This is a genomic window from Nonomuraea muscovyensis (genome assembly GCF_014207745.1).
Classification (GTDB): Bacteria; Actinomycetota; Actinomycetes; order Streptosporangiales; family Streptosporangiaceae; genus Nonomuraea; species Nonomuraea muscovyensis.
Genome location: NZ_JACHJB010000003.1, coordinates 57,672 through 115,342, shown reverse-complemented (window position 1 = coordinate 115,342; position 57,671 = coordinate 57,672). Strand labels below are relative to the sequence as shown.

47 protein-coding genes (2 of these 47 cut by a window edge) are annotated in these 57,671 nt (G+C 72.6%); 26 read left to right on the top strand and 21 right to left on the bottom strand.

All coding sequences use genetic code 11. From position 1 onward, the window contains the following. On the bottom strand, nt 1–1,239 hold the 5' portion of the coding sequence (gene ftsH, locus FHU36_RS32070) for an ATP-dependent zinc metalloprotease FtsH (RefSeq protein ID WP_185087848.1). It extends 729 nt beyond the left edge of the window; only the first 1,239 of its 1,968 coding nucleotides appear in the window; it begins with the start codon at nt 1,237–1,239; its stop codon lies beyond the left edge, outside the window. A 218-nt stretch (nt 1,240–1,457) separates the two neighbouring features. Here ftsH and FHU36_RS32065 point away from each other — a divergent pair, with 218 nt between their 5' ends. From FHU36_RS32065 to FHU36_RS32055, 3 genes are all read left to right on the top strand, one after another. After that, complete coding sequence (locus FHU36_RS32065) at nt 1,458–1,865, top strand: hypothetical protein (RefSeq protein WP_185087847.1); 408 nt, start codon at nt 1,458–1,460, stop codon at nt 1,863–1,865. Between the two features lie 129 nt (nt 1,866–1,994). Next, nucleotides 1,995–2,408 carry an Hsp20/alpha crystallin family protein gene (locus FHU36_RS32060; RefSeq protein ID WP_185087846.1) on the top strand — a complete coding sequence of 138 codons (414 nt, stop codon included), beginning with the start codon at nt 1,995–1,997 and terminating at the stop codon, nt 2,406–2,408. A gap of 77 nt (nt 2,409–2,485) precedes the next feature. Beyond that, entirely contained in the window at nt 2,486–3,349 is an 864-nt protein-coding gene (locus FHU36_RS32055; protein WP_185087845.1) for a universal stress protein, read from the top strand. Between the two features lie 45 nt (nt 3,350–3,394). Here the strand turns inward: FHU36_RS32055 and acsA are convergent, their stop codons facing one another. The 3 genes from acsA to fbp all read right to left on the bottom strand — a co-directional run bounded on the left by acsA (nt 3,395) and on the right by fbp (nt 7,269). Further along, nucleotides 3,395–5,122, bottom strand: coding sequence for an acetate--CoA ligase (gene acsA, locus FHU36_RS32050; protein WP_221497049.1), 1,728 nt, complete (start codon nt 5,120–5,122; stop codon nt 3,395–3,397). 87 nt (nt 5,123–5,209) lie between these two features. Further along, nucleotides 5,210–6,037, bottom strand: coding sequence for a universal stress protein (locus FHU36_RS32045; protein ID WP_312891992.1), 828 nt, complete (start codon nt 6,035–6,037; stop codon nt 5,210–5,212). Between the two features lie 104 nt (nt 6,038–6,141). After that, the gene (fbp, locus tag FHU36_RS32040) at nt 6,142–7,269 is read right to left on the bottom strand and encodes a fructose-1,6-bisphosphate aldolase/phosphatase (protein ID WP_185087843.1); all 1,128 of its coding nucleotides are present in this window, start codon (nt 7,267–7,269) and stop codon (nt 6,142–6,144) included. Between the two features lie 192 nt (nt 7,270–7,461). On the opposite strand from fbp, the gene polX reads away from it, so the two are divergent. The 11 genes from polX to FHU36_RS31985 all read left to right on the top strand — a co-directional run bounded on the left by polX (nt 7,462) and on the right by FHU36_RS31985 (nt 20,048). Then, nucleotides 7,462–9,189, top strand: coding sequence for a DNA polymerase/3'-5' exonuclease PolX (gene polX / locus FHU36_RS32035; protein WP_185087842.1), 1,728 nt, complete (start codon nt 7,462–7,464; stop codon nt 9,187–9,189). Beyond that, complete coding sequence (locus tag FHU36_RS32030) at nt 9,186–9,479, top strand: hypothetical protein (protein WP_185087841.1); 294 nt, start codon at nt 9,186–9,188, stop codon at nt 9,477–9,479. The genes polX and FHU36_RS32030 overlap by 4 nt, the downstream gene beginning before the upstream one ends. 184 nt (nt 9,480–9,663) lie before the next feature. Beyond that, nucleotides 9,664–11,157 carry a bifunctional aminoglycoside phosphotransferase/ATP-binding protein gene (locus FHU36_RS32025; RefSeq protein ID WP_185087840.1) on the top strand — a complete coding sequence of 498 codons (1,494 nt, stop codon included), beginning with the start codon at nt 9,664–9,666 and terminating at the stop codon, nt 11,155–11,157. Nucleotides 11,158–11,326: 169 nt separating this feature from the next. After that, the gene (locus tag FHU36_RS32020) at nt 11,327–11,593 is read left to right on the top strand and encodes a DUF1876 domain-containing protein (protein ID WP_185087839.1); all 267 of its coding nucleotides are present in this window, start codon (nt 11,327–11,329) and stop codon (nt 11,591–11,593) included. A 149-nt stretch (nt 11,594–11,742) separates the two neighbouring features. Beyond that, nucleotides 11,743–14,361 carry a cation-translocating P-type ATPase gene (locus tag FHU36_RS32015; RefSeq protein WP_185087838.1) on the top strand — a complete coding sequence of 873 codons (2,619 nt, stop codon included), beginning with the start codon at nt 11,743–11,745 and terminating at the stop codon, nt 14,359–14,361. Nucleotides 14,362–14,454: 93 nt separating this feature from the next. Further along, nucleotides 14,455–14,943: a DUF5946 family protein gene (locus FHU36_RS32010; RefSeq protein ID WP_185087837.1), complete on the top strand. Its 489-nt coding sequence runs from the start codon at nt 14,455–14,457 to the stop codon at nt 14,941–14,943. Nucleotides 14,944–15,069: 126 nt separating this feature from the next. After that, nucleotides 15,070–16,617 carry an ABC transporter substrate-binding protein gene (locus FHU36_RS32005; RefSeq protein WP_185087836.1) on the top strand — a complete coding sequence of 516 codons (1,548 nt, stop codon included), beginning with the start codon at nt 15,070–15,072 and terminating at the stop codon, nt 16,615–16,617. Then, entirely contained in the window at nt 16,614–17,543 is a 930-nt protein-coding gene (locus tag FHU36_RS32000) for an ABC transporter permease (RefSeq protein ID WP_185087835.1), read from the top strand. Before FHU36_RS32005 ends, FHU36_RS32000 begins: the two co-directional genes overlap by 4 nt. Further along, complete coding sequence (locus FHU36_RS31995; RefSeq protein WP_185087834.1) at nt 17,540–18,325, top strand: ABC transporter permease; 786 nt, start codon at nt 17,540–17,542, stop codon at nt 18,323–18,325. The genes FHU36_RS32000 and FHU36_RS31995 overlap by 4 nt, the downstream gene beginning before the upstream one ends. Nucleotides 18,326–18,411: 86 nt before the next feature. After that, nucleotides 18,412–19,113: a class I SAM-dependent methyltransferase gene (locus FHU36_RS31990; RefSeq protein WP_246503078.1), complete on the top strand. Its 702-nt coding sequence runs from the start codon at nt 18,412–18,414 to the stop codon at nt 19,111–19,113. Nucleotides 19,114–19,124: 11 nt separating this feature from the next. Then, entirely contained in the window at nt 19,125–20,048 is a 924-nt protein-coding gene (locus FHU36_RS31985) for an NAD(P)/FAD-dependent oxidoreductase (RefSeq protein WP_185087832.1), read from the top strand. A gap of 51 nt (nt 20,049–20,099) precedes the next feature. Here the strand turns inward: FHU36_RS31985 and FHU36_RS31980 are convergent, their stop codons facing one another. From FHU36_RS31980 to FHU36_RS31950, 7 genes are read right to left on the bottom strand one after another with little or no spacing between them, the layout of a single operon-like run. Next, on the bottom strand, nt 20,100–22,661 hold the full coding sequence (locus tag FHU36_RS31980; RefSeq protein ID WP_185087831.1) for a methyltransferase: 2,562 nt from the start codon (nt 22,659–22,661) through the stop codon (nt 20,100–20,102). After that, the gene (locus FHU36_RS31975) at nt 22,651–24,057 is read right to left on the bottom strand and encodes an ABC transporter ATP-binding protein (protein WP_185087830.1); all 1,407 of its coding nucleotides are present in this window, start codon (nt 24,055–24,057) and stop codon (nt 22,651–22,653) included. The genes FHU36_RS31980 and FHU36_RS31975 overlap by 11 nt, the downstream gene beginning before the upstream one ends. Beyond that, nucleotides 24,054–24,833: an ABC transporter permease subunit gene (locus tag FHU36_RS31970; RefSeq protein ID WP_185087829.1), complete on the bottom strand. Its 780-nt coding sequence runs from the start codon at nt 24,831–24,833 to the stop codon at nt 24,054–24,056. Before FHU36_RS31970 ends, FHU36_RS31975 begins: the two co-directional genes overlap by 4 nt. After that, nucleotides 24,833–25,783: an ABC transporter permease gene (locus FHU36_RS31965; protein WP_312891991.1), complete on the bottom strand. Its 951-nt coding sequence runs from the start codon at nt 25,781–25,783 to the stop codon at nt 24,833–24,835. The genes FHU36_RS31970 and FHU36_RS31965 overlap by 1 nt, the downstream gene beginning before the upstream one ends. 1 nt (nt 25,784) lies before the next feature. Next, nucleotides 25,785–27,317: an ABC transporter substrate-binding protein gene (locus FHU36_RS31960; RefSeq protein ID WP_185087828.1), complete on the bottom strand. Its 1,533-nt coding sequence runs from the start codon at nt 27,315–27,317 to the stop codon at nt 25,785–25,787. Between the two features lie 11 nt (nt 27,318–27,328). Continuing rightward, nucleotides 27,329–33,766 (bottom strand): type I polyketide synthase, encoded by a 6,438-nt coding sequence (locus FHU36_RS31955; RefSeq protein ID WP_185087827.1) that lies wholly within the window; start codon nt 33,764–33,766, stop codon nt 27,329–27,331. Continuing rightward, complete coding sequence (locus FHU36_RS31950) at nt 33,763–37,791, bottom strand: non-ribosomal peptide synthetase (protein ID WP_221497046.1); 4,029 nt, start codon at nt 37,789–37,791, stop codon at nt 33,763–33,765. Before FHU36_RS31950 ends, FHU36_RS31955 begins: the two co-directional genes overlap by 4 nt. Before the next feature lie 116 nt (nt 37,792–37,907). Here FHU36_RS31950 and FHU36_RS31945 point away from each other — a divergent pair, with 116 nt between their 5' ends. From FHU36_RS31945 to FHU36_RS31910, 8 genes are all read left to right on the top strand, one after another. Further along, entirely contained in the window at nt 37,908–39,026 is a 1,119-nt protein-coding gene (locus FHU36_RS31945) for a class I SAM-dependent methyltransferase (RefSeq protein WP_185087826.1), read from the top strand. Between the two features lie 111 nt (nt 39,027–39,137). Beyond that, on the top strand, nt 39,138–41,090 hold the full coding sequence (locus FHU36_RS31940; RefSeq protein WP_185087825.1) for a phosphopantetheine-binding protein: 1,953 nt from the start codon (nt 39,138–39,140) through the stop codon (nt 41,088–41,090). After that, a complete protein-coding gene (locus tag FHU36_RS31935) occupies nt 41,087–42,163 on the top strand; it encodes a saccharopine dehydrogenase NADP-binding domain-containing protein (protein ID WP_185087824.1) in 1,077 nt (358 codons plus the stop codon). Before FHU36_RS31940 ends, FHU36_RS31935 begins: the two co-directional genes overlap by 4 nt. Then, entirely contained in the window at nt 42,160–42,384 is a 225-nt protein-coding gene (locus tag FHU36_RS31930; RefSeq protein WP_185087823.1) for a hypothetical protein, read from the top strand. The genes FHU36_RS31935 and FHU36_RS31930 overlap by 4 nt, the downstream gene beginning before the upstream one ends. 33 nt (nt 42,385–42,417) lie before the next feature. Beyond that, entirely contained in the window at nt 42,418–42,687 is a 270-nt protein-coding gene (locus tag FHU36_RS31925) for a GlsB/YeaQ/YmgE family stress response membrane protein (protein WP_185087822.1), read from the top strand. 348 nt (nt 42,688–43,035) lie between these two features. Beyond that, a complete protein-coding gene (locus FHU36_RS31920; protein ID WP_185087821.1) occupies nt 43,036–43,377 on the top strand; it encodes an ArsR/SmtB family transcription factor in 342 nt (113 codons plus the stop codon). A gap of 14 nt (nt 43,378–43,391) precedes the next feature. Further along, a complete protein-coding gene (gene arsB / locus FHU36_RS31915; protein ID WP_221497045.1) occupies nt 43,392–44,465 on the top strand; it encodes an ACR3 family arsenite efflux transporter in 1,074 nt (357 codons plus the stop codon). After that, a complete protein-coding gene (locus tag FHU36_RS31910; RefSeq protein WP_185087820.1) occupies nt 44,458–44,847 on the top strand; it encodes an arsenate reductase ArsC in 390 nt (129 codons plus the stop codon). The genes arsB and FHU36_RS31910 overlap by 8 nt, the downstream gene beginning before the upstream one ends. A 100-nt stretch (nt 44,848–44,947) precedes the next feature. Here FHU36_RS31910 and FHU36_RS31905 read toward each other — a convergent pair whose 3' ends face one another. From FHU36_RS31905 to FHU36_RS31885, 5 genes are read right to left on the bottom strand one after another with little or no spacing between them, the layout of a single operon-like run. Next, the gene (locus FHU36_RS31905; protein WP_185087819.1) at nt 44,948–45,994 is read right to left on the bottom strand and encodes an ArsO family NAD(P)H-dependent flavin-containing monooxygenase; all 1,047 of its coding nucleotides are present in this window, start codon (nt 45,992–45,994) and stop codon (nt 44,948–44,950) included. Further along, on the bottom strand, nt 45,991–46,368 hold the full coding sequence (locus FHU36_RS31900) for an ArsR/SmtB family transcription factor (RefSeq protein WP_185087818.1): 378 nt from the start codon (nt 46,366–46,368) through the stop codon (nt 45,991–45,993). The genes FHU36_RS31905 and FHU36_RS31900 overlap by 4 nt, the downstream gene beginning before the upstream one ends. Nucleotides 46,369–46,399: 31 nt before the next feature. Next, nucleotides 46,400–47,638, bottom strand: coding sequence for an MFS transporter (locus FHU36_RS31895; RefSeq protein WP_312891990.1), 1,239 nt, complete (start codon nt 47,636–47,638; stop codon nt 46,400–46,402). A 22-nt stretch (nt 47,639–47,660) separates the two neighbouring features. Then, nucleotides 47,661–49,064, bottom strand: coding sequence for an FAD-dependent oxidoreductase (locus tag FHU36_RS31890; RefSeq protein ID WP_185087817.1), 1,404 nt, complete (start codon nt 49,062–49,064; stop codon nt 47,661–47,663). 27 nt (nt 49,065–49,091) lie between these two features. Beyond that, nucleotides 49,092–49,229, bottom strand: a complete 138-nt coding sequence (locus FHU36_RS31885; protein ID WP_185087816.1) for a hypothetical protein — start codon at nt 49,227–49,229, stop codon at nt 49,092–49,094. A 715-nt stretch (nt 49,230–49,944) separates the two neighbouring features. On the opposite strand from FHU36_RS31885, the gene wrbA reads away from it, so the two are divergent. Beyond that, nucleotides 49,945–50,553, top strand: coding sequence for an NAD(P)H:quinone oxidoreductase (gene wrbA, locus FHU36_RS31880; protein WP_312891988.1), 609 nt, complete (start codon nt 49,945–49,947; stop codon nt 50,551–50,553). A 128-nt stretch (nt 50,554–50,681) separates the two neighbouring features. On the opposite strand, the gene FHU36_RS31875 is transcribed toward wrbA, so the two are convergent. Next, nucleotides 50,682–51,464, bottom strand: a complete 783-nt coding sequence (locus FHU36_RS31875) for a transposase family protein (RefSeq protein ID WP_185082461.1) — start codon at nt 51,462–51,464, stop codon at nt 50,682–50,684. A 134-nt stretch (nt 51,465–51,598) separates the two neighbouring features. Here FHU36_RS31875 and FHU36_RS31870 point away from each other — a divergent pair, with 134 nt between their 5' ends. Further along, a complete protein-coding gene (locus tag FHU36_RS31870; RefSeq protein ID WP_185087815.1) occupies nt 51,599–51,955 on the top strand; it encodes a YybH family protein in 357 nt (118 codons plus the stop codon). 171 nt (nt 51,956–52,126) lie between these two features. On the opposite strand, the gene FHU36_RS31865 is transcribed toward FHU36_RS31870, so the two are convergent. The 3 genes from FHU36_RS31865 to FHU36_RS31855 all read right to left on the bottom strand — a co-directional run bounded on the left by FHU36_RS31865 (nt 52,127) and on the right by FHU36_RS31855 (nt 55,278). Further along, nucleotides 52,127–52,777, bottom strand: coding sequence for a Type 1 glutamine amidotransferase-like domain-containing protein (locus FHU36_RS31865; protein ID WP_185087814.1), 651 nt, complete (start codon nt 52,775–52,777; stop codon nt 52,127–52,129). Nucleotides 52,778–52,786: 9 nt separating this feature from the next. Continuing rightward, a complete protein-coding gene (locus tag FHU36_RS31860) occupies nt 52,787–54,070 on the bottom strand; it encodes a serine hydrolase domain-containing protein (RefSeq protein ID WP_246503022.1) in 1,284 nt (427 codons plus the stop codon). 242 nt (nt 54,071–54,312) lie between these two features. Beyond that, complete coding sequence (locus FHU36_RS31855) at nt 54,313–55,278, bottom strand: endonuclease/exonuclease/phosphatase family protein (RefSeq protein ID WP_376774188.1); 966 nt, start codon at nt 55,276–55,278, stop codon at nt 54,313–54,315. A 223-nt stretch (nt 55,279–55,501) separates the two neighbouring features. Here FHU36_RS31855 and FHU36_RS31850 point away from each other — a divergent pair, with 223 nt between their 5' ends. Both FHU36_RS31850 and FHU36_RS31845 read left to right on the top strand, forming a co-directional pair. After that, nucleotides 55,502–56,614, top strand: a complete 1,113-nt coding sequence (locus FHU36_RS31850) for an ABC transporter substrate-binding protein (RefSeq protein ID WP_185087812.1) — start codon at nt 55,502–55,504, stop codon at nt 56,612–56,614. 137 nt (nt 56,615–56,751) lie between these two features. Further along, complete coding sequence (locus tag FHU36_RS31845; RefSeq protein WP_185087811.1) at nt 56,752–57,528, top strand: hypothetical protein; 777 nt, start codon at nt 56,752–56,754, stop codon at nt 57,526–57,528. Nucleotides 57,529–57,534: 6 nt separating this feature from the next. On the opposite strand, the gene FHU36_RS31840 is transcribed toward FHU36_RS31845, so the two are convergent. Next, a protein-coding gene (locus FHU36_RS31840; RefSeq protein ID WP_185087810.1) for a hypothetical protein crosses the window boundary here: on the bottom strand, nt 57,535–57,671 show its 3' portion. 172 nt of this gene lie beyond the right edge of the window; only the last 137 of its 309 coding nucleotides appear in the window; its start codon lies beyond the right edge, outside the window; the stop codon is at nt 57,535–57,537.

The window sequence follows — 57,671 nt, the reverse complement described above, 5'->3', positions numbered from 1 at the left end:
GACCGCGTTGATGGCCGCCTCGTTGACCAGGTTGGCCAGATCGGCGCCGGAGAATCCCGGGGTGGCACGGGCGACCCTGCCGAGATCGACGTCAGGCGCCAGACGCTTGCCGGCAGCGTGCACCGCCAGGATCGCCGTGCGCTCGGTCTGGTTGGGCAGCGGAACGGTGACCTGCCGGTCGAACCTGCCAGGACGCAGCAGCGCGGGATCGAGAGTGTCCGGCCGGTTGGTCGCCGCCAGCACCACGATCCCGCTGCTCTGATCGAACCCGTCCATCTCCGCCAGCAACTGGTTCAGCGTCTGCTCACGCTCGTCGCTCGCACCCGTGGCGGTCCCTCCACGCCGCCCGCCGATGGCGTCGATCTCGTCGATGAAGACGATGGAGGGGGCGCGCTTGCGGGCCTCGTTGAAAAGGTCACGAACCCGGGAGGCCCCCACCCCGACGAACATCTCCACGAACGCCGATCCCGTGACCGAAAGGAACGGCACGTCCGCCTCGCCGGCCACGGCCCGGGCGAACAGTGTCTTCCCCGTTCCCGGCGGTCCCACCATGATCACTCCACGCGGCGGCTTCGCACCCACCGCCGCGTATCGATCAGGGGCGCGCAGGAAATCGACCACCTCGCTGATCTCCTGCTTGACGCCCTCGTATCCGGCCACGTCGCCGAACCGGGTGGTCGGCCGCTCCGCCTCGATGATTTTCGCCCGGGACCTGCCGAACCCGCCGATACCGCCGATACCGCCGGTAAGGGACTGCTGCGTCTTCCGTCCCATCCACATGAACAAGCCGATGAGCACCGCGAGCGGCAGGAAGCCGAGCAAGAGGGTGACCAGGGAGTTCTCCGTCCTGGTCGCGGTGATCTCCACCCGGTGCGACCGCAACTGCGGCTCCAGCCGGCTGACGTCGAGTGCTGTGGGGATCTGGCTGGTGAACCGGGTGCCGTCGTTCAGGGTGCCGGAGACTTCGCCCTGATCGTCGATCGTGACCGCCTTGACCTGTCCCGCGGTCACCTTGGCGACGAAGGCGGTGTAGGAGTACGGCGCCGCGCCGGACTCCGATCCGCCGGTCACGAGGCTTACCAGCAACCACGACAGGAAGATCAACGTACCGATCGGCACCAGCCAGGGCCGCCAGCCGGTGCGCGCCGGGGGCATCGTGGGAGACGGAGGCTCGTTCGGCGGGCCAGGCTTCGCCTTGCCCGTCCAGTGCCGACCGCGGAGCCGGTCACGTGTGATCATGCGGCCCTCCCGTATCCGTGTCCCCCTCCTGCCAGTGTTCAGCCCTTCGGCCAGGTCACGGCAGGGTCGAAAGACCCGAGCACCCGGCCGTAGGGGCTCGATGAGGACCGGGGCCGGGACCGGAGCCGGACAGGCGCCACCGGTCCGCCGCGTGCCCCCGGCGCGTGCTGCCGACCCTGATGTGGGTACGGCTGAAGTGTCGAACAGAGGGGGACGAGATGGCCGATCAAGTCTGGATGGAGGAGATGCGGCAGGTGCTCGACGAGGTCTTCCGCGATCGTGACAGGGTCGCGGTCCGTGACGTCTACTCCTGCGCGTCCGAGCACATCCACCTGACCGCCGACATGCTGGCGCACCTCAACGCGGTGCCGGAGGGCGCCTACACCCGGCAGGAGATCGCGGGGGAGATCAACAGAGTCATCCGCGGCCGTGGCGAGCAGGACACGCTCGGCCTCCTGGAGAGTCCCGCGCCGATCGAGGCGGTGGAGGACACCGCCGAGGCGGAGCGAGCCGTGTTGGACGACACGCCGCTGGAAGCACTGAACCCGACACCGGCCACTCCCGCAGAGGAGGCTCCGGAATTCCGGGAAGCGGGCCCCCCGGCGTCCGAGAACCAGGAGAGGTGATCGCGTCGCGGAGGCTCTGACGATGGGTCCAAAGGCCCTGAGCCCGGAGGACCTCCGCCCCTGCGTCAACGAGCGGCGACGAGTTGGGATGAGAGGGAGACAACCGGAAGGAAACCCGCGGAGGTGCACATGGGCACGCCAGCGCGCCGAGAGCACAGGGGCCTGTTCCCGGAACTGTTCGACTGGTTGGACTGGCCGCCGGTCATCCGCTCCCAGCAACAGCCGATCAGGTTCGAGGACTACGTCAAGGAGGGCCGTTACGTCGTACGGGCCGAGCTGCCGGGCATCGATCCGGAGAAGGACGTGGAGATCACCATGCGAAACGGTGTTCTCACCCTCCACGCCGAGCGGCGTGAGGAGCTCAAGGAACAACACCGGACGGAGTTCCGGTACGGGAGCTTCACCCGGTCCATCACGCTACCGCCGGGTGCGGACGACCAGGACGTGAAAGCGGTTTACGACAAGGGGATTCTCGAGGTCAGCGTGAAGCTGCCGGAGGAGAAGCAGGAGGCCAAGCGGATCCAGATCGAGACCCAGCAATGATCAGCTGACCAGGCCCGCTCTTCGGTGAGCGGGCCTGGTCGGCCTCCGCGAAGCAGGGAGCACACGAGGTGATGACCATGACAGAGCCGATCGTCGTCGGGTTCGACGGATCAGCGCCCTCCCTGCATGCCGTGAGCTGGGCCGGGCAGGAAGCCGTGATCCGTGGCGCCCCGCTGCACATGGTGTACGCCACCGAGCGATGGACTCCCGACGCCCTGCTCGTGCCCGAGCCGGCCGGCTGGGAGGTCGAGGCGGAGGCCGCCGCCCGCGAGCAGCTTGAGCAGGCGGCGAACCAGGTACGGGCCGGCAGGCCAGGGGTGCCGGTCACCACGGTGGTCGTCTCCAGCGGGGCGGCGGAAGCGCTCCTGCAGACCGCCGAAGGGGCTCAGCTCCTCGTCGTCGGCAACCGGGGACGCGGCGGGTTCGCCGAACTGCTGCTCGGCTCGGTGAGCCGCCATGTCGCCACCAGGGCACCATGCCCGGTGGCCGTCGTCCGGCAGCCGCAGGCCGGCGATTTCAGAGTGATCGTCGTGGGCGTGACCGGGCTGCCCGGCCAGGAAGCCCTCCTGGACTTCGCCTTCCGCGAGGCGGCGCTGCGGGGTGCCACCCTGCGAGCCGTGCACGCCTGGACGCACCCCGGCACCGTGACGCCCTGGACCGTGGACCCCGCGGTCTACGACATCGAGGCCGTGGGGCAGGACGAAGCCCTGCTGCTGTCGCAGATCCTCGCCGGGTGGCGGGAGAAGTACCCCGACGTCGACCTCGTCCAGCACGTGGTGCACGCCCACCCGGCCAAGGCGCTGGCCAAGGCGTCGGCGGAAGCCGACCTCGTCGTCGTGGGAGCCTCGCACGGCGCGGCACGCGCCCTGCTCGGCCTGGGCGGCACCGCGCACGCCGTCCTCCACCACACCCGGGCGCCCGTCGTCGTCGTCCGCCACTGACGTCGTCCGGAGCCCTGCCGAGGCGACCCGTCCGGGGCCTGCTCGCTAGCCTTCGAGCGAGGAGGTGTCCCCTTCGGGCAGGCCCAGCTCGCGGGCCTTGAGCAGGCGGCGCATCACCTTGCCGCTGCGGGTGTGCGGCAGGTGCTGGTCGAACGCGATCTCTTTGGGCGCGACCGCCCCCAGCCGCCTGCGGCCGAAGGCCGTCAGCTCTCTGAGCAGCTCATCCGTGGGCTCGTGGCCCGGTTTGAGTGTGACGAACGCCTTGACCAGCTCGCCCGCGACCGGATCCGGTGTTCCTATCACGGCGGCCTCGGCCACGGCCGGATGCTCCATCAGCACCGACTCGACCTCGAACGGGCCGATCAGGTGCCCGGCCGACTTGATGACGTCGTCGGCTCGGGCGACGAACCAGAAATATCCGTCTTTGTCGCGACGGGCAATGTCGCCGGACAGGTACCAGCCTCCGGCGAACGTCTTGGCGTACCTGTCAGGGTCGTCGAGGTAGCCACGGAACATGGACGGCCATCCAGGGCGCAGCGCCAGCTCGCCCGCCACGTCGGGCTCCTCGATGACCGTCACCTGGCCGTCCACCACGCGGGCGCGGCCGTCTCCGCCGCGTTCCAGCAGCGCGGCGGTGATGCCGGGCACCGGACGGCCCATGGAACCCGGCTTGATGTCCATGGCCGCGTAGTTGCTGATCATGATGGCGCCCGTCTCGGTCTGCCACCAGTTGTCGTGGACGGGCAGCCCCAGCACCTCCTGCCCCCACAGGACGACCTCCGGGTTGAGCGGTTCGCCCACGCTGGCGATGAACCGCAGGCGCGACAGGTCGAACTCGGCCGCCGGCGCCCTGCCGTGCCGCATGAGCATCCGCAGCGCCGTGGGCGCGGTGTACCACACGGAGACCCGCTGCTCCTCCAACGTGCGATACCAGCGTCGGGCATCGAACTCCCCCGCGTCCGTCACCAGGGTGACGCCGAGGACGAGGGGAGCGATGACGCCGTAGGACATGCCGGTCACCCACCCCGGATCGGCGGTGCACCAGTAGACGTCCGAGGCGTGCAGGTCAAGTGCGTAGCGCGCGGTGATGGTGTGGGCGACCACCGCGCCGTGCACATGCACGGCGGCCTTCGGCCTGCCGGTGGTGCCGCTGGTGAAGTGGAGCAGAGCCATGTCCTCGCAGCCGGTCGGCGGGATCACGAACGCCGAGCCGGCGGCGGCCATCAACTCGCGCAACGACAGCGTTCCCTCCGGGGCGGGGTCGTCGCCCGTGACCAGCACGTGCTCCAGTCCGGGCAGCGAGTCACGGATTCCGGCGATCTTGCGCGTGTAGAGGGCGGGCGTCGTCACCAGCACCCGCCCGTCACCCAGGTGCAGCCGCTCCCGGATCGGCTCCGGGCCGAACGCCGAGAACATCGGCGCCACCACGCTGAGGTTCTTCAGCGTCCCCAGTACCGTGACGTACAGCTCCGGCACCCTGCCGAGCAGGGTGAAGACCCGCTCCCCCTTGCCGACCCCGAGGCCGCGCAGCACGTTGGCGAACCGGTTGGTCTCCACGTGCAGGTCCAGGTAGGTCAGCTCGGTGACGAAGTCGTCCTTGCCGACGCACCGCAACGCCACCTGACCGCGGATCTGGGTATGCAGGTGCCGATCGACCGCCTCCTGGGCGATGTTGACCTCGGCTGCCCGCGGCCACGCGAAGTCGCGCCGCTCGCGCTCGTAGTCGTCGAGGATCGGAGGCAGGGCGGGCCGCCCGCACTTACGAATGATCACGGCTCTCCTCCGTACGCCGGCCATGGCCGTCCGGCACGGGCCACCCGCATGACCTGCGGGCGCCTCTCCCCGCGCTCAGCCGCACGCCTACCGCGGCCGCACCACCGCGACCGGGCACGTCACGTGGTGCAGCACGCCGTGGCTGATCGACCCCAGCACGGCCGAGGCGAACCCGCCGAGCCCGCGTGAGCCGACCACCACCAGGTCCGCCGTGGCCGAGGCCTTCATCAACGCGGCGACAGGGTGCTCGCAGACCTGGTCGTCGACGATCGACACGGCCGGGTCCTTCTCCCGCCAGGCGAGCACGCGCTGGGCCGCCGCGCGGGCGGCCTGCTGGAAGCTGTCGTCGAGCACGCTGTAGGCGGCGGCGTACGGCGCCAGCACCGGCAACTGCCAGGCGTACACCACGCGCAGTCGCGCGTCGCGGGCCCGAGCCTGCTCCATGGCGTACTCCATGGCCGCCTTCGAATGCTCCGACCCGTCCTCCCCCACCACGATCTCCCCATGGCGAGGCGTGGGCCCCTCCCGCACGATCACCACCGGGCCGGCGGCGTGCCCGGCCAGGGCCAGAGCGGTCGAACCGAGGACCATCTCGGTGAACCCACCCCGGCCGCGGCTCCCCACCACCAGGCTGTCAGCCGCGGCCGACGCGGCGACGAGAGCGTTGACCACCCTGCCCGTCAGCATCTCGGTGCTCAGCTCCACGCCCGGCGCGAGAGCACGCGCCCTGTCGGCGGCGGCTTCCAACGCCCCGGCGCAGTACTCGGGCTCCCCCCGATCGCGTGCCCACTGCTCGCACACGTGCACCAGCCGCAAGCCGAGCCGGCGTCTCCCGGCATCGGCCGCGGCCCACTCCACGGCAGCGGTCGCCGGAGCGGACCCGTCCACTCCGACCACGATCTGTCCAGCCATCATCGATCGCCTCCCCACCTCGACCTCTACCCTGACGTCGCCGGCATACCCGGGGACGGTCCCCGACGACGTCGCCGGTCACCGCATGGAGTCGGGCCCCGCCACCTTCACCTCTTGTTCGTCCCGGCAGTGGCGAGCTCGGTTGTCATCGGGGTCCAGCGGTCGGCGAGCCTCTTGGTGAGCACGGTCATGGTGGTGTACTCCAGGTCCTCCAGGGGCAGTCGGTGCGGCTCGAACGGGCCGTGCCTGCGCAGGTAGTCCATGGCCTCGGTGGCCTGCTCGCGGGCTCGATCGAAGGCCTGGTCGGCGAACAGGTCGCGCGGGCCGATCAGCTTGCCGTCGTGGATCTGGAAGCCGAGGGCCACCACGCGCGGCGGTCCGTCGAAGCGTGACGGGTGCGCGTGTTCGGTGGAGACGGGCATGAGCGGGGCGTGGTGGGAGCCGCGCATGCAGCCGGCGACCGCGTAGGCGAAGGTGAACGGTTCCAGCACCTCGCCGACCGCGGGCAACCCGGACTGGCAGCGGACGATCATCACCGGGTCGTCCTTGCCGACGTACTTGCCGGCGATCAGCGACAACCGCTGGGTACTGGTCGCGGCCGCGGTCTCGCCGAGCGTCCTGGAACGGACGCTGTGGATGACGTAGCGGGCCGGGGCGCCGATGTACATCAGCATCTCGTACAGGTCGGCGGGGCAGTCGAAGATGATCCGCTTCTCGTCGTAGAGGTCGTAGACCTCGAAGGCGAAGCCGGCGTGCATCTTCTGGTCGATGACGAGCCCGGCGGTGTTGAACGGGTCGGCGAACATCTTGTACAGCGGCAGATTCCACGCCCCCGGCTCGGTCTTGTCGGCCAGGAAGCAGATCACCGGCTCCGACGGCCGCTCGTCGAAGTCCAGCTCGGCGTAGCCGGGACCCATACCGCGAAGGTTGCCGGAGAAGGCGTCCGACAGCAGGTCCTGGCCGGCGCCGTACAGGCCGAGTTCCTTGGCGATGTGGGTCGTGGCCTGGAAGGTGTCCCAGGCGAAGGAGTGGATGAGGTCGGCGTCGGGGCCGTAGGTGTGGGTCATGATGAGCGAGAGGTCATCGCCGCAGGCGGCCACATGCCCGTCGATGAGCAGCCCGGAGTCGATGGCGCGGCCGATCTCGCGCCGCGCCTCGGCCATCATGTCCGGATGCACGGCCGTGTGGCCGACGAACCCCCCGGTGTCGGCCTTGATGATACTCAGAGTGATCATGTCGGTCCCCCCGTGTGCTTTTTCGACAGTCCACCCTCTTGTCAGTCTCAGCCGTCCGGTCAGGTCACGGCAGGGCCGAAAGACCCGAAGACGGGGTCGCACCGCAGGAGAGGGGTCGAACGGCCCTGCCGATGTGAGAGAACCCGCGCGATCCTGGTAGCTGGGCCTGTTCCGCGCGAGGGGGTGGTCGCCGTGCAACGACCCAATGACGTGGTGGCCGATCTGCTGCAGGAGTACGCGGACCTGATGGCGATCACCGGCGGCGAGGCGTTCAAGGTACGCGTGTACGAAATGGCGGCCAGATCGGTCGGTGGGTACGCCCAGGACATCTCGGGAATGAATCCTGCCGGGCTGCGCCGGATACCCAACGTCGGGACGTCGATCGCCGCCAAGATCGACGAGTACCTGCGTACAGGCGCGATCCACCAGTTGGAGGAGCTGAGAGGGAAGGTCCCGGCCGGGGTGCGGCGGCTGACGACCATTCCCTCGCTCGGCCCGAAGAAGGCGATGACCTTGTACGAGGAGTGCGGCATCGGCTCCGTCGAGGGCCTGGAGGCGGCGATCCGGGCGGGCAGGCTCCACGGGCTGCATGGCTTCGGCGCCAAGACCGAGGAGAACCTGCTGCACGGCATCGCGCTGCTGCACAAAACCGGCGCGCGGGTGCGCCTGGACGTCGCGATGGAGGTGGCGGAGGAGATCGTCGACGCGCTGTCGGCGGTGCCCGGCTGCGAGCGGTGCGCGTACGCCGGATCGCTTCGCCGGATGAAGGACACGATCGGCGACGTCGACATCCTGGCCACCGCAGCCGACTCGGCGGCGCTGATGACGGTCGTCCAGGGGCTGCCCGCCGTGGCGGAGGTGATCGCGCACGGGGAGACCAAGACCTCGGTCAGGACGGACACCGGTCTCCAGGTGGACCTGCGCGTGGTGGCGCCTGACAGCTGGGGCGCGGCGCTTCAGTACTTCACCGGCTCGCGGGCGCACAACATCCGCACCAGGGAGATCGCCGTGCACCAGAAGCTGAAACTCTCGGAGTACGGGCTGTTCGACGTGGCGAGCGGGGACCGGATCGCATCGGTGGACGAGGAGGAGGTGTACGGCCGGCTCGGCCTGCCGTGGATACCGCCGACGTTGCGGGAGGACGGTGGGGAGATCGAGGCCGCGCTGCACGGAGAGCTGCCGATCCTGATCACCGACGCGGACATCCGCGGCGACCTGCACACGCACACTGACCTGACGGACGGGCTCGCGTCCCTGGAGGAGATGGTCGCCGCCGCCGCGGACCGGGGGTACGCCTACTACGCGATCACCGACCACGCGCCGAAGCTGTACATGCAGCGGATGGCGGACGCCAAGGCGCTGGCGCAGCGCGATCAGGTGCGCCGCCTGGACGGCGCCTGTGGCGGGATGCGACTGCTGCACGGCACCGAGCTCAACATCGGGCCCGACGGCGAGGTCGACTGGCCGCCGGAGTTCCTGGCCGGCTTCGACATGTGCGTGGCGTCCATCCACTCGCACTTCTCCCAGCCACGGCCGGAGATGACCCGGCGGCTCGTCCTCGCCTGCGAGAACCCGTGCGTCAACATCATCGGCCACCCGACCGCCCGGCTCATCGGCAAGAGAGAGCCCGTCGACGCCGACTGGGCGGAGGTGTTCGCGGCGTGTGCCCGCACCGGCACGGCTCTGGAGATCAACGCGTTCCCCGATCGGTTGGACCTGCCGGCCGACCTCGTCCGGCTCGCCCAGCGGGCGGGCGTCGTCTTCGCGATCGACACCGACGCCCACGCCGTCCCGCACCTCGCCCACCTTCGGTACGGGATCGGCACCGCGCAACGCGGCTGGCTCACCCCGGACCGAGTGATCAACAGCTGGCCACTGAGCCGGCTCAGGAAGTTCCTCCGGAAGGGGAGGTCAGCGTGACGTCAGAAAGCGAGATCGAGTTCCGGACGGCCGCGGCCCGGCTGGCGCAGGTGATGCGTCATCACCCGCCCGCGATGGATCCACAGGCCGGCCCGGAACCGCTGCACGAATCCATCCGCCACCTGGCGGACCTGGTGGACGCGAACGCCGAGGCCGACCATCTCGAGAACGCCGCCATGGCCGTGATCGACATCTATGACCGATCCGGGCTGGAGAACGCCGACGCGGCCGTCGTCGCGGCGATGGAGAGGTTGCGTGAGACGGCAGCCGAGTTGGACGAGTCCACATGACCTGTCGGCGGAGGGTGGGTTCACCGCGCTGCTGCTCGGCGCGCTGAGCCGCCTGCCATCACGGTTCGGTGCCGGCGGTCCGGGTTGGTGGCGGTGACCTGGGGAAACTCCTGGCATGGGGGTACCCGTCCCGGACCGTGGGCCTGCGAGGTCTCGGCCGCGGCAGAGCGCGGAGGCGACAGAGATGGGACCGTGGGCAGAGATCAGGGAGACGCACTCCGCCGTGGTGATCTTCCTGGGCGATCACGCGTACAAGGTCAGGAAGCCGGTGAACCTGGGCTTCCTCGACTTCACCACCAGGGAGGCCCGCCAGAGGGTCTGCCGGGATGAGGTGGAACTCAACCGGCGGCTGGCGCCCGACGTCTACGAGGGAGTCGCCGACGTGCTCGGGCCCGACGGCCGGCCCTGCGAGCATCTCGTCGTCATGCGGCGCATGCCCGAGGAGCGCCGCCTGGCCACGATGGTTCGCGCGGGCAAGCCGGTGGAGGGGTGCGTGCGACAGATCGCCCGGATGCTCGCGAGCATGCACGGCAGCGCCCGTCACAGCCCGGAGATCGACAGGCAGGGTGCGGAGGAGGCGCTGCGCGCCCGGTGGACGGCGAGCTTCGAGCAGGTCCGCGCGTTGCCTGAACCGGCGGTCGACGCCGACACGGTGCGCGAGATCGAGCGTCTCACGTTGCGTTTCCTCGACGGCCGGGAGCGCCTGTTCGCCACCCGGATCGCCGAGGGGCGTGTCGTGGAGGGGCATGGAGACCTGCTGGCCGAGGACATCTTCTGCCTGGACGACGGGCCGCGGATCCTGGACTGCCTGGAGTTCGACGAACGGCTCCGCTCGCTCGACGGGCTGGACGACGCGGCCTTCCTGGCCATGGACCTCGAACGGCTGGGCGCGCCCCGGCTGGCGGAGTCGTTCCTGCACCGGTACGCCGAGTTCTCCGGTGACCCCTCGCCGCCCTCGCTGTGGCACCACTATGTCGCCTACCGGGCCTTCGTCCGCGCCAAGGTGGCCTGCCTACGGCACTGGCAGGGAAAAGCGGCCGCGGCGTGGGAGGCGCGCGACCTGGCCGGGCTCACGCTGCGCCATCTGCAGGCCGGCGCCGTCACTCTGGTCCTCGTCGGCGGGTTGCCGGGGACGGGCAAGTCGACCGTGGCCGCCGCCATCGGCGACTGGCTCGGCTACCCCATCCTGAACAGCGACCGCGTCCGCAAGGAACTCGCCTGCCTCGCACCGGAACAGCCCGCGCCCGCGCCTTTCGGCGAAGGCATCTACAGCCAGGACTGGACCCGGCGTACGTATCACGAGCTACTGGCCCGAGCCGAAACGCTGCTCCGCCACGGCGAACCGGTCGTGCTCGACGCCTCCTGGACAGACGCCGGGTCCCGGGCGGATGCCCAGGAGGTCGCCCGGCGCACGTCCAGCGACATCGTGGAACTGCGCTGCATCGCTCCGCCGCAGGTCAGCGCGGAACGCCTGGCTCGCCGCACCGGCGGCGTCTCGGACGCCGACCAGGCGATCGCCGCGGCGATGGCGGCGAGGACGGCCCCCTGGCCGGGGGCCGCCGAGATCGACACCGGCAGCGGCCCGGATCAGGCGCTCGACCGGGCGCTCGGCGCGATCCACGCACGCTGGGCCGGCGCGCCGTGGCGCTTCCGGCGCCCCCAGATGGAACCCGGCTGACCTGCCACGGCCTGTCTCGAACCACCGCGGCGGCAGGCCACGCCCCCCGTCGGACGTGGCCCCCGGACGCCGGGCCCATCGGCGGTTCGGATCGGGACTTTGGCCTCATGCCCGCGGACCGGGCCGGACGGATGCTGGGGTGAGGTGTGCGATGGCCTGAGGGGGAACCATGCAAGCCAAGAAGTGGACCGTCCAGATCTTCATCAGCGAGGACGACGGTGACGACCGCACGCTGGCGCGCGCGGTCCTGTACGCGCGGGGCAGCCAGTGGCACGAGAGCGTGGGGCTCGCCAGGCGCAATCCCCACGACCGCCCGGTGCCGGAGATCGGCGACGAGCTCGCCGCCGGGCGGGCCCTGATGGACCTGGCCGACAAGCTCATCGGTGACGCCGCCGACGACGTCGCGCAACTGGGAGGACCCGCACAAGCGCGTTGAGGGCGGTCGGTCACGCTCCTCGTCGAAGCGGTTCAGCAGCTCACCGGTGGGGCCGTATACCGGAATCGGGTTCTCTGGGACCTTCGACCCTGGGATTCCAGCTCTGAGCGGGCACGATGGAGTGAACGCCGCTCGACCGGGGAGCAGGAATGGGCCAACAGAAGATCCTTTCGCCGTCCGGGTTGTCGTCGGCGGAGGCGGCCGCCCGGCTGGAGCGGGACGGCCCGAACATGCTTCCGCGCGAGCCGCCGGTCCCGCTGTGGCGGCGTGTCGCCGGGCAGCTCCGTGATCCGCTGATCATCGTGCTGCTGGTGGCGACCGCGCTGACCGCGGTCACCGGCGACTGGACGGACATGGCGGTGATCGTGCTGGTGATCGTGGTCAACACGACCGTCGGCGTGACGCAGGAGGTGCGCGCCGGCCGGGCCATCACTGCGCTGTCGGAGCTGGCCGCCCCCACCGCCCGGGTCGTCCGCGACGGCGTCCAGCAGCAGATCCCGGCGGCCGAGGTCGTGACCGGTGACCTGCTGGTGCTGGCCGAGGGCGACATCGTCCCGGCTGACGCCCGGGTGGCGGAGGCCGCGGCGCTGCTGGTGGACGAGTCGGCGCTGACCGGGGAGTCGGTGCCGGTGGACAAGAGCCCCGGCGAGGACGTGTCGGCGGGCACCGTCGTGGTGCGCGGGCGTGGCCGGGTGGAGGTCACGGCGATCGGCTCGGCCAGTGCGGCCGGACGGATCGCTGGGCTGATGGTGAAGGGACCGGGCCTGACGCCGCTGCAGCGGCGCCTGGTCGGCGTCGGTCGGTTGCTGGCCGGGGTCACCGTGTTCCTGTGCGGGGTGGTGCTGGTGCTGGGGCTGGTGCGGGGCCAGCCGGTGGACCTGATGGTGGTGACCGCGATCAGCCTGGTGGTGGCGGCGGTGCCGGAGTCGCTGCCGGCCGTGGTCACGTTGAGCCTGGCGCTGGGCGCGCGGCGGATGGCCGCGCGCAACGCCGTCGTACGCCGCCTGCACGCCGTCGAGACGCTGGGCTCGGTCACGGTGCTCGCCACCGACAAGACGGGCACCCTGACCGAGGGCACCATGGTGGCCCGCCGCCTGTGGACACCGGCCGCGGACGCCGGGATCACCGGCACCGGCTACGGCCCCGACGGACGGCTCGACGGCGCGCCGGCCTCGGCGTTCACCGAGTTGCTGACCGCCGCCGCCCTGTGCAACGACGCCCGGCTCCTGCACGGCGAGGACGGCGAGTGGCGAGCCCTGGGCGACCCCACCGAGGCCGCGCTGCTGGCCGCGGCAGCCAAGCTCGGCCTGGAACGCGCCGAGTTGCAGCGCCGCTTCCCGCGGCTGGCCGAACGCCCCTTCGACAGCGTCCGCAAGCGCATGAGCACCCTCCACCGGCTGGCCGGCGGCCGGGCCAGGGTGATCTGCAAGGGCGCCCCGGAGTCGCTGCTGCGTCCGCCGGTGCTCGCCGACGACGCCGAGCTGCTGGCCCGCGCCGCCGAGCAGGCCGAACAGCTCGCCCGCGCGGGCTATCGGGTGCTGGCCGTCGCCCAGGCCGACCTGGTGTCCGTGCCGGAGACGGTGCCCGAGGAGGGGCTGAGCCTGCTTGGGCTGATCGCCATCCTCGATCCGCCGCGCCAGGCCGCAGCCGCCACGGTCGCCGCCTGTCAGCAGGCCGGGATCAGACCCGTCCTCATCACCGGCGACCACCCGGGCACTGCCCGCGCCATCGCCACCGAACTCGGCATCATCACCTCCGGCGCCCCGATCACCGACTGCCGCACCCTTGTCGCGACCGGTCCTGCGACCGCCCGGCCACCCGAAACCGCCGTGCCCGCAGCTCCCGAGCCCGGTGACCAGGTCAGCGTCTACGCCCGCGCCACCCCGCAGCAGAAGCTCGACCTCATCGAGCGCATGCGCGAGCAGGGCGAGGTGGTGGCGATGACCGGCGACGGTGTCAACGACGGGCCCGCCCTGCGCCGATCGGACATCGGCGTGGCCATGGGCGGCCGCGGCACCGAGGTGGCCCGGCAGGCCGCCGACCTGGTGCTCGCCGATGACAACCTGGACACCGTGGTGGCCGCCGTCGAGGAGGGCCGCCGCGTGTACGCCAACATCCGCCGCTTCCTCATCTACGGGCTGTCCGGCGGCGCCGCCGAGATCGCCGTCATGCTGCTGGGCCCGCTCGCCGGGATGGCGCTGCCGCTGCTGCCCGCCCAGATCCTGTGGATCAACCTGCTCACCCACGGCCTGCCCGGCGTCGCGCTGGGCGGCGAGCCCGCCGACCCGGCGGCGATGCGGCGTCCACCCCGGCCGCCCGACCAGAGCATCCTCGGAGCGGGCCTGTGGCAACGGGTGCTTCGCATCGCCGTCGTCCTGACCGCCGTCACCCTCGGCGTCGCCATCTGGGCCCTGCACACCGGCCGGCCCTGGCAGAGCATGGCCTTCTTCGCCCTGGGCGCCGCCCAGCTCGGCGTGGCGCTCGGCTCGCGCGCCCGGCCCGGCTCGACGGCCAACCCGATGCTGCTGCTCGCCGTTGCGGGCGCGCTCGTGCTGCAACTGGCCGGCCTGTACGTGCCGCTGCTGCGCGACCTGCTCGGCACCCAGCCCCTGGCGGCGGGCGACCTGCTCATCGTGACCGCGCTGTCGATCCTCGGCTACGCCGCCGCCCGCCTGGACCGGATCCTGCACCGCGAGCCCGCCGCCCCGGCGAACCGGTGGCGGCGGCCACAGGCAGGAACGACAGATCCCCCGGACGACAGCCGGTGAGGGCGCCCGGGCGTCCGCACGCCGGGCGTGGTCCCCGAGACGGCGCCGAAATCCCGTCGACGTGGCTGTCGCCGGCCACCTATGTTGCAGGCCATGGCAGACAGCCCCCTCCTGAGTCAGTGCGACTGCGGTGCGGTCGCCGGCCCGCTGGGCGTGTGCGTGGACTACTACCACGCGATCCTGGCCGAAGAGCAGGCCGATCCTCGGATGTACAGGTGGCACGCGCCGGTGGTCTGCGCGTATCTCCTGCAGCATCCGTCCAGAGCTCACGAGAAGTACCTCGACGGTCAGTTCCGCCAACTGCAGCTCTATCTGGACAAGGGCCTTGACGCGCTGCTCAGCGTGGCGGCTCATCAGGTGGCGTGGAACAAGCGCGGGGCGGGGTCGAGCTACGACATGGCGCCGTTGGCGGCATACGCGCCGCTCCCGTCGGGCGGACCTCCCCGGCACTTCCGCGCCACGTTCAGCGGGTTGCCGGTCAGGGACGGCAGCTTCGTGGCCGACGGGCATCCGGCATACGGACACCACATCGAAGCCATCGCCGAAGCGACCGTGGAGTCCTGGAGAGCTGTCCGGACCTGATACTCGACGACCTGTCCCCGACATCCGCGCCCGCTGGTCGGCGATCTCCCGTCAGATGATCTCCCCAATACCGTTGAACACGGTTATCGTTTGCATGTCGAGCCGGAACATGTACGGGAGATCAGGTTGCGAAGACGAGCCACGACCCTGCTGCTGACCCTCCTCGGAGTGGTCCTCGCAGGCTGCGGCGGGCAGGATCCCGGCGGTCAGGACGGGAGGCAGCTCACCCTGGCGGCTCCGCGCGACCTGGTCGCCGGCCCCCAGGACCCCTACTTCACCCACCAGACGTTACGGGTGTGGGAGCCGCTGGTGACGGTGGACGACAGGCTGCGGCCCGTTCCGGCGCTGGCCGTCTCCTGGGCCGGCACCGAGCAGGGCCGGCGCTGGACGTTCACCCTGCGCGACGGCGTGAAGTTCAGCGACGGCACGGCACTGACCGCCGAAGCGGTGGTCGCCAACGTCAGGCGGTTCCTGCGGATCGCCCCCCGCCAGTCGGCGTTCTTCAGCCTTGACGCCGGGATGGAGGCGGCGTACGGCAAGCTCCGCGACGTCCGCGCCGCCGACGGCAAGGTGACCTTCGACCTGGACGAGCCCGTGGCCGACCTGCCGAGCAGGCTGGCGGGCTTCTTCAGCATGGTCCAGTCGCCGAAGGCGTTCACCTCCTCGGGAGACTTCGCGGGCAAGCCGGTGGGCACCGGGCCGTACACCCTGGTGGCCTGGACGAAGGGGCAGCAGGCGGTGCTCGCCGCGAACCCGCACTACCACGGCGCCGCTCCCGCCTACGAGAGGATCGTGGTCAAGGTGATCCCGGACGCCAACGCCCGGGTCGCGGCGCTGCGCGCGGGCGAGGTCGACGGGCTGATCGACAAGGGCGCGCTGCTGCCGGGTCAGGTCGCCGCGGTGGCGGCAGACAGCCGCTTCCGGGTCGTGCGCAGCCCCTCGGTGCTGACGCACTACCTGACCTTCAACGCCTCCCGCGAGCCGTTCTCCGACGCCCGGTTACGCGAGGCGGCCGAGCTGGCCATCGACCGGCAGGCCATCGTCGGCACGCTGCTCGCCGGCACGGCCAGGGCGGGAGCGGGATTCCTGTCACCGGTCTTCGGCGACCTCGCCGACCCCGGCATCACCGCACGGCACGACCCCGGCAAGGCCCGCGAGCTGGTCGCCGCCGCCGGGACACCCGCCCGGCCGGTCTCCATCCTCATCTCCTCGGCGGAGACCGGCCAGTTCCCCTACACCGACATCGCCGAGGTGCTGCGCGCGGCCCTGGACAAGGCGGGCCTACCGGCGAAGGTGACCGTGGCGGAGGCCACCAAGTCGGTGATGGAGGCCGGGGACTACGACATCTTCCTGAGCGCGTACAGCGTGCCCAACAGCGACGCCGACTACCTGTTCCGGCGGTTCCTGCGCTCCGACGCGTCCTGGAACGTCGAGCGCCGGCTCGGCTACCGCAGCGCCGGGTTCGACGAGCTGGTCGACCGCGCCGCCGCCCAGACCGACCCGGCTGCTCGACGAGACCTGTACCACCGCGTCCAGCGGCTGCTCGCCGCCGACCGCCCGATGATCCCGCTGGCCTACCAGGACAATCCCATCGTGACCACCGGCAAGGTCGGTGGGGTGACGCAGAGCGTGGCGTACGAGGTGGACCTGGGCGAGCTCGCACCCCTGAGATGACGGCCGTCGTCCTGCGGCGCGGGGCGGGGCTCCTGCTGACCCTGCTGACCCTGTCGGTGCTGGTCTTCCTCCTGACCTCGATGGCTCCGGGCGACCCCGCCGAGGAGATCCTGCGCCGCGGCGGCATCCAGCCGACGGCGAGCAGCGTCGCGGCGCTGCGCGCCGAACTCGGCCTCGACCGGCCGCTGTTCAGCCAGTATCTGCGGTGGCTGCTCGACGTGCTCGGCGGCGATCTCGGCCGCTCCTACGCCGACCGGTCTCCGGTGACCACCGAGATCCTCTCGCGGGTTCCGGCGACACTGCGGCTGGCGGGAGCGGCGGCGCTGGTGGCGGTCGTGCTCGCCGTCCTCGCCGCCGTCTGGACCGCGCTCAGGCCGCGCGGGCTCGGCAGCCGCGCCGTCGCGCTGGTGACGGTGGCGGTGGCGGGCGTCCCGCCCTACGTCGTGGGCATCCTGCTGATCAGCGTGGTGGCGGTCGGCTTGCGCGCGCTGCCCACGGGCGGCGACAGCGGTCCCGGCGCGGTGGTGCTGCCCGCGCTCACCCTCGGCCTGGCGGGCGCCGCGACGCTGCTGCGGCTGTTAAGGGGCGACCTCGCCCACGCCTTGCGGCTGCCGTTCGTCAAGCTGGCCGCTGCCAAGGGGCTGCGCGTTCGACGGACGGTCCTGGTGCACGCCGTACGGGTGGCCGCGCCGAGCGCCGTCACGGCGGCGGGTCTGATGCTCGCCGAACTGCTGGCGGGGGCGGTGGTGGTGGAGACGCTGTTCTCCTGGCCGGGGGTGGGGCAGCTCGCGGTGTCGGCGATCCGGCAGCGCGACGTGCCGGTCGTTCAGGCGTACGTGCTGCTCACCGCGGTCGCGACCGTGCTGCTCCTGGCGCTGGCCGAGGTCTGTCTGGTGGCCTGCGATCCGCGGGTGCGGCGCCGATGAGGCGGAGCGCCGCCATGGCGCCGTTCGCCGCCGTCGTGCTGTTGTGCCTGCTCGTCCCCATGGTGTCGGCACACGATCCGCACGTGCCCGACCTGGGACGGGCCATGCTGCCGCCCGGCGGGGAACACTGGCTCGGCACCGACCAGCTCGGCCGCGACCTGCTCACCAGAACGGCGGCGGCCGGCCGTACCTCCCTGCTGGTGGCGCTGGCCGTCACGGCGGCCACCACGATGCTCGGCGCGGTGGCGGGCACCGCTGCCGGGCTCGCCGGGGGGATCGCCGATCGGCTGCTGCGCTTCGCCGGCACCGTGGCACTCGGTTTGCCCGGTCTCACGCTCGCACTCGCGCTCGCGGGGGTGCTCACACCCGGGTACGCCACCGTCCTGGCCGCCCTCGTGCCGCTCGGCTGGGTGAACTGCGGCCTCGTCGCCCGGACGGCGACCCGGCGCGTGGCCTCCACCGACCACGTGCTGGCCGTCCGGGCCATCGGCGCGTCCCGGCTCTACCTGCTGCGGCGCACCGTCGGCCCGCACATCGCCGGTCCCGTCCTGACGGTCGCCACGGCGGACTTCGCCAGGGCGCTGATCGCCGTCACCTCGCTCAGCTTCCTCGGCGTCGGCCTGCCGCCGCCCGACACCGACTGGGGCGGCATGGTGAGCGAGGCCACGCCGCTGCTGGTCGCCGCTCCTCGCCTCGCGGTCGTGCCCGCGCTCGCCCTCGCCGTCACCGGCCTGGCCGCCGCCCTCATGGTCGACGCCCGCCGCGCGCAGAGAGGCCGGTAGCACCCGCTCGATCAAGCTTGACGATCGCCGCATGGCATCCCTAAGGTCCTTGTGGAAATGATTATCAATTTAAGGAATGCGGCGTGATGGAGCAATACGAGCGTTCCGCGGAGTTCGTGGACATCCTGCTGGCGTCGTACTGGCCGGAGCTCGGGCCGCAGGTCGCTCGCGCGCTCGACGGCGTGCCGGGACCTGTGGTGGACGTCGGTGCGGGAGGCGGGCACGGCACGAGGGTGATCGCGGCCGCGGTGCCCCACAGCGAGATCCTGGCGGTCGAGCCGTCGCCGGCGCTCCGGTCCGTCCTGATGGCCCGGGTGCACGAGGCGGCCGAGTTGCGCGAGCGGGTGACCGTGCTGCCGGAAGGTTTCCTTCAGGCGCGCCTGCCCGCCCGGCTGGGCGCGGTCGTGGCGATGAACGTCATCGGCCATTTCGACCCGGAGGAGCGGGGCGCGGTCTGGGACCTGCTGGCCGACCGGCTCGTCCCCGGCGGCCGTGCCGTGGTGAACCTGCAACCGCCCACCGAACCCGTCGCGGTCCCGCAGTTCCGCAGCGGCGAGGCACGGATCGGCAGGCGCACGTACGAGGGGCTCGCCCGCGCGGAACCCGCAGGCCCCGAGCAGCTCACCTGGCACCTGACCTACCGCACCCACCAGGACGGCGAGCTCGTCGACGAAGTGGCGGTGAGCCACGTCTGGTGGCTGCTCAGCGAGGAGCGGATGACGAAGGAACTCGGCGAGCGGGGCCTTACGCCGAAGGCGGCCGGCTCCGGCATGTACGTGATCAGTTGAGGAGGGCACGGATGTACGAGGTGATCGTGGTCGGCGGCGGACCGGCCGGATTGAGCGCCGCTCTGGTGCTGGGGCGACAGCGCAGAAGCGTTCTGGTGGTGGACGCGGGCAGGCCGCGGAACGCGCCCGCGGCGGAGATGCACATGTATCTGGGCCGCGACGGCGGAGCTCCGTCCCGGCTCCTGGCGGACGGGCGAGCCGAGCTGGCCGCGTACCCCACGGTCGAGGTGCGGCCCGGGCGCGTGGTGGCGGCCGAGGGAGAGTCCGGCGGGTTCGCCCTCACGCTGGAGGACGGCTCCCGAGAGCAGGCGGCCCGGCTGCTGCTGGCCTGCGGGGTGGTGGACGAACCCGCCGACATCCCCGGGCTGGCCGAACGGTGGGGCAAGAGTGTCGTCCACTGTCCCTTCTGCCATGGATACGAGACCAACGGCAAGGTGCTGGCCGTCATCGGCAACGGCCCTGAGGCGATGCTGGCCGCCTACGTCGCCGACCGCTACAGCCCTGACGTGGTCCTGTGCACGAACGGCCCCGCCGAGATCCCCGAGCCGGTGACCGCGGCGCTGAAAGCGCGCGGCGTCACGGTGAACGAGACACCACTGACGGCACTGGAGGGCGAGCTCGGCGCGCTGACGCTCCGCTTCTCGGACGGGACCGCCCTGGCCCGGGAGGCGGTCTACCACCGGGCTCCCACCCGGCCGAACACCGAGCTGGCGGCACAGGTGGGATGCGCCCTGCTGCCGGACGGGTGCGTGGAGGTGGACGAGTACGGCCGGGCGAGCGTGGCGGGCGTGTACGCTGCCGGCGACGCGGCACACCTGAAGGCGGTTCCGGAGCCGGTGACCTTGGTGGGCCCCAGCGCCGCCGACGGGGTGCGCGCGGCTGTCTGGCTGGAGCAGGACCTCTTCCGCGCCGGCCTCCCCGTCGAGCTCGGCTGAGACGGGCACGGCGGGAGCGCCGGCTCCGGTGCTCCCGCCGATGGCGACGGCTCAGACCGCCACCGCGACGAACAGGTGCTGGGCGGGGGCGGCGAGCGGGGAGTCAGCCCGCGGCAGCTCCAGGACGGGCCGCAGCCTGGCTTCGGCGAGCTCCGCGGGCAGCTCCCGCCCGGTGAAGAAGACCCGGCCCGAGCCGCCCCGCCGGTCGTCCGTCCCGAGGCCGGGGTCGCCGTCCCTGCCCGACATGAGGAACTGCATGGTGACCAGCACCAGGTAGTGCTCCCTGATGGCCTCCGTCAGCACGAGCAGTCCGCCCGGAGCGAGCACTTCACGTATCCACCGCAGGGACCGACCGGCGTCGCGGGCACAGTGCAGGACATTCGCGGCCAGCACCAGGTCCACGCCTTCCCGATCCACCCCCTGCTCCACCAGGCTGGCGTTGATGTCGAGCAGGCCGTACCGCAGGCGGCCGCCGAACCGGTCCTCGGCCGCCATGGTGAAGAAGCGGGAGACGTCCGTGAAGAGGTAGTCGATCTCCGCCCCGGCCAACCCTTCCAGGGCCGCGGCGGTGCTGCCGCCCGCTCCGCCGCCCAGCTCGACGACGCGCAAGGGCCGCGCCCGGGTGCCGGCGGCACGTCCGGCGACGTGCCCCGCCGCCGCGTTGAGGTAGGTGTTGCTGACGTTGCGCTGGTCCTTGCTCAGCGAGGTGAGCAGGTCACCATCGGGGAACAGCAGCGACTGCGCCATGATCTCATCGCGCAGCAGCTCGGGCAGCCTGGCGAGGGCCTGTTCGAAGAAGACGGCCATCTCGGGGGGGTATCCCAGATCCGCACACGACTCCTCAAGCCGGCGCACGTCGTCGGGTGTGAGGTGACCGCCGGCAAGGTCGCCGGCGGGGGCGTGCCCCGGGCTCAACAGGTAGCGGCCTTCGGTGTCGAGCGTCACCAGCCGTTCCTGCCGCAGGACCGCCAGCCACCTGCGGACGATCCAGGCGTGCCGCGGTGCCACCTCCAGCGCGTTCATCACGTGCTCCGCGCCGGTGGGCTCGCCGTGCCGCAACGCGCCCGAGCTCGTCATCAGGCCGGTCAGCGCACGCAGGGCGATCTCGTCGAAGCGTTCGATCGCGGCGGGAAGCCGCTGGAGCACGGAATCGTCGTCGAGTACTACGTCCTCCCCCGGCGCGATCCCGCCGGGGACACCCCTGCCCGCCCGCGCGGCGCCCGGCAGGAGCGCGCCGAGGGCGCGGCGGCCGGCCCGGTCGGCCTGCGCCTCCTCGCGGGCGAGGGTGACGGCGTCGTGGCCGGGACCGCTCGGAAGCCGCACCGTGAGCTCCTCCGGGACAGGCGCTCCGCCACGGCGGAGCAGCCCCCGCACCACCTCGGCCACGCGTCCCCTGGCGAAGGCGCCCAGCGGCTCGTGCGGCCGGCCGGCCGCCGCGAGTGCGTCGAGGGCGGTGGCCGCGGCCGCCGCCGGCGCGGCGATCTGGAGGAGAGCAGGATCGTCCGGGTCGATGAGCACCGCCGCATCGTGGCCTTCCAGCAGGGCACGCAGCCTCGCGCCCGGGAAGGCCCCCGGCTGGAGCAGGCCGTTCGGGATGCCGCGCACCCGCAGCGGCGCCGAGCCGAGCAGATCCCTGACGGACGCCGCCGGGTCCGGCCCGAGTGCGGTCCACTCGTGGACGGCCACAGCGGGCACGGGCTCGGCGTCCACGTGCAGCACGGCGTCGAACCGGTAGCGCGACAGCTCGGTGTCCTCCGTGAGCGTCTTGGCCGGCAGGCTCATCGTGACGGCCCGGTCGGCGCTCGCGGCGACCGCGGCCAGCGTGGCGGGGTCCAGCAACAACTCGGTGTCGGCCGCCGCCCGGCGCTCGACCCGTGCGGCGACCGCCGCCGCGGGCTCGCCGCCGTCGCCGGATTCGAGCACGCGGCAGTGGGCGTCGAGGAGGCCCGCGTGGCGGATGTCGCCGACGATGACGACGCCGCCGGGCCCCACCACGTCGATCGCGTCGTGCAGGACGGCTGCCAGGTACTCGACGCTGGGGAAGCACTGGGTCACGGAGTTGAGCAGGACGCAGTCGGGCCTGTCGCCCAGGGCGGCGAGTGCCCGCCGTACCGCCGAGCTGTTGATCTCGTGGGCGGCCGCGCGCACCACCTGCACGTTCGGCAGGCCGAGACCCGACAGCCGGGCGACGACGTGGTCGGCGACGTCCGTGCCGACGTAGCCCTTGAGGTGGGGGTGCAGTCTGTGGAGCAGCATCCCGGTGCCGCAGCCCAGCTCCAGCACGGTGCGGGGGGCGAAGCGGAGCACCAGCTCCACCGTGCGGTCCACCCATTGCGCCATGTGCTCGGCCGGCAGCGGCTCTCCTGAGCCGGTGGCGCGCCAGCCGGACAGGTCGAAGTCCGGCCGGTGCGCGCCCTCCCCCGAGCGGTAGGTCCAGTCATAGACCTCACCCCAGTGCTCCAGGTGCTCGCGTACGAGGTCGCCGAGCTGCGGCGGGCCGCCCGGCACGCGACGCACCGCCAACGCGTGCGGCGCCACCGTGACGGCGAGCCCCGTCCCGGTTCCGCTGACGCGCGCGATCCAGGGGTGGACGAGTTCCGGGTTATCGGACATCTGCGGATTGCCTCCGGTCATGGGGAGTCGGATGGTGGTGGAGGGTCAGGACGCGGTCTGCTCGGGCGGCGACCGACGGGTCGTGGGTGACGGCCAGCACGGCGAGGCCGGTGCCGTGGCGTAGCCGGTCCAGCAGATCGAGCACCTCGGCGGTGGTCGCGGGGTCGAGCGCCGCGGTGATCTCGTCCGCCAGGAGGAGCGCCGGTTGTCCGGCGAGCGCCCTGGCCAGGGCCGCGCGCTGGCGCTGCCCTCCTGACAGCGCTCCCGGGTAGCGGTGCGCGAGGTCGGCGGGCAGACCCACGGCGGCCAGCAGCCTGGCGGCCTCCGCTCGGGCCTCCGCTCTCGGCAGATGGCGCAGGGGGCGGTGCAGCGCGGCTCGCAGCCGCCGGGCCGGGTTCAGCGTGTCGAGCGGGTTCTGGCCGACCAGCGCGACGGCGCGCCGCGCGGCGGGTGTGCGCTCCCGTACCGGCCACGGGAGCTGCTCGCCCAGCAGCGTGACGGTTCCGCGCGCGGCCGGGTGGAGGCCGGCCAGGGTACGGAGCAGGGTGCTCTTGCCGGAGCCCGACGGCCCCAGCACGGCGACGAAGTCACCGGCGGCCAGCTCCAGGCCGAGACCCTGGAACAGGAGCCGGCCCGGCTGGGCTACGGCCAGGTCGCGCACCTGCAGGACGGGAACGCCCGCGCGGGAGCCGGCCTGCCCCCGGCCGCGGACGGACGGACCGGCGGGGCCGCTGTCGTCTCCACGGGAGGCCTGGCGGTGCTGCCGGCCGAGGTGCACGACGTGGTCCGTCAGGCCGGCGAGCACGGCAGGATCGTGCGAGACGACGAGCGTGGCGAAGCGAGGGTCGCCACGGCGCAGCCGGATCCGGTCCAGCGCGGCGGCCAGAGCCTCCGGATCCAGCGCGCTGGTCGGCTCGTCCAGGATGAGCAGGCCGGGGTCGCCGGCGAGGGCGCGGGCCAGCGCCACGCGCTGCGCCTGCCCGCCGGAGAGCTGGTGCGGGCGGCGGTGCCCGATCTCGGCGGGATCCAGCCCCACGACCGCGAGGACGTCGTCGGGCCGCCCGCCACGCGGCAACGCTTCGCGGACCGCGGCCCGGGAGTCGTACAAGGGATGCAATGCGGAGGCGGGGTCCTGGCCGAGGAAGCCGACGTGCCGCCGCCGCCACCGCCGGGGCGCGGTGATCTCACGGCCGTCCCACAGGACCCGGCCGCCGATCCGCTCCAGGCCGGGCGGCAGCGCACCCAGCAGCGCCAGCAGCACGGTGGTCTTGCCGGCGCCGGACGGCCCGGCCAGGCCGACGACCTGGCCGGGTGCGATCCGCAGGTCGATCCCGTCGACGACGACGGCGCCCGCCCGGCCGGCCACCACCAGCCCCTGCGCGCTCAACCCCTTCACCTGGCGACCCCCCGGCCCCCGAACGCGTGCGAGCAGGCGGCGACCGTGCCCGCCAGGACGGCGAGCGCCATGGCGGGGCCGAGCAGCGCGGCCGGATTGAGGCCCAGTCCCGGCAGGTTCTCGCGGAGCATGGCGGCCCAGTCGGCGGCCGGCGGAGCAGGCCCGAACCCGAGCACGTTGAGCGCGGCGGCCAGGTGCAGAGCCAGGACGACCCGCTGACCGAAGTCCGCCCCGACCAGGCCCGCGTGGGCGGGCAGCACCTCGTGCGCCAGCACCCAGGCGGGCGTCTCGCCACGGGCGAGCGCCGCTTCGACGTATCCGGCGTGCCGTGCGCCGGCGGTGGCGTCGGCCACCGTCCGCAAGGTCAGTGGCGCCCCGCCGAGGACCGTGCCGGCGATCACCGCCGCCGGACCCGGCAGAGCGACGACGGCGACCACGCACAGCAGCAGCAGCGGCAGCCCGAGCATCAGGTCCGCCACTCGCGCGGCGGCCCGGGCCGCCGCGCCGCGGCTCCATCCCGTCCACAGGCCGCCCGCCACTCCCAGCACGCAGGCCGCCGCGGCTGCCACGAGGGACACCAGGGTGAGATCACGCCCTCCGGCCAGCACCCTGGCGAGCACGTCACGCCCGAGCCCGTCCGCACCCAGCGGCAGACCCGGCCCCGGAGCCGCCCACGGCGGCGCGACCGTCGCCGTGGCGTCCTGCCAGGACAGCCCCGGGCCGACCAGCGTGAAGGCGACGACCAGCGCGGACATCAGGCCGGCGGCGATCCGCATCACGCCCTCGCCCCCGTCGTGACCCGCGCGATGCCGTCCGCGGCCAGCAGTCCGCACACCACCACGGCCGTCGCCAGGAGCGCCACGGCCTGCACCACGGGGATGTCCCGCACACCGACGGCCGTGACCAGGAGCTCTCCCAGCCCGGCCAGGCCGAACAGCGTCTCGGCGACCGCCGTGCCGGCGACCAGCCCGCCGCTGATCACGGCGAGCAACCGCGCCAGCGGGGCGGCCGACATCGGCAGCACGTAGCGCAGCAGCACGGCGAGCGACGACAGGCCGCGCAACTCGGCGTCGCGCACGAACGGCAGGGCCGCCACGTCGGCGAAGACGCCCCGCAACAGGGCCGCGCCGTACGCGGCCGACGGCAGGGCCAGCGTGAGCACGGGCAACACCAGCAGATGCGGATGCTGCCAGGGGGCCGCGCCCGCGGGCAGGAGCGACACCGGGGGCACGAGGCCCCACGCGGCCGACAGCAGCGCCACGAGGCCGGCGGCCACCACCACCTGCGGCAGCGCCGCCCCACCCACGACGAGCACCGTGATCACTGGCCGGAGGCGGCGCGGTCCCCGCACGGCGAGCCAGGCCAGCGCCGGCATGGCGGGGCAGGCCAGGGCCAGCGCCGCACCGGCCAGGAGGAGCGTCACGGGCGCCCGCTCGCTGATCAGGTCGGCGACCGGCCTCCCCGTGACGTACGAGTGTCCCGGCCTGCCGGCCAGCGTCCCGGCGAGCCAGTCGAGGTAACGGGCATGCGGTGGCCGGTCCAGCCCGCCGGCCTCGCGGATCTGCGCCACCTGCTCAGGCGTGGCCCGGCCGCCGAAGCGGACCTCCGCCGCGTCCCCCGGCAGCGCCTCCGCCGCCAGGAAGATCATCACGGAGGCGGCGGCCAGCAGCGTCAGGCCGCGCGCGACCATGGCCGCCAGCAGCGTGGCGGCCCGGCGAAGCCGCACGTCAGCCGCCCAGCTTCACCTGGTCGATGAAGCCGGCGGAGAATCCGATCCCTTCCGGCAGGCCGGTGACACCTTTCCCGGCCAGGTCGAGGCGGTCGCTCAGGGCCCACACGGCGTACCCGCCCTCGTCGCGCAGGCGTGCCTGCAGGTCGCCGAGGAGAGCGCGCCGCCTGGCCTCGTCCGGCTCGGCCAGCGCCTTGTCGAGTGCGGCGGCCCAGGCGGGGTCCTTCCACGCGGTCTCGTTGGTCGGCGAGTCGGGCGTGAGAGCCACCCGGACCACGTCGAGGAACGGGATTCCGCCGAGGTAGCTGACGTAGAAGGGCTCCTTGCCGTACACGGTGGAGAAGTAGGTGTCGGGCGGCGCGAGCTGGACCCTGGCCCGGATGCCGATCTCGCCGAGCTGCCGGGAGATCAACGTGGCGGCGGTGTCCATGCCGGGATAGGCGGTCGTGCTGCGCAGGGTCACGTCCACGCCGTCCTTCAATCCCGCCTCGGACATCAGAGCCCTGGCGCGGGCGAGATCGCGGGAGCGCTGGGGCAGCCCGGTCGGGGCGGACGGGTCCTTGGGGGTGAGCAGGTCGTTGCCGATCTCGCCGAAGCCGAGGAAGGTCACGTCGAGAAGCTGCTTGCGGTCCAGGGCCAGCCGTACGGCCCGGCGGACGCGAACGTCGTCGAAGGGTTCGGCGTCGGTGCGCATGACCAGGGGGTAGAGCGTGGCGCCGGGCCTGCGGACCACCTGGATCACGGGGTTGTCCTGGTGCTGCTTGACCAGGGTGGCCGGCACCCCACCCGCCAGGTCGGCCTGGCCGGACAGCAGCGCCTGCCCGCGTGCCTGCGGGTCGGGAACGGCGCGGACCTCGATGCGGCGGCTGGGCGGCCTGGGCCCCCACCAGGAGTCGTTGCGCTCGAACAGCGCCGCCTGCGCGGTGCCGCCCGCCGGCCGGAACGGCCCCGAGCCGGGCACCGGCCTGGTGAAGTCGGTGCTGCCCTCGGGCACCACGAACGTGGCCCCCTCCAGCGCCTTGCCCACCTCCGCGTAGGGCTTCCTGGTGACGAGCTCGAAGGTGGTGTCGTCGATCACCTTGGAGGCGGCCAGGTCGAACATGGCCGTCCTGCCGAAGTTCTCGGCAGCCTTCTCGCCCATCCTGCGCAGGGAGAACAGCGCGTCAGCCGCCGTGACCGGGCGGCCGTCGGAGAAGGCGGCGTCGCCTCTGATGGCGATCCGCCACCTGGTGAGGCCGGGGTCGGGCTGCCAGGAGGTGGCCAGCCTGGGCAGGGTCTGCCCGCCGGGGCCGGGGAGCGTGAGGACGTCGTAGGTCAGCGCCATCCTCACCAGGTCGCTCTCGCCGGGCAGCAGCCCGTGCGGGTCGGTGGCGGCGTTCGTCGGCGAGCCGGGTGCGGCGTAGCGGAACGTGTCCGCCGCGGCGTTCTTCGGGGTGGCCGTGGGGGCGGACGCGCTCGTGGCGGAGCAGCCGGTCAGGAACGCGGCGGCGAGTCCGGCCGCCACCAGCCGGCGGCGGAGGGGGAAATGCATGGTGGTCCTTCTCACAGTCGTGCCAGTGCCTGGTCGAGCGCGGCGTTGATCAGTTCGGCGACCGCGTGCAGCGCCGGCGGGTGCAGGAGGCTGTAGTGGTGGGCGTCCACGCCGGCCACGTGGGGCGCCCTGGCCAGGTAGGCGCCCCAGCCGAGGTCGTCCCTGCCGGGCGGGGTGTCGTCGACGCCCATGCCGATGCCCGAGTTGCGCGGCGCGAGCCGGTCGGCCCGCACCAGCAGCGTGGCGGTACCGGGATCGCTCAGCTTGCCGGGAGTGTGGGCGGCCAGCGCGCGCAGGTGCCGGGCGAACACCTTCAGCCGTCCGGAGAGGTCCTCGCCGCGGCCGAGCAGCCGGTGGCCGCGCAGCCGGTCGGCCATGGCGGCCAGACGCGCGTGCGGAGGGATCGCGGCCAGCGCGTCGCCGGTGTCCAGGTCGATGCCGAGGAACGCCTCCAGCGCGCGCAGGTGCCGTACGGCGACTTCCAGCTCGACCTCGGGGGCGTCGTTGCCGGGCACCTCGCCGATGAGGGCGGGGTCGTTGGAGTCGAGCATGACGAGGAGCTCGACGTGCTCTCCCGCCTCGTGAAGTTGCCTGGCCATCTCCTGGGTCACGGCGCCGCCCATGGACCAGCCGCCGAGCAGCCAGGGCCTGCCTCCGTGCCCGATCGCCGACAGGTACTGCGCCGCGATTCCCGCAACCGTCTCCGGGCCCGATGCGTGGGCGCCGGCCAGCTCGGGGTCGGCCAGGGCCACCACGTCCACCCGCGGATCGAGCAGCCGGGACAGCTCGGCGTAGCACAGGACGTCGCCGCCCGACGGGTGCGCGAGGTACAGGACGGGACGCTCGCCCCCGCCGGCGGCGCGCAGCGGGAGCACGATGTCCCGCGTGGACGCGTCCCCCTGCCGCCTCACAGGGCCAGGGCCGGTGCTCGACCGCCGCGCCCGGGCGTCGGGCTCGATCCTCGGCTCCCGCGTCCAGGCTTCGGGGTCGGCGGCCAGTTCCCGCACCCGCGCGGCGTGCGCGGAGATCACCCTGTCGAGCTCGTCACCGGGCAGGACGCCTTCGAGCGCGTCCCACTGCAGCCGCAGCTCGCCGTCGTGCTCCAGCACCTGGTGGTCGAGCCAGGTCTGGGGTGTCTGCGACGCCGCGTGCACCTGCTGTCCGGCCCACTCCAGCGCTCCGGCGCCGCCCAGGAGCTCGTCCATGCCGAGCGCGCTGGTGAACACCACGGGCACAGTCCGCACCTCGCCAGTGCGTGCCGCCTGCTCGGCGAGCACCTCCAGCGCGGAGAACGCGCGGTGGTCCAGGTCGGCGAAGAGCCGAGCCTGCGTGGCGGCGGCCCGTTCGGCGAAGCCGGCGGCCGGTACGGCGGGCACCTCGTGCAGCACCAGCGAGGTGAAGTCGCCGACCACCTGGTTCACCTGTGGATGGATGGGCGGCCGGTCGAACATGGTGAGCGTCAGGCTGAACCCGGGTGTCCCCGTCCACTCGGCCAGCGCGTCGGCGTAGACGGTCAGCAGCGCCGCGGTCGGGGTGACCCGGTGCCGGGCCGCGGCGTCCCGCAGCGCCGCCCACTCCTCGCGGCCCAGCCGTACGGCTCGGCGGGCGAAGCGCGGGGCCCCCTCCGCCGGTTCGCGGACCGGCAGGCGCGGCGGCCCGGGAAGCACGTCGAGGCGGGCACGCCAGTAGGCCGCCGCACGCTCGTCGCGCCGGGCCTCCAGCGCGGCGGCGCACGCGGCCGGATGCGGCTCGACGGGCGGAAGCGTGGCGTCGGGTTCCCGGTAGAGATCCCGCAGTTCGGACTCCACGATCCACCAGCTCGCCGCGTCGCAGACGAGCACGTTCACCCCGATGAACAGCCGCACGCGGCCCTCGGGGAGGCGCGCCGCCTGGATCTGCACGAGCGGCCACCGGTCGGACGGCCCGGGCTTGGTGGAGATCCGCTCGCGCAGCGCGTCCAGCCGTTCCGCGCGCCGCTGTTCCGGCACGCCCGCCAGGTCGTGGACGCGGATGCGGTAGCGCGGCAGGTCAGGCAGTTCGAGCCAGCGACCCTCGGAGGTGGTGACGCACCTGAGCATGGGGTGGCGGGCGATCACCTGGTTCCAGGCCTGCTCGTAGCGGGCCAGGTCCAGCTCGGGGCAGTCGTACTCCAGGTAGAAGTGACAGGGCAGGTCGCCCCAGCGGTAGCCGCCGTCGCGCCCGACCCAGTAGGCGTGCTGCACCCGGGTCATGGGGAACGTGCCGTCGCCCGCGACCGCTCGGTGGGCCTCCGCTTCGGCCCGGTGGTCCGGCGCGTTCCGCTCCGCCTGCCGCGCCGCCTCGATGAGCCCGGCCATCCCCGCCACCGTGGGAGCCGAGAGCAGGTCTCGCAGGCTCAGCGACACGCCGAACCGCTCGCCGAGCGCGCCGAGCATGCGCACGGCCAGCAGCGAGTGCCCGCCGAGGGCGAAGAAGTCGGCTTCCGGGTCGCTCACGGGCACGCCGAACAGCTCCGCCCAGAGTCCGGCCACCGCCTGCTCGACGGCGCCGAGTCGCACCCCCGACGCCGGCGTGCGGCCGTCCCCGCGCTGCCTGGGCCGGTTGGCGGCCGCCACGCGTGGGTTCAGGTCGGTCGCGGCGATCACGACGGTGTCCGGCACGCTGCCGGAGGCGCGGGCGGCCAGCAGCCGGTCCAGCGCCCGGGTGCCGGTGTCGGCGTCGAGAGCCTCGGCCAGCACGACGGTGTGCTCGGAGCCGTCGGCGGCCACGCGCCAGCCGTCCCAGACCGCGCTGATCCAGCGCGTCGGCTCCTGCCTTCCGCTGAGCACCCCCATCGCGGCGTTGGCAGCGGCGTACGGCCCCATCCCGACGCCGCCGACCAGCGTCGTCACCGACGACATGAGAAGCACGGTGCGAGGCCGCCGCGCCGCGGGCAGCGCGGCGACGGCCTCACGCAGGGCCTCCGTGCCGCCGACCTTGGCGCGTGCGTGCCCGGCCACCTGCTCGGCGTCCAAGGCCCTGAGTGGATCCGGCCTCGCTTCACCGACCACGCCGGCGGCCTGCACGACCAGTTCCACAGGGGCGTCGGCCGACAGCTCGGCGAGCAGCGCCGCGGTGGCCGCCGCATCGGCGGCGTCGCAGCGGCGCACCTCCACTCCGTCCTGGTCGAACGTGGGGCGAGCGGTACGCGAGGTGATCACGACACGGTGGCCCCGCGCGGCGAGGTGCCGGGCGAAGAGCTGCCCGACCGCGCCCATCCCACCGATGATCAGCACGGTGCCGGGTGGCGGGCGATCCACCTCGGCGGCGGGGCGCCACGGCGTCAGCCGCCGTGCCCAGCGTGCCGCTCCGCGCAGCGCGATCTCGCCGCTCTCGCCCGGAGCGGGCGCGTCCAGCTCGCCAAGCACGGCACGGGCCTCGCTCGCGGGATCTGCCGGCGTGCCGAGGTCCACGGCGACCCAGCGCAGGCCGGGCTGTTCCTGGCCGAGCACGCGCGGCAGCGTCCGCAGCGCCGCCTGCGCCGGGTCCGGCGCAGGATCGCCGGCCACCCGCTCGCCGTGCCGCGTCACGAGCAGCAGTGCCGTGCCGGGTCCCGCCGCAGCGGCGACGGCGCCGAAGCGCAGCACCTGGGATGCCACCGCGCCGGCCTGGTCGGCTTCCGCGCCCGGGGCATCGGCCACGACGACCAGCCCGCCGGGCGGATCGGACGGCGGGCCGGCGTCGAGGGGCAGCACCTCGGCGCCGCCCTCCAGCAGCAGGTCCCTGATCGCGGCAGCGAGCGGTCCGCCGCCCTCGACGACCCATTGCCCTCGGGGCGGGGCGGCGGATTCGGCGGGTGGGAGCTGATACCAGGTGGGGACCTGCAGCGGCTCGTGAGCGTCCACGCCGGCGTCCGCGGCAGTGCGTGAAGGCGGGTCGATCCAGAGGTGGCGGCGCTGGAAGGCGTAGCCGGGGGCGTGCACCCTGCGCCGTCCGGAGGCCGACAGCGCTTGGAGGTTCACCGGCGCCCCGTGGGCCCACAGCGCGCCGAGCGCCTCCCTCGCGGTCTCGCACTCCGGCTCGCCGGGGGCCAGCGTCGGCACGGCGGCCAGGAGACCGGCGTTCTTGCGGGCCAGCGTCGTGAGCGCCGTCCCCGGTCCGGCCTCGACGAGGACCGTCGGGCCGGCCAGCGCATCGGCCAGCGCATCGGCGAAGCGGACCGGGCTGCGCAGCTGCCTCGCCCAGTGTTCGGGGTCGGCCAGCTCGGCTCCGATCCGCGCGCCCGTGACCGTGCTGTACACGGGCACGGCCGGAGCCTGTCCGGCCATGCCGGTCAGCGCGCCGAGCAGCTCAGGCAGCTCGGGTTCCATGAGACGGGAGTGCATGGCCGCGTCCACGCGTAGCGGGACCCCCGTCTTGGAAAGGTCGGCCGCGAAGGCGTCCACGGCGGCGGCGGGACCCGACACCACGCACGCGGCAGGTCCGTTCACCGCCGCGAGATCCACGTCGGGATGGCGGGACAGCAGCTCCACCACGGCGTCCTCGCCGAGCGGCACGGCGAGCATCGCCCCACCTCCGGCGGCGCGGGCGGCCACGGCGCAGCGGGCCGCGACCAGCCTGGCGGCGTCGGGCAACGGCAGGGCGCCGCTCACGGCGGCCGCGGTGCACTCGCCGAGGCTGTGACCGACCAGCGCGTCAGGCCGTACGCCCCATGCGCCGAGCAGCGTCGCGACGCCGTAGGAGACGGCGAACAGCGCGGGCAGCCCGAAGGCGACATCCCTCACGCGGCCGGCGGGGACCGCGGGGTCCAGGACATCGCGGACATCGGCGCCGAGCAACGGCAGCAGCAGGTCGGCGCAGGCGTCGACGGCGGCGGCGAAGACCGGCTCGTCACGGTAGAGGCCGCCGCCCATCCCCGGATAGGCGCTGCCCGCCCCGGGGAACGCGAACACCGTCCTGGGCGGCCCGTCCGCCGCCCGGACCGGCGTGGCCGACGCCAGGCGGCGAGCGCCCACGGCCGCGACACGGTAGGGCAGCTCGGCGCGTCCCACCGCCAGCGTGTGGGCCAGGTCGTCCTCCCTGACCGTCGCGGCCGCTCCCGCCACGGCGGCGGCCGTCGCCCGCGCCGCCTCCGCGCCCGCTGCGGACACCACGAGCAACTGGGGCCGGGTGTCCGGCTCGGCCGCCGGCAGATCGGGTGCCGGTCCCAGTACGGCATGGCAGTTCGTGCCGCCGATGCCGAACGAGCTCACCCCGGCGTGCGGCGGCGTGTCCCAGGCCCGAGTCTCGGCGACCACCTCGAAGGGGGACCCCCGCAGTTCCAGGTGCGGGTTCAGCGGGTGGGCGCCCAGCGTGGCCGGCAGCGTGCGGTGGTGCACGGCCAGTACGGCCTTGATGAAGGAGGCGATCCCGGCGGCCGAGTTGGCGTGCCCGATGTTGCCCTTGACCGATCCGAGCCCGCACCAGGCGGGTCCGGTGCCGCCGAACACCCGGCGCAGCGCCGCCACCTCGATCGGATCGCCGAGCCGCGTGGCCGTTCCGTGCGCCTCGACCAGCCCGACGTCGCGCGGCGACAGGCCCGCCACCGCCAGGGCTTCAGCCACCACGCGGGCCTGCCCGCGCATCGAGGGTGCGGTGAACCCGGCCTTGTCGGCGCCGTCGTTGTTCGTCGCCGATCCGTGCAGAACGGCGAGCACGGGGTCGCCGTCGGCCAGCGCGTCGTCCAGCCTGCGCAGCACCACCACACCCACGCCCTGGGTGTGGACGATGCCGGTGCCGTGCTCGCTGAACGGCCGGACGGCGCCGTCGGCGGAGAACACGCCGTCGGGCACGTGCAGGTAGCCCTGCCCCTGAGGCACGATCAGCGACACGCCTCCGGCCAGCGCGGTGTCGCATTCGCCGGTCACCAGCGACTGCGCCGCCAGGTGGACGGCGACCAGGGAGGTGGAGCAGCTGGTGGCCACCGCCACGGCCGGGCCGTTGAGGTCGAGCCGGTAGGCGGTCTGGAGCGGCAGGTAGTCGGCCTGCGTGGAGATCGCGGTCTGCAGGCTCCCCAGCGGGTCGCGGCCGCCGCCGGTCGGGTCCCACCGGTCGTGGAGGTTGCCGGCCAGATAGGCGCTCTGCATGGCGCCGGCGAAGACGCCCACGGCTCCGGCGCCCCGCCCGCCGCCGTGGCCGGCGTGCTCCAGCGCGTGCCAGGCGCACTCCAGGAACAGCCGGTGCTGGGGATCCAGCAGCGCCGCCTCGGCGTCGGTGAACCCGAACGGCTCGGGGTCGAAGTCGCCCTGTCCCTGGATGAGCCCGCCGACGGGGACGAAACGCGGATCGGACCGCAGGCGTCCCGGCACGCCTCGGGCGGCCAGTTCCTCGTCGGTGAACCGGGTCAGGCCGTGCCTGCCCTCACGCAGCAGGTCCCAGAAGGCGCCGGCGTCCGACGCGCCGGGGAAGCGGCAGGCGAGGCCGACGACGGCGATCGGCTGGGTCGCGCTCATCCGGCCACCTCGGCGGCGAGCGCCCGCGCGGTCCTGCGGGCGGCGGCCCTGCTCTCGGACGGAGCTTCGGCCGCAGGGTGGTGGACGGCCTGCGCCGGGTCACCGCCGGTCGCGGTTCCGTCAAGCGGGCCGGCGCCGGGCGTCGCCGTGACGGTCGCGGCTTCCCTGCGGCCGGTGATGAAGGTCGCGAGGTCCCTGACGGTGGCGTTGGCGAACATGTCCACGACGCTCAGCCCGTCGTCCAGCTCCGCGCGGAGGCGGCGGTGCGCCAGCACGACCGTCAGGGAGGAGGCGCCGAGCCGGAAGAACGGCGTCGTGACGTCGACGGGGGCGTTGAGCAGCTCGCCGAACACCCGGGCCACCGCCCGCTCCACCTGAGGGTCGGGCCCTGCGGCCGGCGGCGTCGGCGACGCCCCGGGGCGTGCCGGCGGCTCCGGCGCCGCCGGGGCGGGTGGCCCGGCGGCGGGCACCGCGACCGGTGCGGCGTCGATGACCAGCTCCAGCAGGCCGTCGGCGGGCAGGTGCTCCGACAGTGCGAACCCGTGGGGCGCCAGCGCGGCGCGAGCGGATCTCACCCACTGACCGGCAGTGGTGAGCGCGTCCGAGGGCGGCAGCGACCCCGCCGACACGGTGAGCGAGAGCCGCAGCCCGCGGCCTATGGCGTCGGTCAGCGCCTCCTCCAGGCCACCCCGGACCGGCCCGCCGCCCGAATGGCCGTGTCGGGGCGCCTCGGCGGGAGAAGGCACCGGCTCAGGTCGCTTCGGCGGACTGGATGGTGTGGCCGTCCCACCCTGGAAGGGGTTCGGCAGCGCCGCGTAGTCGATCTTGCCGTTCGCGGTGACCGGCAAGGCGTCCATCCGGAGGAACCGGTTGGGCAGCATGTACGGCGGCAGGCTCGCGCGCAGCGCGTCGATCAGCTCGTCGTCCGACGGCGGCCCCCCAGGATCGGCGGGAACGACGTAGCACACCAGCCGCGGCCGGTCGTCCGGCCCGGGGACGGCACGCGCCACCGCCTGCCTGACACCCGCCAACCGGTCCAGCGTGGACTCGATCTCGCCCAGCTCGATCCGATGACCTCGGATCTTGACCTGCCGGTCCAGCCTGCCCAGGAACTCGATGGTGCCGTCGTGGCGCCAGCGGCCGAGGTCGCCGGTGCGGTACAGCCTGCGCCGGAGCACCGGGTGGGTGATGAAGCGCTCAGTCGTCTGGGCGGGGTCGCCGACGTAACCGCGGGCCAGCCCGTCGCCGCCGATGTGCAGCTCGCCGGGCACCCCCACCGGGCATGGCTCGCCGTGCTCGTCCAGGATGTGGAAGGACTGGCCGCGCAGCGCCCGGCCGTACGGGATGCTGGGCCACGACCGGTCCACCTCGGCGATCGGGTGGCAGATCGACCAGATGGAGGCCTCCGTCGCGCCGCCCAGGCTCACGACCTCGGCCTGCGGGGCAAGGGCGCGCACCCGGTCCGGCAGCGTGACCGGGATCCAGTCGGCCGACAGGAGCACCAGCCGCAGCGTCGACAGCGCCCGCCGTACCGCCTCCGGTTCGAGCTCGGCGTACTCGACGAGCATCTCCAGCAGAGCGGGCGCGGTGTTCCAGACGGTCACGCGGTGGCGGGCCATGAGATCGAGCCAGTGGCCGGGGTCCCGCTGGCGATCCGCGTCCGGCAGGACGATCGCGCCGCCCGAGCCGAGCACGGAGAACACGTCGTAGACGGACAGGTCGAAGCTGAACGCCGACAGCGCCAGCACGCGGTCCCGCGAGTCGAGCGGGAATCGTTCGGCGAGGTCGTCCAGCGTGGTGCGGGCGGCACGGTGCTCGATGGCGACGCCCTTGGGCGTGCCGGTCGAGCCGGAGGTGAAGATGGCGTACGCGAGATCCCCGGGGTCCGCGCGGCGAGGCTCGGCGTCCTCGACGGCGGCCAGGGTTCCGTCGGTGTCAAGCTGATGGGCGGTGACGCCGGCCGGCCAGGTGACCTGGTGGAAGGTGAGAGCGTGCCGTACGGAGCCCTTCGCGCAGACCGCCGCGATGCGGCCGGCGGGCCAGGACGGCTCGACCGGGACGTAGGCCGCGCCGGCGGCCAGGATGCCGAGGAGCGCCGTCACCTGGGCGATGCCCTTGTCGGCGCAGACCGCGACCAGGTCGCCCGGACCGAGGCCGAGTCCGGCCAGTGCGCGGGCGGTGCGCGTGACGCGTTCGGCGAGCGTGCCGGCGTTCACTTCAGTGGTGGAGTCGAGCAGCGCGGGGGCGTCGGGAGCCAGTGCGGCGGCCGCCCGCAGGGGATCGTCCAGCAGCGGCCCCGCGGAGCCGAACGCGCCGCCGGGCAGTTCCTCCTCGGGCAGGAAGGACGGGTCCCACCCCAGCGAGGGGTCGGTCCAGAGCTCCGCCTCCGAGGCGAGCCGCCGCAGCAGGCGGACGTGCGCGGCCAGCATGCCGGGCACGAACCCGGCGGGCAACGCGCCGTCCACGGCGTCCCAGGCGATGCGGAGCCGTCCGCCCTCGTCCCAGACGATGTGGTCGAGCAGGACCTGCGGGGTCTGGGACACGCCGAACACGTCCGTGCCGAGCCAGGCCGCCGGAGCCTCACCCGGCCCGGCGAGCCCCACGCCGCTGGTGAAGACGACCGGGTGGGCGGTCAGGGGCAGGCCGGTGGCCGGGTCGGTCCGGCGCGGGCGCAGGCCGTTCTCGGTGGCGGCGCGCAGGGCCTCCGGGCCGGACACCGAGCGGTGGTCGAGGTCGGTCCAGAACCGGCGGTTGACGGCGGCGGCGAAGCCGGCGAAGCCGTACCAGGAGGCCGGGTCGGCGGCGGGGATCTCGACCAGGACCGTGCTGGTGAAGTCGCCGACGACGGCGTCGAGTCCGGGTGTGTCGTCGGCGTGGGCCAGGTCGTCGCGGTCGAACAGGGTGGTGTTCAGGCAGAACGGATCGTGCGCGCCCCAACGGCGCAGCACCAGGGCGAAGGCGGCCAGCAGCAGGCCGGTGGGGCTGAGGCCGTGGGCGGCGGCCTGCTCGCGCAGGCGCGCCCATTCCTCCGGGGGCAGCTCGGCGCTGTGCCGGGTGAAGTGTGGGACGCCGATCTCATGAGGAGTGCGCGTCCAGGGCAGGGCCGGGCCGTCGGGCAGCGTCGGGGCGCGGCGCGCCCAGTAGGCGGTGTCGATCCTCTGGCGCCGCAGGTGTGCGGGACCGCCGCGGCGGCTCAGGAGCTCCGCGAACGTCAGCGGGGGCGGCGGCAGCTCGGCGTCCGGATCGGCGTGGAACGCTCCCCACTCGCGCATCAGCCGCATCCAGCTCATCAGGTCCAGAGCGAGCACGTCCACGCCGACGTACAGCCGGGTGCGGCCGTCAGCCAGGAGCGCGGCCCGCACGTCGAACAGCGGCCACCGGCTCACGGGCCTGAGCTGGTGGGAGCACTCGGCCCGCAGCTCCGCCAGTGCCGCCTCGGCACGCTCGGGTGTGGCGCCGCGCAGGTCGGTGATGTCGATCCGGTACGGGGGCACGTCCTCAAGTACCCGCTGCCTCGCGTCGTCCCCGACGACCACGCGGAGCATGGGGTGCCGCTTGATGAGCCGGTTCCACGCGGCCTCCAGGCGGGCGAGATCAGCCAGGGGGTCGCCGTCGGGCCTTCGGTCGTACTCGTAGTAGTAGAACGTGGCCACCCCGCCCAGCGGGAATGCCGGATCGCGTCCCACCAGGTAGGCCGCCTGGATCGGGGTCAGCGCGAACCCGTCGCCGGGACCCGCCGGGGGACGGGTTGCACCGTGGTCCTGGGTGTCTGCGCTGATGTCGTCGGTGTCCTGGACGATGCCGGCGGCCACCGTGCGGGCCGTCGCCGACCCCAGGAACGCCGTCAGGGGAAGGCTCACGTCGGTCTCCTCGCGCAGCCTGCGCCGCAGCCGGACGGCGGTGAAGGACTCCAGACCCAGGGCGGTGAACGGCACGTCGGGGTCGAGATCCTCCGGCCGGTGTTCGAGCACGTCGGCCAGGCATGCGAGCACGTCCTGGACGGAGAGGGAAGGTGGGGCGCCCAACGGTGATTCCTCCAGGGGGCGATCACGACAGTGGAAACGGTTTTCATTCCTACAGGGAGACGCCCAGCTTGTCCAGATCTTGAAAATGATTTCCGTTTCTGTCAATGTCTGGGGACATGCCGGACTTGGAACTGCGAGCGGACGAGGCGGGGAAGACCGCCATGGCAGGGGCCGACACCACGGGGGCCGGCGCGGCGGTCGCGCGTCTGGACCGCCTGGCCCTGCTCGGGATCGCCGCCGAACTGCACCGCCGTACCAGCCTGGACGGCCCGGGGGCGTACCCGGCCGACGAGATCGCCGAAGAGCTGGGCTCGGCCGCAAGGCACGCCTGGATCCCCGGCCACTGGCTGGCCGCCCTGCACGACGCCGGGCTGGTCAGCCGAGACGGCGAAGGCTGTTACCACGGGCTGCACCGGCCGCGCCGCGCCGAGCTGGCCACCGCCCGCGCCCACATGGAGGCCGCCGCGACGGCACTCGGCTACCCGTCCGAGCTCCCCGCGATGCTGCTGCGCTCGCTGGCGCTGCTCCCACGCCTTCTCGGCGACGAGGTCGGCGTCCAGGCGCTGCTGTACCCCGACGGAGAAACGGCCACCGCCGACGCCGTCTATCGCGACAACCTGATCAGCCGCTATCTCAACGGAGCGGCGGCGCAGGCGGTTCGCGAGCTGGCCGGAGGGGCCGGCCGGCCGCTGAGGGTGCTGGAGCTGGGCGCGGGCATCGGCGCCACCACAGCGGACCTGCTGCCCGCGCTCGGCGGGCACGAGGTGGAGTTCTACCTGTTCACCGACCTGTCCCGATTCTTCCTCGACACCGCCCGTCACCGCTTCCAGGCCGGCTTCCTCCGCTACGAACTGCTCGACATCGCCCGCGACCTGCCGGCGCAGCCGGACAAGCTCGACCTGGTGGTGGCCGCCACCATGGCGCACAACGCGCCACACGCGGGCCGCCTGCTGGAGCAGGTCGCCGCCCTGCTCGCACCGGGCGGCCACGTGATCCTCGTCGAGACCGTCCTGGAACACCCTCAGTCACTCACCTCCATGCCGTTCGCGCTCTCACAGCGCGACGGCCTGCCGGCGCGGCACGACGAGCGAGCCGGCACCACCCGCACCTACCTGAGCAGGGAGGAGTGGCTGGGCTGGCTGGCACGCGCCGGGCTGCGCGTCGAGGTCGACCTGCCCCGCGACGACGACCCGCTCGCCGCGCTGTCGCAGCGCCTGCTCGTCGCGACCCGCTGACCCGCGCAGCGCCTGTTCGTCGCGACCCGCTGACCCGCGTTCCACACTCGACCACGCTGCCGCGGTGCCTCCCTGCAGCCGCCCGCTGACCCGTCTCACCTTGGAGCAGTCATGACCTTGCGCGATGAGCTGGCCGCCATCTGGGCGGAACTGCTCGGCCTACCACCCGGCGAGATCCCCGACGACGTGAGCTTCCTGCGCCTGGGCGGCGACTCGGTGCTGGCCGTCCGCATGTCCGCGCTGGTCCGCAAACGCCTGGCGGTCGTGCTCGCCCTTTCCGACGTGCGGGTGGAGACCACCCTCGGCGAGCTGGCGGACCTGGTGGGCCGCCGGACCTCCGACGAGCCGATGGCCAAGGCTCTGCCCATCACGGTCACCCGGCGCAGCGACCCCCACGCCGAGTTCCCGCTGCTACCGCTCCAGCAGGGCTACTTCGTCGGTCAGCAGGACGGCTGGGAGCTGTCCTACGAATCCGCCCACTACTACCTGGACTACGCGCTGACCGGCGTCGACGGCGACGAGGCGGCCGACGCGCTGACCGACGCGGTGGAGCGGCTGGCCGTGCATCAGCCCACCCTGCGCGCCCGGGTGACGTCCGACGGACGGCAGCATGTCCTTCCCGTCGGGACGCCCGGCGCGGTCCCCGGGGTGCGGGTGTACGACCTGCGCGAGGAGAGCGACGAACGGATCACGAAGGCGCTGGAGCAGGTACGCGGCGAGATGAGCCGCAACGGTCCCGACCCCACGCGGGGGCCCGGCCTGGACATCCGGCTCACTCTGCTGCCCGAGGGCGAAGGGCGGCTCCACCTGGGGCTCAGCCTGCTGCTCTTCGACGGGTGGTCCTCCAGCGTGCTCAGCCGCGACCTGCTGACGTTCGTGGCCGACTGGAACGCCGTGCCGGCCCCGCTGGAGGTCGGGTTCGGCGACTATGTCACATCGCTGGCCGAGCTGCCCGCGACCGAGGCGTGGCGGGCCGACCGGGACTGGTGGTGGTCCAGGATGGACAGCCTGCCCCTGCCACCCGCGCTGCCCCTGGCCGCCGACCCGCACGACGTGCGACCCGTCACCATGGCGAACCGCGAGCATCGCTGGTCCGCCGCGCGGTGGGCGGCGCTGCGGCAGGAGTGCACCCGTCGCGGGGTGACGCCTTCGACCGCCATGCTGACCGCGTTCGGCGTGGTGCTGGCCCGTTGGTCCGGCCATCGGCGGATGCTGCTCAACTCCTTGCAGCTCAACCGGCTGCCGCTGCACCCCGACGTGCAGCGGATCGTGGGCGCCTTCGCCGCCACGATGCTGCTGCCGCTCGAATTCGCCCGCAGTGTCAGTTTCGCCGAGCTGGCCGTCGCCGCGCAGACGGTCTCGGGGGAACACGCGGCGCACAATCTCGTCACCGGTGTGGAGGTGGGGCGCGAGCTGGCCCGCAGGCGCGGGAGCTGGCGGCCTGTCGGCCCGGTGGTGTTCCAGAGCGTGCTCGGCGTGGACGCGGCCATGGGCGGCCGGCCGCCGGAGGATGCCGGGCCGCTGGGCAAGGTGGTGGCGGCCGACTACTTCCACCAGCTCCGCACCCCTCAGGTGGCGATCGAGGTGCGGTGCTTCGAGCTGGGCGACGAGATGGTCGCGGTGTTCTCGCTGGTGGCGGAGCTGTTCGAGCCGGACCAGGTGGAGGCCGCCTTCGCCGAGTTCGTGGCGCTGGTGGACGGTCTGGCCGACGGCCCGGGCTGGGACCTGGTCCCCGACCTGCCTGAGGAGGCGGACCTCGGCGAGGTGGCGGCGCTGAGGCTGGGCCGGCTGCCCGAAGTGGCCGTGCGGCACGCCGACGGCCCACCCGCCGACGAGCTGGAGCAGACGGTGGCCGAGGTGTTCGAGGAACTGCTGGAGGTGCCCGTCCTCGACCGCGGTGCCGACTTCTTCGGGCTCGGCGGCGACTCGCTGCTCGCGGTCCGGGTCGTCGTCCGCCTCGGTAAGGAGTGCGACGTGTCGCTGCCGGTGCGGAACTTCCTGTCCGACGCCACCGTCGCCGGGGTGGCCGCGGCCGTCCGGTCCCTGGCCGGGGTCGCACGATGATCGGGGTGCTCGGCGGCACCGGTTCGGTCGGCCGTACGGCGGCCGAACGGATCGCGGCCTGGGGGCTGGGTGAGCTGCGCATCGGCGGCCGGAACCTGGACACGGCACGAGAGCTGGCGCGCACGCTGCCCGCCGTGGCGGAGGCGGTGCGCACCGACCTCAACGATGCCCGCGAGCTGGCCGCCTTCTGCTCCGGCTGTCGCGTCGTGGTCAACTGCGCGGGCCCGACCTACCAGGTGCTCGACACGGTGGCGCGGGCCGCGTTCGCGGCCGGCGCCGACTACATCGACATCGGCGGCGAGCTGGTCGCCAAGGACGCTCTCACCAGCGCAGGGGCCGACCTCGACGGGCGGACGGCGGTGTTCTCCGCCGGAGTCATGCCGGGACTGTCGGGGCTGCTGCCCCGACTGCTCGCCGACGGGCGGCCGCTGCGCCGCCTGGACGTCTACGTCGGCGGGGCGGCCGTGTTCACGCCGCTGTCCGCGGTGGACGCGCTGCTCACCCGCGGGCCGCGCTTCGGCGAGCCGATGGCGGCCTGGCGCGACGGCCGCATCGTGCCGAACGCGCTGGCGCCGCTGCGTGCCGTGAACCTGCCGGGGTTCCCCGTCCCCATGTACGCCTGGCCGTACCTCACCACGGAGGCGCAGACGCTCGCGACCGGCACCGGCGCGCACGAGGTGCGCGGCTACAACGTGTTCGTCTCGAACCGGCTGCCCGAGGCGCTGGCCGAAGCCTGGGCCGAGACCGACGGCGTCGATCCGGACACCCTCGCCCCGTACGCCGGCAGGGTGGTGCGGGCTTCGCTGCTTGACCGGGCCGATTTCGGCGCCTTCTACGTCATGCTCTTCACCGCCCGCCCGCACCCGGGCTCGGCCCCCGGGCCCACGCGAGTGCTCCTGACCGCCGTGGACTCCTACGCGCTCAGCGGGGTCGTGATGGCCATCGCCACCCGCGCCGTCCTTGGCGGTGACGTGCCGCCGGGCGTCCACCTCGCGGCAGAGGCGCTCGACCCGGACGCCACCGCCGAGGTGCTGGGCAGCGACCCGCTGGTGAAGGAGTTCACCGTGCGGTGAACCACGCCGAACGCGCCATGCGCACCGACTGGCCGAGCGAGATCGACCGCTGGCTGTCCGAGCTGTCCCAGTACGGCGGTCACCACGGCGGATTCGGCCACCCGCAGCACCACGGTCACCACGACCCGCACCACCACGAGCGCGGCAGCGGCTCCGCACCGGGTGAGCGCAGCGAAGCCGCAGGGGAACCGCGGGCACAGCGCCGATCGTTCTTGACGTGACGGTCAGCGGCCGACAACAACAGGAGCGGCAGCGTGGAAATCACCGGCATCATCTCCGCCATCATCATCGGCATCGCGATCGGCGCCCTCGGCAGGCTGGTCATCCCAGGCCGGCAGCATCTTCCGATCTGGCTGACGATCGTGATCGGCATCGTGGCCGCACTCGCCGGCACCGCCATCGCCGCCGCGCTCGGGGTCGCCGACACGGGCGGGATCGACTGGATCGAGCTGGTCATCCAGATTGGCCTGGCCGCTCTGGGCGTCTCGGTGGCGGACGGCATGTACGGCAGGCGAAAGAGATAGCCAGGCCGAGGAAGGCGACTTCCAGCCGATCACCAGGAAAGGCCGGCAGCCCGACGCCGGCCTCACCCGGGCGCTCGCAGATGGCGCTCGGCCTGTTCACCGAACCGGCGGCGAGTGCGCGGTCGGCTGGTCGGGCGGGTCGGAGTTCGCCACCGAGGTCAACCCCGCGGCCTTCGCCTCCATGGCCGAGCGCGGCCTCGGCATCCGTGGACCGAGGAGCGCCGGGTCCGCGTCCCTGCTGGCCGACCTCGGAGTGCCGATGACCTGACCCCTCGCCACAAGCACTGATAGATGTCTGTCAATATAGACAGTGACCGACTTCGACCGACGTCTATGCGGGGAGTGTGGATGGAACTGCTCGAACTCCTGGAGTGCAGCCCGCCTCTGACACGCGAGCCGCTGGACGCCGAGCAGGCCGCGGGCGTGGCGCGGGTGTTCAAGGCGCTGGGCGATCCGGTGCGGCTGCGGATCGTGTCGATCGTGGCCAGCCGTCAGGGCGGCGAGGTGTGCGTGTGCGACATCACCGACGCTTTCGAGCTGTCGCAGCCGACCATCAGCCACCACCTGAAGGTGCTCAAGGACGTCGGCCTGCTCGCCTCCGAACGCCGCGCCTCCTGGGTCTACTACCGGCTCGTCCCGGACACGCTCGCCGAGTTGTCCGCACTGCTCAACACGCCCGCCACGATATGAGGCCAGGAACCCGGATGTCGTCCACGACCAAGAGCTCGGGTGTGATCGGCGGGCTGTCCACGCTGGACCGGTTCCTGCCGGTGTGGATCGGGCTGGCGATGGCCGCCGGGCTGCTCCTCGGGCGGCTGGTGCCCGGCCTGGACACCGCGCTGGAAGCGGTGAAGATCGGTGAGATCTCGCTGCCGATCGCGCTGGGCCTGCTGCTGATGATGTACCCGGTGCTGGCCAAGGTCCGCTACGACCGCCTCGACACCGTCACCGGCGACCGCCGCATGCTCATCGCGTCGCTGGTGCTGAACTGGGTGGTCGGCCCGGCGCTGATGTTCGCGCTGGCCTGGGCGCTGCTGCCCGACCTGCCCGAGTACCGCACCGGCCTGATCATCGTCGGGCTCGCCCGGTGCATCGCCATGGTGCTCATCTGGAACGACCTCGCCTGCGGCGACCGTGAGGCCGCCGCCGTCCTGGTCGCGCTCAACTCGATCTTCCAGGTGGTGGCGTTCGGCGCGCTCGGCTGGTTCTACCTGGAACTGCTGCCCGGCTGGCTCGGCTTGCCCGAGGCCGCGCTGGACGTCTCGGCGTGGGACATCGCCCAGTACGTACTGATCTTCCTCGGCATCCCCCTGCTGGCCGGATACCTGTCACGCAAGCTGGGCGAACGCGCCAAGGGCCGCGACTGGTACGAGACCCGCTTCCTGCCCAAGATCGGCCCGATCGCCCTGTACGGGCTGCTGTTCACCATCGTCATCCTGTTCGCCCTGCAGGGGCACACGATCAGCGAACGCCCTCTGGAGGTGGCCCGCATCGCGCTGCCGCTGCTGGCCTACTTCTTCCTCATGTGGGGCGGCTCGTTCCTCGCCGGGCGGGCCATCGGCCTGCCCTACGACCGCACCTCCACACTCGCCTTCACCGCCGCCGGCAACAACTTCGAACTGGCCATCGCGGTGGCCGTCGGCGTGTTCGGCGTCACCTCCGGCCAGGCCCTCGCCGGGGTCGTCGGCCCGCTCATCGAGGTCCCGGTCCTGGTCGCCCTGGTTTACGTCAGCCTGTGGGGCCGACGCCTGTTCAGCAAGGAGACCGCTCATGCCTAGCGTCCTGTTCGTCTGCGTCCACAACGCCGGCCGTTCCCAGATGGCCGCCGGCTGGCTCACCCACCTGGCCGGCGACCGCATCGAGGTGCGCTCCGCCGGCTCCGCCCCCGCCGAGACGATCAACCCCGTAGCCGTCGAGGCCATGCGCGAGGTCGGCATCGACATCGCCGCCGCCCGGCCGAAGGTCCTCACCACCGACGCCGTCCAGGCCAGCGACGTGGTCATCACCATGGGCTGCGGCGACGCCTGCCCGATCTTCCCCGGCAAGCGGTACGAGGACTGGAAACTCGACGACCCCGCCGGCCAGGGCATCGAGGCCGTCCGCCCGATCCGCGACGAGATCCGCGCCCGCGTCGAGAAGCTGATCAAGGAACTGGCCTAGCGAGGACTCCCACGCGTCTGCTGACCATCGGGGGGCGAGATCGAGGCGGACCTGAGCGACCGGCGCGAGCCGGGGCGCGACGCATCCGCACGGGCCGGGACTACGCAGGCCCCGACCTCATGATCTCCGCGACCGTCTCACGAGCCGTGCGGCCCGCGCCGATGAGGGTGGCGGAGGCGGGGCCGGTCCAGTCGCCGTAGCCGAGCAGGTGCAGGCGGGGTTCGCCGATGGCGCGGGTGCCCTCGACCGGGATGCGGCCGTCGGGACCGCGCAGCCGTAGCGGGGCCAGGTGGCCGAGGGCGGGGCGGAAGCCGGTGCACCAGATGATGGCGTCGCAGGCCAGGCTGGTGCCGTCGGGCCAGGCGACGCCTTCGGCGGTGATCCGGCTGAACATGGGTTCGGCCTTGAGGACGCCGCGGTCGCGCGCTTCGCGGACGGGCGGGACGACCACGATGTCGCCCAGGTCGCCGATGCCGGCTCCGCCCTCGGCCCGTCGCGTGGCCAGGGCGAAAAGGGCCCGGCCGTCGAGTTCGTCGGGCAGCAGGCGGGGCGGGCGCTGGGTGACCCAGGTGGTGTCGGCGACGGTGGAAACCTCGGCGAGGATCTGGGCGCCGGAGTTGGCGCCGCCGACGATCACCACGCGTCGGCCGCGGAACGGCTCCGGGCCTCGGTAGTCGACCGTGTGGAGTTGCTCGCCCCGGAAGCCGCGGATGCCGGGGTAGTACGGGACGTACGGGCGCCACCAGGTGCCGGTCGCGCTGATCACGACGCGGGCCCGCCAGGTGCCCGCGCCGGTGTCCACCAGCAGGCGGTCGCCGCCCCGCCGTACCGCGCGGACGGTGACAGGGCGGATCACGGGCAGGTCGTAGCGCTGTTCGTAGTCGGTGAGGTAGGCGACGGTGTCCTCGGCACTGGGGTAGCCGCCGCCGGGCGGGGCGGGCATCATCCGGCCGGGCAGCGAGCTGTATTGCGCGGGCGAGAACAGCCGCAGCGACGGCCAGGCGTGCCGCCACGCTCCGCCTGGCCGCTCCTGGGCGTCGAGGATGACGAAGTCGGCCTTGGCGCGGCGCAGGTAGTAGCCGGCCGCCAGGCCCGCCTGGCCGCCGCCGATGACCAGGACATCGACCGCGCGCGGATGTCCGGTCATACGGGGGTGAGCTCCAGCTCACCCGGCCTGCCGGGCGCGGGCTCGGTGAGCGGCGCGAACAGGGCGCCCAGCTTGTTCACCGCCTCGGGGATGATCCGGTAGTAGACCCAGGTGCCGCGCCGCTCACCGTCGATCAAGCCCGCCGTACGCAGGACCTTGAGGTGGTGGGAGATGGTGGGGGCGGTCAGGTCGAAGGCGTCGGTGAGGTCGCACACGCAGGCCTCGCCGCCGGCGTGGGATCCGATCATCGACAGCAGGCGCAGCCGTACGGGGTCGGCGACGGCCTTGAGCATGACCGAGAGCTCGGCGGCGTCGGTCTCCGACAGCGGCTCGCGCGCGATCGGTGCGCAGCACTGGATCGTGACGGCGGTCATGCGGCATCCCTTACTTCGAAGTTAATCGAAATTATACGCGATGGTAGGCGGCCAAGGCCAACGCGGCGATCGCGCAGGCGGTGGCGACCGCTCCCATCACCCAGACGGAGCCCACGGCTTGGGCGAGTGCGACCGCTCCCAGCGGAGCGAGGGCCTTGTCGGCGACGGAGAAGACCGCGATACGACCGGACAACGAGGCGTAGGCGGCGGTGCCGTACCGGCCGACCAGCAGGTGCGGCAGGGTGATGGAGGCGATGCCGAAGCCGAGCCCGAATCCCAGCACGCAGCCGACGGCACCCGGCACCGTGCGCCCGACCAGCGGCAGCAGCAGAACGGCCACGCCCTGCAGGGCGAAGATCGCAGCGGCGATGAGCGCGGCGGGCAGGCGGCGTTGCAGGCCGGTGGTGAGCAGCCGTCCGGTCACCGACAGCACCCCCAGAAGTCCGGCCAGCGTGGCGGCCAGGACGGGTGAGTGCCCGAGGTGGATGAGGTAGGTGATGAGCAGGACGGCCATCACCGCCGCCGCGCCGCCGTGGGCGGTGAAGGCGAGCACCAGCAGCCAGAACGGCCGCCGGCGGATGGCGGCCTTGACGATGCCGGCACGCACCTCTGCCGTGGCGGTCTCGTGCTTGGCGTGGGTACGGCGGCGCAGGACGAGCGCGTGCAGGGGGATCGCGGCCACGCCGTAGACCAGCGCCAGGACGACCAGGGCCTGCCGCCAGCCGTACCACTCCACCAGCAGCCCGGTGAGCGGCAGGAAGATCGAGGAGGCGAAGCCGGCCACGACAGTCAGCGCCAGCAGGGCGCCTGCCCGGCCGCGTTCCCTGGCCGGGCCGTCGAACCAGCCGACGATGACGGCGAAGGCCGACTCGTAGAGCACCATCGAGCAGGCGACGCCCATCGCGGCGAACACCGCGTACAGCTGCCACAGGCTCTCCACCCGCGACCAGGCCAGCACGGCGACCGCGCCGAGAATCGATCCGGCGGTCATGAGCCCACGGCCGCCGCGGGCATCCAGCCGGCGGCCGACCAGCGGCGCGCACAGGGCGGCGATCAGGATCGACAGGGTGAGCGCGGCGGCGATCTGGGGCTTGCTGGCGTGCAGGTCGCGGGCCATCGGTGCGAGGAAGACGGAGAAGGCGTAGTAGAGCACGCCGTACCCGATGGTCTGGGTGACGGCCAGCGCGGCGACGATCCGCCGGCCGTGGCCGGAACGCGGCTGACCGCCGCCCCTCATCCGCGAGGCGGCGGTCTCGGCGGTGGAGCTCACCCCGGCTCGCCGGAACTCGAGATCAGCCGCAGCAGCCGCCGCCGTCGCTGGAGGCGCCGACGGTGGCCAGGGGCAGCGGGGTGGCCAGCAGGCCGCCGCTGATCCCGGTGGCCAGGCCGACGCGCTGCTCCTGGGCCTCGGCGAGGTTGGAGGAGCACACGCCGGTCTCCGGCAGGTCGAGCTGCACGTCGCGGGCCGCCTCCCAGTCTCCGGCGATCGCGGCGACGACCGAGCGGACCTGCTCGTAGCCGGTGGCCATCAGGAACGTCGGGGCGCGACCGTAGCTCTTGACGCCGACGGCGTAGTAGCCCGGTTCGGGGTGGGACAGCTCGTCGACGCCGTGGGCGGGCACGGTGCCGCAGGAGTGCTGGTTGGGGTCGATCAGCGGGGCCAGCCGCCGGGTGGAGCCGAGGATCGGGTCCAGGTCCAGGCGCAGCTCGGAGGCGATGGAGTGGTCGGGCCGGTAGCCGGTCGCGGCCACGATGCGATCCACCGTGACGGTCTGCTCGGCGCCGGACGGGTCGCGGCTGACCACGCTCACCTGGCCGCCGCTTCGGGTGACGGAGTGGGTGAAGAAGCCGGCCAGCAGCTGGATGCGCCCTGACTCGACGTGGGCGCGCAGGCGGGTGCCGAGCGCGCCACGGGCGGGCAGCGCGTCGGCCGCGCCGCCTCCATAACTACGGCCGGCGCTGCCCGCGCGGATGGCCCACGTGATCTGGGCGTTGTCGAGCTGGGCGAGGGCGAGCAGGGTGGTGGCGGCCGAGTGGCCGGCGCCCACGACCAGCGTGTGCCTGCCCTCGTAGGCCGCGCGGTCGGCGCCGAGCACGTCGGGCAGGGCGTGGTCGACCAGCTCGCCCGCCTCCGCCTCGCCGTACGCGGGCAGGCCGCTCGCGCCCAGGACGTTCGGCGTGACATAGGTGCCCGAGGCGTCGATGATCGCGCGGGCCCGCAACTCCTCACCGCCATCGAGACGGATCAGGAACGGGACGTCTTCGCGGCCGTTGGTCCGGACCCGGTCATAACCGAGGCGGCTGATCGCCGCCGCCTTGGCGCCCAGCCGTACCTTGTCCCCGAACAGCTTGGCCAGCGGAGCGAGATAGTCACTGATCAGCTCAGCTCCGGTGGGCAGCCACTCGGGGTCCGGCCCGCTCCAGCCGTCGGCCTCCAGCAGGCGCTTGGCGGCAGCGTCGATGTTGTACTTCCACGGGCTGAACACCCGGACGTGACCCCACTGCGCGACCGAGGCGGCCACCCGCTCGCCCGCCTCCAGGACCAGGAAGTCCTGACCGCGCTCGGCCAGGTGCGCGGCGGCGGCCAGCCCCACCGGGCCGGCGCCGATGACCACGACCGGCAACGCGCCGGGCGCGGCGGGTGCCACGATCTGCTCGATCTCGACGGCGGTGGTGCCACAGCATCTGTCACTCATGATGGCCTCTCCTGAATTCGGCGGGTCTCAGCGGATGAGCAGGGTGTTGGTGCGGGCGCGGTCCACCAGGGCGCTCGCGCGGCAGCTCGTGTCACAGACCTCGCCACGGGTCTCGTCGAAGGTGACATCGGCGGTGGAGCGGAACCGGCGGAGCAGAGCGCGCATCGCGCACCTCCTGTTTAGAAACTTGTCGAAGTAGTCAGTAGAGTGCCTCATTGATTAGAGGTATGTCAAATTAGATGGGCACCTAACTTGTGGCGGTCATCGACCATCACCGCCGCTCCCGACGATCGCCCGAACCCGCGCCCCGGCCGCCGCCGACCGCAGCCTGCGGCCCGGCGAGGTCGACGCCGAAGAGTCGGCCGCCACTCCCGCCGCGAGGTCAGCACACCGCCGTCGCGCAGGGCCGCCAGGTGGGTGGAGGTGAGGAAGCCGCGCGCCGGCAGCTACCGGCAGGCGCTACGCGACGGCCGCTTCGACCGGCGCCCCATGTTCACCCGCCTGGACGGAGACGCCGTGGTGTGGTCCGACGGCACCCGCGAACACGTCGATGTGGTGCGACGCCCGCTACCTGGTCCGCAGGCTGAAGAGCCTTGCGGGCGCACGCCGCCTCCGGGCGGGCGTGTAGCGGTGGACGGCTCACCACCGGTGACGCCTGGCCTGGTCGTGCCGCTCGGCGCCGGCAGGCGGCCGTGGCGAGGGTGCCGGCCGCGTCGGTAACCGGCACCAGCACGGCGCCCAGGGGCCGGGCAGGTCTTGGTCGGGGCCGGCCAGGCCGGCTGCGTCCTGGCCCGGGTGGCGAGGTGGGCGCGTCGCCTCACATTGCGCAGGGCTGTGTCGTCGGTACCGGTGAAGCGAACACGAAGGAAGTGAACCAATCGTGGAACCCGTGAACGTCGCAGTCATCTACTACAGCGCCACCGGCACCGTGCACGCTCTGGCGCAAGCCGCCGCCGAGGGTGCGGAAAAGGCCGGCGCACACGTACGACTGCGCAAGATCGCCGAAACGGCCCCACCGGAGGCGATCAGCGCCAATCCGGCCTGGGCCCAACACCTCCTGGACACCGCCGACGTCGCCGAGGCCGGCCACGACGATCTGGCCTGGGCCGACGCGGTGCTGTTCGGCACCCCCACCCGCTTCGGCAACCCGGCCGGCCAGCTCAGGCAGTTCATCGACACCACCGGTCCCCTGTGGTACCAAGGCAAGCTCGCGGACAAGGTGTACTCGGCTTTCACCGCCTCCAGCACCGCCCACGGCGGACAGGAATCCACCCTCCTGGCACTGGGGAACACCTTCTACCACTGGGGCGGCATCATCGTGCCCCCCGGCTACACCGACCCCGTCCAGTTCCAGTCAGGCAACCCCTACGGCACCTCCCACGTGACCGGCGACGGCCCGCCCAGCGAGGTGACCTTGCAGGCGGCCCGATACCAGGCCCGCCGCGTCGTCGACACCGTGGCCGCGCTCAAGGCCGGCCGCGCCGCCTGATCCAGCACCGAACACCGACGCGGTCAGATTCTTGAACGGAGGATGCGATGACGTCGAACGATTCCGAGGTCAGGGCGCTCTTGGACAGTCGAGTCGATGCCTGCCAGGCAAAGGACATTGAGCACTTTTCATCCTGAGTGGCGGCCTTCTTCGATGAGCTGTAGGACGAGGATGGCCTGCACGATCGTGGTGGCGCGGTGCGGGCAGCAGCGCAGCCGGGTCAGGACCTTCCAGGTCTTCAAGGTGGCAACGGCGCGTTCTCCGCAGGCGCGGATGCGGGCGTGTGCGCGGTTGACCGAGCGCTGATGGCGCGACAGCGGCGGCCGCAGCCGATGACCTTTGAACGGCGTGCGGATGCTGCCGCCCGCGCCTTGATAGCCCTTGTCGGCGAAGGTCTTGACCCCTGCGGCGGTCAGCGCGTCGATCAGGCCGGTGGCGCGTGCCGCGGTCAGGTCATGCGTGGCGCCGGGCAGCGCGGGTGAGGCCCAGACGATCCGGCCGGATGGGTCGGCCAGGACCTGCACGTTCACGCCGTGGCGTCGGTGTTTGCCGGAGTAGTACGGCCGTTCGTCGGCCAGCCTGTCGATCGGGATCAAGGTGCCGTCCAGGATGGTGTAGGCCAGCCGGTCGGCGCGTATGACGGCGGCGTGGACGTCGTCGGCGAGCATGGAGAGCAGGTCGACCGCTTCGCGGACGTAGCGCCAGGCGGTGCTGGTGCCGATGGCGAAGCCCGCAGCCAGACGCGCGTAGGTGTCGCCGTTGCGCAGGTGGGCGAGGACGAGCAGGGCCTGCCGGGACGCATCCAGGCGCCGCCATCGGCAGCGGCGCTCGGCACGCCGGGTACGGATGAGCTCGGCCAGGCGGATCAGGGTGTGATTGGACAGCGGAATCGCGGCGCGGTAAGACAGCAACGAGGCTCTCCGGTAGAGGCATCGGATCTTGGTCGACTGCTGTCTTACCGGGAGCCTCTTCTCATGCCAACTCGTCCCGGCGCCGCCCCTGCTGACCAGCGCGATCAGGTTGGAAAAGCCTCATTGATCGACTCATGTCACACTATTCTTCCGACATCGTTTATTACGATGTCGTTCCCCCTCTCCAGTTCGCGGGATTGGATGAAGTCCGCGGCAACTTTGTGCGGTGGTTTGACGAATACGATGGCCCCATCGGCCTGGAAACGCACGACCTTACCCTTGCGACGAGTGCAGACGTCGCCTTCGCGCACATGCTTCACCTGGACAGCGGAACACGCAAGAACGGGCTCCAGAGCGCGATATGGGTAAGATCGACCGTTTGTTGCCGACGGTCAAGCGACAAGTGGTTGATCACGCACGAACACATCTCAGTGCCGATCAACCCCGAGAACCTTCAGGCCTGGTTTCCGCCGGAGGAAGAACGCCGGTGACCGTCCGATGACACGGATCCGGTTCGGCAACCCCGGCCCCGCGGCGCTCGAAATGCCTGCGAGCCAGGCGTTGAAAGTGCCGAATGGTGTGGGACGAGAGCATCCCGCCGTCCAGTCGGGTCGGCGGGGTGCTCATCGGCGAGGCGTCGTCGGGCGTCGGCAGGGTGCCGGTCAGCAGATACGCGTGTCCTCGCCGTCGATGACGAGTGCCTGCCCGTCACGCAGGGTGCGGTGCGCGATGCCGTCAGCATCGTAGTTGGCCGCGACGACACCCAGGGCCTGCGACTCAGGGTGGCCCGGGGAGTCGATGTGTGGCACCACCGCGTAGTCGAGGACGCCCAGCCCGTCCCAGATCACCGGCATGCCGTAGGTCGCGGGGACGACGTGCGGGTCGTCGCAGTACTCCAGTCCGCGCAGGCTCGGCGCCAGCACGCACGGGCCGGCGCTGTATCCGGCGTAGACCACTGCGTCCCGTCGGATCAGGGCTGTCAGTGCGGTGTCGGCACCACTGCGGGCGAGCGCGTAACGCAGCATGAACACATTTCCGCCGCGCACCCAGACCATGGGAAAGCGGGCCAGCACGGCCGCGACGGCTTGGTGGGGCTGGTCGAAGAACGTGCGCAGGTCAAGCTCGGTCGGCTGCAGCCCCAGCGCGGTGAGCTCGCTGGTCTCACGCTCGACCCCGGCTCTGCGTTCGTCCGGGGGCTGGGCGTCCATGGCGTTGGCGATCACGGCGACTTCGGCCGAACCCTGCCCGCCCAGCAGCGCGAGCAACTGGTCTGGCCGATCGCCCATCCGGAAGGAGGAGAGATACATGCGCATCGAAGGACCTTAGTCGGCCTGCCCGCCGCAGAACACCGCCGTCAAGAGCTTCTCCAGGGCCTTCGGGAACTCCTGCGCCTGGTCGACTGCGGCGTCTCCGCTGGTCACCGAGGCGGTCAGGGTCTTACTGCCGTCGGGCGAGCTGTACATCAGCGCCCCGTAGCCCCCGGGAGGGCTGCCGTTGTGCTGGAAGACGGTGCCGCCGCAGTTCGGGCCCAGGTCCTGCACGAACAGCCCAAGGCCGTAGCCCAGCTTCCCATGCGGCTTGCGCATCTCGGCCAGCAGCGGGGCCGGCAGGAGCTTGCCGCCCATCAGCGCGGAGACGAACGTCTGGAGATCCTGGGTGGTCGAGATCATGTCACCGGCGCCGGCCAGCAGGGAGAGGTTCTGGCGGGTGACGTCGACCACCTTCCACTGGCCGGCGTCCTGGTAGCGGTAGTAGCCGTGGGCGTGCGGCCCGGGGAGTTGCGTCCGGACACCCGGCACCACGGTGCCCCGCAGCCCGAGCGGTCGCAGGATCCGCCGCTGCATCTCCTCGGCGTACGAGCGACCGGTGACCTTCTCGATCAGCAGCAGGGCCAGCGTGTAGTTGGTGTTGGAGTAGCTCTGGTCCGTCCCCGGCTCGAACCGCGCCGGCTTGGACAACGCGAGCCGTACCAGCTCCTGCGGCCGGTAGGTGCGGAACCGGTTGTCCACCCACTCCTTGCCCATCGCGGGGATCCCCGGCACGACCGTCCCGTCGTCGTAGTACTCGCCGGTGTAGTTGAACAACCCGCTGGTGTGCCGCAGCAGCATCCGCACGGTGATCCGCCGGTCCAGCCCGAGCTTGGGCAGGTAGCCGGCCACCGGGGCGTCCAACCCGATCTTGCCCTCGGCCACCAGTTGCAACACCACGGTCGCGGTGAAGGTCTTGGTGATACTGCCCACCCAGAACCGCCCGTTCGTCGGCGGCTTCGCGCTCTGGCCCAGCTTGCGCACCCCGGCGCTGCCGACCCACTCGCCCCGCTGATCGTGCACGCGCATCTGCAACCCGGCGTAACCGCGATCGACGAACGCCTGGACGGCCTTCTGCAGTTCCGGGCGATCCTGCCCGGCAGCGGCCTTCGGCAGGGACCTGCTGTCCGCGGCGGCCACCCCGGGTGTGGCCGCCCCGGCCAGCAGCGCGGCCGCCAGCGCCGTGACCGCCACTCCCCGGAAGACCCGCGGCATCCGGAACCTGTTGACGCCGTCGAGCACGATCTTGTCTTTGTTTGCCTTGCGCAGCCCCGAGGCCGCGATCGCTGAACCGTTCATGGCATCCAACATCGCCGACCCCGCTGATACCGGGCCGTTGCCGTGCTGACGCGACCGCTGACACGACACCGCAGCTGACGACCGCGGGGCCCGGAGCGACCGCCCCTTGGCCGGGCCGGCGCTGCAGACCCTCGCGACCGTGCCGACGGCGTGGGCGGTGATGTAGTGGCCGCTTCCCCGGCGAACCGGGCCGTCCTTGGGAATGGTGCGAGACGACGGGGTTCCCCGGTCACCGGTGAATGTCAGCGTTCGAGGCGGGCTGCGACCGCCAGGTGGTCGCTGCCGGTCGCCGGCAAGGTCCAGGTGGTGACAGGAATCGCCGCACGGGTCATGACGTGGTCGATCCGGGCGATGGGGAAGGCAGCGGGCCAGCTGAAGCCGAAACCCTCCTCCGCCGGGGCCAGCCGGGAGGTGACCGGAGCCAGGCCACGGTCATCGAGGGTGCTGTTGAAGTCGCCCAGCAGGACGACGGTGTCCAGCTCTTCCGCGGCGATGGCCGCGCCCAGTGCGGCGGCGCTCTCGTCCCTCCAGCGGGAGTCGAAGCCGTCCGGCAGCCGGATACGGACGGAGGGCAGGTGAGCGACGTACACGGCCACGTCGCCGGATGGCGTCCGCATGGTGGACCGCAGCCCTCGGCTCCAGTCTCCCCCGACATCCGCGGGCCTGATGTCCACCGGTCCGGAGTCCTCAAGGGGATATCTGGACCAGAGTCCGACGGTGCCCACGACCGCGTGGTGGGGAAGGCCGGGCGCGAGGACGGCCTCGTAGACGGGCAGGGCCCCGGGCATCAACTCCTCCAGAGCAATGAGGTCGGCTCCGACCTGCGCCAGGGTTCGCGCGGTTCCTTCGGGATCGGGATTCTCGTCGCTGACGTTGTGCTGGAGCACGGTCAGGTCGTGAGCCGCCCCCTGGTCAGCGGGTAGCAACCGCTCACCGAAGAGGCCGGCCCAGACCGCTGCGGGCAGCACCAGGGACACCATCGCGATGGCCGAGCGACGCAGCAGTGCCAGGACCATCAGCACGGGAACGGCCAGGCCACCCCAGGGAAGGAAGGTCTCCAGCAGGCTGCCGAGGTTGCCCAGGGTGTTGGGCACGACGCCGGGGAAGGCGAGCAGCACGGCCACCAGCACGGCCACCGACGCGAGGACCCGCCCGTGCGCCCAGGACGTCCGGCCCTGTACGTCCCGGTCCCGACGCCACCGCCCGATGAGACGAGGGAGCCTCACCGCGGCGCGAACCTTCCGATCTTCGATGCTCACACGCCCGACCGTAGGGGTCACCGTCTGTCCTGTGCACCGCCGGCCGGCCCCTCGATGTTCTGCACGCCGCCCCGTGAACGGTGGAAGCCGCCGTTGAGGGTGACCGCCTATGCCGGCCACTCTGCGATCCGGGCAAACTGTAGCCGAATCACCACACGGGAGACGCCAACGTATGAATACGCCACCATCGACACCTGGAGCCGAGCGGACTGACGGATCATCCGTCCAGATCGGCGCTCTCGTTCCGCTGACCCGGCCTGGCTGGGTCGAGGCGGGCCGGCACCTGCTCGCTGGACTCGAGCTGGCCGTTCGCAAAGTCAATGACGCCGGCGGGATCGCCGGAAGACCACTCGAGCTGGTGGTCCGAGACACCGCGGCTGATCCGCAGAGGGCCGCGGCGGCCGTGGATGAGTTGGCCCGCCTGGGCGTGGCCGCCTTGGCGGGGGAGTATCACAGCGTCGTCGCTCGTGCCGCTGCCGCCAGGGCCGACGCCCTCGGCCTGCCGTTCCTCTGTTCGTCGGCGGTTCTCGACGCGCTCACCGAACAGCCGACGGAATGGGTCGCGCGCCTCGCCCCGGCGCAGTCCCGCGGCTGGCAGATCTACGCGGACTTCCTCCTCGGCGCGGGCTACAGCCGAATCGCCGTAGCAGCCGAGTCGAGTGTCTACTGGGCGTCCGGGGCCCGCATTCTGCGGGACTACCTCGCTCCACGCGGCGGCACCGTCATCGAGCTCGACATGCGCGCGCTCACCCCCACGGCCGTGTGCGACGAACTCGTCGACAATCGCGCGACAGCCCTCCTTCTCCTGGTCGGCAACCCGGAGCCGGCAGTGTCGATCGTCAAGTCTGTCCGCCGCGACCAGCGCCTCGCCGAGATCATGATCGGTGCTCCGGCCGGGCAACCGGAGTTCGCCGAATGGGTGACGTCGCTGGGCGACGACGGCGCCGCGATCCCGTTCCTGCGCTACCTGCCCGAGCGCCTCAGCCCACTCGGTGCACGAGTCGAGACGGCCCTCCGCGAGCGGCTGGCCGAAGCGCCCTCCTTCGTCGCCTTCGAGGGCTACGACGCGGTCGCCGTCCTCGCCGATGTGCTGCGTTCTCACGGCACGGACCGGGCGCGCACTGCCGAATCCTGGCCGCGCGTCGCGGTCGAAGGCACCCGCGGGCAGATCCAGTTCTCCCGCACGCCGGGCATCAGCGTTTGGCAATGGGCTTGGGCGCCGATCCAAGTCGTCGATCGAGATCCGGCGGAACCCGATCGCTTTCGGACCCTTCACACCGGCTGAGAGAGGGCGACTGTGGGGTCCTGGAACTCCGTCCCGTAGGAGCCTCCGGTGCCGCGGCCGGCGAGGTCGCCCCGTTCCTACCACCCCATGCCGGGAGCATCGGTAAGATCACGTCTACGCAGATCTTGGAGTGTCCAGTGGGTGTTCAGTTACCGGGCCAGGTCCAACTGGCCCTGGCATTGACTGGCCTGTCCGTGCCCGACCTGGACTCCGAGCAGTTGCTGGCGTCCGGGCGACGGTTGATCACCTTCGCTGACACCTTGCGGTGGGAGAGCGAACGGGCGGACGGGGCGGTCGGACGCGTCGGGGCCGACAACTCCGGCCACGGCATGGCCGCCATGCGGGCCAGCGTGGAGGGCGACGAGGGCGCCCGGGCGCAGACCAGGGACATCGTCAGGGCCGCGCTGGCCACTGCCGGCGGCCACGTCTCGGCGAGCTTTCTCTGGGCGGCTCTGAAGGTGTCGCTCGTCGCGGCCGCCGTTGTCCTGATCATGAAGCTGAGGGCCGCGGGCTTCTTCGGGATGGCGGGAGCCGCCATCTCCCGGGCCGCCGTCGAGGGCACCAGAGCGCTCATCGGCTTCCTCCTGCGCACGACGTTACGGCTGCTGAGCGGGCTCTGCCGCTGGCTGTTCGAGCGGGCGGCGGCGCTCCTGGCGAGGCGGCGGGCCGCCCGCGCCATCAAGTCGCCCGGTACGGCCGCTACCCCCGCGAAGGGCACGCCGGCCGCACCGACAGCACCCACTGCGCCGGCGCAGCCGCAGTCCCGCGCCGAAGAGATCGCCCGGCATTTCTCGCCGAACCCCAAAGCAGCGAGGCAGGCCGAGACGGCGGCGAAGGACGCCTCGGAGACCGCCAGGCAGGTCGAGGCCTGGCAGAAGGCGAAGAGGCCCACGTGGAACCCCGATGACTCATGAGAACGGTCAGACGTCCAGCGCGCCCCGCTCGACGACTGTCACGGTGTCGAGCTCGGCTTCGCGATGGATCGCCGACCTGGCCATGACCTTGCCGGAGTCGGCCTGGTGCAGCTCGGCCAGGTCGGCACACCGGTCGAGCAGCA

What these genes read in the sequence shown, in the direction of transcription:
- FHU36_RS31940 (WP_185087825.1), top strand. Translation starts at nt 39,138, where the DNA reads ATGACCTTGCGCGATGAGCTGGCCGCCATCTGGGCGGAACTGCTCGGC.
- FHU36_RS31945 (WP_185087826.1), top strand. Translation starts at nt 37,908, where the DNA reads ATGCCGGACTTGGAACTGCGAGCGGACGAGGCGGGGAAGACCGCCATG.
- FHU36_RS31955 (WP_185087827.1), bottom strand. Translation starts at nt 33,766, where the DNA reads ATGAGCGCGACCCAGCCGATCGCCGTCGTCGGCCTCGCCTGCCGCTTC.
- fbp (WP_185087843.1), bottom strand. Translation starts at nt 7,269, where the DNA reads ATGATCACTCTGAGTATCATCAAGGCCGACACCGGGGGGTTCGTCGGC.
- FHU36_RS32025 (WP_185087840.1), top strand. Translation starts at nt 9,664, where the DNA reads ATGGGACCGTGGGCAGAGATCAGGGAGACGCACTCCGCCGTGGTGATC.
- FHU36_RS31990 (WP_246503078.1), top strand. Translation starts at nt 18,412, where the DNA reads ATGGAGCAATACGAGCGTTCCGCGGAGTTCGTGGACATCCTGCTGGCG.
- FHU36_RS31870 (WP_185087815.1), top strand. Translation starts at nt 51,599, where the DNA reads ATGTCACACTATTCTTCCGACATCGTTTATTACGATGTCGTTCCCCCT.
- FHU36_RS31935 (WP_185087824.1), top strand. Translation starts at nt 41,087, where the DNA reads ATGATCGGGGTGCTCGGCGGCACCGGTTCGGTCGGCCGTACGGCGGCC.
- FHU36_RS32020 (WP_185087839.1), top strand. Translation starts at nt 11,327, where the DNA reads ATGCAAGCCAAGAAGTGGACCGTCCAGATCTTCATCAGCGAGGACGAC.
- FHU36_RS31920 (WP_185087821.1), top strand. Translation starts at nt 43,036, where the DNA reads ATGGAACTGCTCGAACTCCTGGAGTGCAGCCCGCCTCTGACACGCGAG.
- FHU36_RS31890 (WP_185087817.1), bottom strand. Translation starts at nt 49,064, where the DNA reads ATGAGTGACAGATGCTGTGGCACCACCGCCGTCGAGATCGAGCAGATC.
- FHU36_RS32010 (WP_185087837.1), top strand. Translation starts at nt 14,455, where the DNA reads ATGGCAGACAGCCCCCTCCTGAGTCAGTGCGACTGCGGTGCGGTCGCC.
- FHU36_RS31905 (WP_185087819.1), bottom strand. Translation starts at nt 45,994, where the DNA reads ATGACCGGACATCCGCGCGCGGTCGATGTCCTGGTCATCGGCGGCGGC.
- FHU36_RS31910 (WP_185087820.1), top strand. Translation starts at nt 44,458, where the DNA reads ATGCCTAGCGTCCTGTTCGTCTGCGTCCACAACGCCGGCCGTTCCCAG.
- FHU36_RS31900 (WP_185087818.1), bottom strand. Translation starts at nt 46,368, where the DNA reads ATGACCGCCGTCACGATCCAGTGCTGCGCACCGATCGCGCGCGAGCCG.
- arsB (WP_221497045.1), top strand. Translation starts at nt 43,392, where the DNA reads ATGTCGTCCACGACCAAGAGCTCGGGTGTGATCGGCGGGCTGTCCACG.
- FHU36_RS31885 (WP_185087816.1), bottom strand. Translation starts at nt 49,229, where the DNA reads ATGCGCGCTCTGCTCCGCCGGTTCCGCTCCACCGCCGATGTCACCTTC.
- FHU36_RS32055 (WP_185087845.1), top strand. Translation starts at nt 2,486, where the DNA reads ATGACAGAGCCGATCGTCGTCGGGTTCGACGGATCAGCGCCCTCCCTG.
- FHU36_RS31960 (WP_185087828.1), bottom strand. Translation starts at nt 27,317, where the DNA reads ATGCATTTCCCCCTCCGCCGCCGGCTGGTGGCGGCCGGACTCGCCGCC.
- FHU36_RS31985 (WP_185087832.1), top strand. Translation starts at nt 19,125, where the DNA reads ATGTACGAGGTGATCGTGGTCGGCGGCGGACCGGCCGGATTGAGCGCC.
- FHU36_RS31850 (WP_185087812.1), top strand. Translation starts at nt 55,502, where the DNA reads ATGAATACGCCACCATCGACACCTGGAGCCGAGCGGACTGACGGATCA.
- FHU36_RS32015 (WP_185087838.1), top strand. Translation starts at nt 11,743, where the DNA reads ATGGGCCAACAGAAGATCCTTTCGCCGTCCGGGTTGTCGTCGGCGGAG.
- FHU36_RS31995 (WP_185087834.1), top strand. Translation starts at nt 17,540, where the DNA reads ATGAGGCGGAGCGCCGCCATGGCGCCGTTCGCCGCCGTCGTGCTGTTG.
- FHU36_RS31865 (WP_185087814.1), bottom strand. Translation starts at nt 52,777, where the DNA reads ATGCGCATGTATCTCTCCTCCTTCCGGATGGGCGATCGGCCAGACCAG.
- FHU36_RS32000 (WP_185087835.1), top strand. Translation starts at nt 16,614, where the DNA reads ATGACGGCCGTCGTCCTGCGGCGCGGGGCGGGGCTCCTGCTGACCCTG.
- FHU36_RS32060 (WP_185087846.1), top strand. Translation starts at nt 1,995, where the DNA reads ATGGGCACGCCAGCGCGCCGAGAGCACAGGGGCCTGTTCCCGGAACTG.
- FHU36_RS31980 (WP_185087831.1), bottom strand. Translation starts at nt 22,661, where the DNA reads ATGTCCGATAACCCGGAACTCGTCCACCCCTGGATCGCGCGCGTCAGC.
- FHU36_RS32065 (WP_185087847.1), top strand. Translation starts at nt 1,458, where the DNA reads ATGGCCGATCAAGTCTGGATGGAGGAGATGCGGCAGGTGCTCGACGAG.
- FHU36_RS31860 (WP_246503022.1), bottom strand. Translation starts at nt 54,070, where the DNA reads ATGAACGGTTCAGCGATCGCGGCCTCGGGGCTGCGCAAGGCAAACAAA.
- FHU36_RS31970 (WP_185087829.1), bottom strand. Translation starts at nt 24,833, where the DNA reads ATGCGGATCGCCGCCGGCCTGATGTCCGCGCTGGTCGTCGCCTTCACG.
- FHU36_RS32045 (WP_312891992.1), bottom strand. Translation starts at nt 6,037, where the DNA reads ATGATGGCTGGACAGATCGTGGTCGGAGTGGACGGGTCCGCTCCGGCG.